A 48,060-nucleotide genomic window follows, 5' to 3' on the forward strand; every position below is an offset into this window, starting at 1 on the left:
TTCAGTAAGCGCTTCCAACGTTTCAATTAACGTGACTTCTTCTTGTTTGTCAGGGTATGGGTAGTTGAGTTGACCAAAGCAGTTGGTTTGACGCTGCGGCCAATGTAGTTGGTACAAATCGACATAATCGGTTTGTAGACGATTAAGGCTGTCATCAATTGCTGTATGGATGTGGCGACGATTAAGGCTCATGTTGTCTCTAATGTGAGGAACATTGCGAGGGCCTGCCACTTTTGTTGCCAGTACTACTTTCTCTCTTTTGCCGCTTTTTGCTAACCAATTACCGATGTATTGCTCGGTGAGCCCTTGTGTTTCCGAGTTTGGCGGTACAGGGTACATCTCTGCGGTATCGATGAAGTTCACCCCATGATCGAGGGCAAAGTCGAGCTGTTCAAAGGCGTCCTTTTCTGTGTTTTGCTCGCCAAACGTCATAGTGCCGAGGCAGATTTTACTGATCTCAAGTGATGAGTGCGGTAGTTTTGTGTATTGCATATCACGTCCTTGAAGAGTTACCGACTAAATAAGTGACTCCAATATAGGGGATTTTTAGCCGCAATCGCAAATGATTTACGTATAAAGGAAGAGCAAACTCGAAAGCTACAGTTAGCCTAACTACACTTAAATGATCGTGTGAAGGAGGTATGTTATGCAGAAGCATCAATTGGACATGTGGCTACATGGTCCACATAAAGATACTTATAAAACTCCCAAAGTATTTGTGATTGGGTGTTCTGATGTCTCTGACTATCTTTTAGCTGTGGAGTACAAGCATCAACTTGAGCCGATTAAAGACGGTGAAGACCCGATACATTTTGGCTCTCTAGACTTAGTAAAAGAAGAACTATTGAGGCTAGGGGTCGATAAAGCGTATTTAAGGCTGCGCAATGCGTATGACGAATGTGGCACTGAAGAGGCGGCCTCATACTGCGATATTGAGTTATCGCTCGTGACGCACTAAATAGCTGATATGGTTTTATTCTGGTTGAGTGTTAATGTAGTGCTTGAGTAAGATCTGTTCAGTAAACTGTGTTCTAAGGTAAAAGCCTCGGGGCAGAGTTTTCATCGGCTTACCATTTGAGTTGTATGCTTCGGTGAGCGCTTTTGCATTTGCGGCTTTAGGGCGAAGATGCAGCGCTTCTCCGTGTCTGGCGGAAATTTGATCAAATCTTCCCAAGACGATCATCTCCATTAACTCTTCCCAGTCATTTCGCAAAATCCGTTCTTCTTCTTCATCTGGTGACCAAATTAGTGGACTGCCCACACGTCTTTCAGGGAGTGGGATTTCTCGTTCTCCTTCTACGGGTACCCAAAGGACACGAGATAGCTTGTTTCGAACATGACTTGTTTCCCATGTAAGACCATGAACACCAGTGAGGGGGGCCACAGAAACAAAGGTTGTTTCTAAAGGTTTGCCAGAGTAACTGATCGGAATACTTTTCAACTCGATCCCTAGTTTTGCGAAATCTTGTTGAGGTTTACTGCCAGCTGGAGCGCCCAAGTGCCATTCGAGTAATTGACCCACCCAACCTTTATCACGTTTTAAGTTTTCAGGAACAATCATATTCGCCTCGGCGGCCAACTCAGCAAAACAGAGTCCTGCCATATCATGCGCTCGTTCCAATAGCTCTGCTTCTGTTTGTGGTTCTGGTTTCATAGTTACAAGGTGGTATTACAAAAAATATAGTTTATCAAACTCCGACCAAATCTACTGTTTAAGATTTCACCGAGGCGGTGTAAGAACGATCAATTCATAACTTATCCACAGGTGGAGGAGGTGTTGATAAGATCCTGGCGGGGTCTGTATGAATAAACAGGGGTTAAAATGCATTTTTGGGGTTGATTTTGTTGTAATCATCTAAACGAATAGCAGGTGAGTGTGGATAAATAGCCTGTTGGTGGATCTTTGACCGATCTGAGTTTGGTGAAAAGATCATCAAGAAACTGAAGATCGAATTATCGTTGTTTTTAAAAATAAATACTTTTTTATCAATGTTTTATGTTTATTTTTTTGTTTCTTCATCTGTTTTGCTTTTGATGGGATTGAACTGAATTACTCATTTGAATTGAATTCTTCACAAAGTTATTCACAGAAAAGGTGAATAAATGTGGGCAATGTCTCACTCTTGTGTTGATAAGGTATGGTTTGATTAAAAGATATCCAAAAATGGTGAAAAGGTAATAAATCTTGCTCATATCACATCAGTAAGTTTGCTAGTAATGGGGATATGTGGAAAAATCACGGTAATAAAAAATTTATTCATAGAGGTTAGCCAGTGATAGATGGCGATGGTTACCGACTTAATGTTGGTATTGTGATATGTAATAACCATGGTCAGGTCTTCTGGGCTAAACGATACGGGCAACACTCATGGCAATTTCCACAAGGTGGGATTGACGAAGGTGAAACCCCTGAACAAGCCATGTTCAGGGAGTTATACGAAGAAGTCGGTTTAACGAAAAAAGACGTTAAGATCATTGCAACAAGTCGTCATTGGTTAAGATATAAGCTACCAAAGCGATTGGTGCGTTGGGACTCCAAGCCTGTTTGTATCGGCCAAAAACAGAAATGGTTTCTGCTGAGATTAGAATGCGATGAGTCTCGCATTAATATGCAACGCGGAAAATCCCCTGAATTTGATGGTTGGCGCTGGGTAAGTTACTGGTATCCAGTTAGGCAAGTTGTTTCTTTCAAGCGAGATGTTTATCGACGAGCGATGAAAGAATTTGCATCCTTGGCCATGCCTTTTCGAGAGAGAAAAGCGAAAGGGAAAAGAAAAAAGCAACGTAGAGGATAATCATGCTCAGTCAGCTAAGGGAAATAGTTGAGAAAGTCTCCAGGGTCGATGATGTGCATCTGGCACTCGATATATTGGTGAAAGAGACTTGTGCTGCCCTTAGTACTGAGTGCTGTACTATCTATCTTGCTAATGAAGAAATGCAGCGCCTTGAGTTAATGGCAACTCAAGGCCTTATTTTTGAAGGTGATAGTATTCATATCAACTTCAATGAAGGCTTGGTTGGGTTGGTAAAACGAAGCGCTGAACCCCTTAACCTTGCCGAAGCCTCAAAACACCCCGAGTTCAAATTCTTTCCTCAACTCGGCGAACAGATTTACCACTCTTTTTTAGCTACTCCAATCATTCATCGTAAACAAGTTTTAGGTGTGTTGGTGATCCAACAAAAAACGCCGCGCTTGTTTAGTGAAATGGAAGAATCGTTTCTTGTTACCTTATCCGCTCAGTTAGCGGTGCTCATTGCACATGCGCAGAATCTTGGGCATTGGCAGTTAGCATCTAAACCCACGGTATTAAAAGGTTTGCCTGCGTCTACTGGTGTCGCGATTGGAGAGTTTTGGTTCGACAATACCCAGCCGAGTTTATCGGATGTTTTCCCTTCGTCCACGTTAGATAAGGAACGCGAGCACGAGACATTACTAGTGGCCATAGAGCGAGCGTTAAATGACTTTCGCCGTATGCGGAAAAAGCTGGACAGTGAAATCAACAAAGATGCGCTTGCGATCTTCGATCTGTTTACTCACTTACTGAATGATCCGATGCTTCGCGGTGATTTGAAGAAGCAGATTGAAAAAGGAGATAGGGCAGACTGGGCGTTACGCCAAGTTGTAGAGTCATACTCGAATCGATTTGCCAGAATGTCGGATGTATACATGCGTGAAAGAGCGCAAGATATCCGAGAGTTAGGGCAAAGGCTGCTCTATTTTCTACACAACAGCGAGCAAGAAAATTCTGCAATTGATCGTCCCATTATTTTGGTGGCGAATGAACTCACTGCCACCTTGCTCGCTTCTGTACCTAAAGAGTTTTTGTTAGCTGTCGTATCATTAGAGGGAGGCGCAAACTCTCACGCTGCCATTTTATCTCGAGCTCTTGGGGTCCCTGCAGTCATGGGCGCCAACATTAATCCGGATGTGGTTAATGGCAAACTCGGGATAGTCGACGGCTATACGGGTGAGATCTTCTTAGAGCCAAACCGCCAGTTGTTGCGAGAGTATCGCAGCTTAGTAAGCGAAGAGTCTGAATTGTTTGCCATGGTAAACAAGGACCTCGCACTCCCTGCGGTTACGCAAGATAATCACCATATCGAAATTATGCTGAATGCGGGACTCAGTGCAGACAGTAATATTGCCATCAACACAGGTGTTGATGGTGTTGGGTTGTACCGAACTGAGATTGCATTTTTACTTCAGCATCACTTTCCTTCGGAAGATGAGCAGTATCATCAATACCAAGCAATACTTAACAGCTATCCGAATCAACGAGTAGTGATGCGTACTTTGGATATTGGTGGTGACAAACCTTTGCCGTATTTGCCCATCGAAGAAGATAATCCGTTTCTAGGCTGGCGTGGCATTCGTTTTACATTGGATCATCCAGACATTTTCTTGATCCAGCTGCGTGCAATGTTAAGAGCGAGTGCAGAAAGCGGAAACTTAAGTATCTTATTGCCAATGGTGTCAGGGGTAAAAGAGCTAGACGATGCCATTAGCTTGATTAATCAAGCTCACAGCGAAGCCGTTTTGCTTGATGATAGAATTCAATTCCCACAAATTGGGGTCATGATTGAAGTACCATCGATGGTGTATCTGTTGCCAACGATCGCTCACCGTGTTGATTTTGTTTCTGTCGGGACAAACGATTTAACTCAGTATTTATTAGCGGTAGATAGGAACAATTCGCGCGTAGCGGATGTCTATGAATCTATGCATCCTGCGGTACTGTTAGCGCTTAAGCAAATCCATGACGTGTGCGATAAGTATCGGGTGCCAGTGTGTATTTGTGGTGAGTTAGCTGGCGACCCATTTGGCGCTCTTCTCTTACTTGGGTTAGGGTATACCAGTTTGAGTATGAACACCTCCAACGTGGCTAAGGTGAAATATTTGATTCGTCATAGCCAACAAGAAGAATTAGAAAAATTAGCGGAGCAAGCAATGACAAAGTCCTACGGGGAGGACATTCATCAAATGATGCATGACTTCTTCATCCAACAGGGTTTTGCGGGCTTTATCCGTGCAGGTAAAAAGTAGGAAATCGTGACCGTCTCTTTATTTTTGTTATTGTTGGCGCTAGGCGCTTTTGTGGGTGTGATGGCGGGGTTACTCGGTATCGGTGGTGGTTTGATTGTTGTTCCTGCCTTGTTGTATTTGCTTCCTCTTGCTGGGATCTCTCCAGAAATGAGTATGCACATGGCCTTAGCCACTTCGTTAGCGAGTATTATTGTCACGTCTGGCTCATCGGCGATGAATCACCTTAAGCTCGGCAATGTCGATATGTTTGTCGTAAAATGGTTGATGCCTGGTGTGGTCATTGGTGGCTTTGTTGGTGCCAATATTGCTGAGTGGATCCCTACACACTATTTGCCGAAAGTGTTTGGTGTCATTGTTCTTTGCCTGTCAGTACAAATGTTTCGTTCCATTAAAGTTACGAGCAGTAAACCTATGCCGAGCAGCCCTGTGACTGTAGTTTACGGCACGGGAATTGGTGTCGTATCAAGCCTTGCTGGTATTGGTGGTGGCTCACTGTCGGTACCATTTTTAAATAAACATGGGATAGAGATGCGTAAAGCGGTGGGCTCATCCTCCGTTTGTGGTTGCGTGATTGCTATTTCTGGTATGATCGGCTTCATCTTACATGGCTATAAAGTGGAAGGCTTACCTTCATACAGTATTGGCTATGTTTATCTTCCCGCTTTATTAGCGATTGCTATGGCCTCGATGCTCACAACAAAAGTGGGTGCGAAGCTGGCAACTAACCTTCCAACTGCGGTATTAAAAAAGATATTCGCGGTGTTCTTAATGTTTGTTGCAGCGACCATGCTGCTCTAAGTTTGTACCCAAGTCATTCTCGCTGAACCAAGCATCTAGAGGTTACTTGGGTATATTTATTTTGTTGTGATAAGAAGAGAATGATTTATGTCTCAGGGATATATTGAATTTCCCAATATTGATCCGGTTTTAATCTCTATTGGTCCTGTTTCGGTTCGTTGGTACGGTTTGATGTACCTTGTGGGCTTTATGTTTGCTCTATGGTTAGCGAATCGACGTGCGGATAAGCCTGGAAGTGGTTGGACACGAGAGCAGGTTTCTGATTTGTTGTTCGCAGGCTTCCTTGGCGTGGTGATTGGTGGCCGTGTAGGCTACGTGCTTTTCTACAATTTTGAGCTCTTCCTGGCTGACCCTTTGTATCTATTTAAAGTGTGGACCGGTGGTATGTCTTTCCACGGGGGCTTACTGGGTGTGATTACCGCGATGTTCTGGTATGCACACAAAAACGGGCGAACTTTCTTCGGTGTTGCTGACTTTATCGCGCCGCTTGTGCCATTTGGTTTGGGTATGGGGCGTTTAGGTAACTTCATGAACAGCGAGTTGTGGGGCCGAGTAACGGATGTGCCTTGGGCGATCGTTTTCCCAAATGGCGGTCCACTGCCACGTCATCCATCGCAGCTTTATGAAATGGCGCTTGAAGGTATCGTCCTTTTCTTCATTTTGAATTGGTTCATCAAGAAACCTCGTCCTCTAGGTTCTGTTTCAGGACTCTTTCTTGCGGGTTACGGAACCTTCCGTTTCCTAGTAGAATACGTGCGCGAACCAGACGCTCATTTGGGTTTATTCGGTGGCTTTATTTCCATGGGACAGATTTTATCCCTGCCAATGGTGGTTATCGGTGTCCTCATGATGGTTTGGGCATACAAACGTGGTCATTACAAAGACGAATTACCACAAAAGACGAAGTAAGGTATTGGTGTGAAACAGTATTTAGATTTGTGTCAACGCATCGTTGACCAAGGTGTTTGGGTTGAAAATGAGCGTACAGGCAAGCGCTGCCTGACCGTAATCAACGCGGATTTAACCTACGATGTTGCGAACAATCAATTTCCGTTGGTCACCACACGTAAAAGTTTTTGGAAAGCAGCCGTTGCAGAGCTATTAGGGTATATTCGTGGTTACGATAATGCGGAAGATTTTCGTAAGCTGGGCACGAAAACCTGGGATGCCAATGCCAACCTAAATGATGCCTGGTTGAATAACCCATACCGTAAAGGTGAAGACGACATGGGCCGTGTCTATGGGGTTCAAGGGCGCGCCTGGGCGAAACCTGATGGTGGTCATGTTGACCAGCTACGTAAGATAGTGGATGACTTAACGCGTGGTGTTGATGACCGCGGTGAAATCTTGAACTTCTACAATCCGGGGGAGTTCCACATGGGGTGCTTGCGTCCTTGTATGTACAGTCACCATTTTTCATTGCTGGATGATACGCTTTACCTGAATAGTACTCAGCGTTCGTGTGATGTACCGCTTGGCTTAAACTTCAATATGGTTCAAGTTTACGTATTCTTGGCGATTATGGCGCAAATTACGGGCAAGAAACCTGGTCAGGCATTTCATAAGATTGTGAATGCTCACATTTATGAAGACCAGCTTGAACTGATGCGCGATGTTCAGTTGAAGCGTGAGCCATTAAAAGCGCCGACGTTCCATATCAACCCAGAGATTAAATCTCTAGAAGATTTGGAAACATGGGTCACACTGGATGACTTTTGGGTTGAAGGCTACGAGCATCACGATCCTATTCGTTATCCATTCTCAGTGTAACGAGTATCGTTCTTCAAGATATAGAAAAAGCTCCGAATGGAGCTTTTTTCTTTTTTGTACTTAGAAGGTATTATTTTAGTGCACTGACAATATAACGGTGAATTGGGTTGGTCTGCATCGGTGTGGACAGTGCCGGGCTAATAAACTTAGGTTGAGTGAATATTTCTTTACTCACTAATGAACGGATAAGCTCAAAGTACTTCAGCTCTGTTTTCCCGCACAACAATAGTGAAAAGTCATCGCCCAATTTATCATAGGCATTGAGCACCTCTCGGAATCCTCTAAGATACAAGTAATCCTTCGTTAAACCTCCACCTCGATAGACTCGGGCAGTCGTTGTAAATGCTTGAAGATCAGAAGCTTTATACTGTTCTTTTAATAGCATGAACGTATGGCGGAAATCGCGATCCTTGATCATCGACTCTACTGCCAGAACTCGTAAGGCTAAGGTTCTTAGGCGCTTGATACTGAAATGTCCTGACAGATACTCACATAATATAGCCAGCCCTTCTTGAGTGTTGGTATTGGCAGGACAACCTAAGCTCAGGACTTTTAGCGGTTGTTGACGACCGTTAAGCGTAGTTAGGAGATGTACTCCCATTTCATGATGTGCAAGAGCCTCCAACTCATCAGTGGTGATGTACGCCGCGTGGTTAATTTTGACTCGAGATCCTGAAACTAGTGCGTTTGCTAACATCCCGTCCAACACCTGTATTTCACATTCATACCCATTGCGTTGAGCAAAATTTTGCATGAAACGTGCTATTGCACGGCTATCGTGCTGAGGTTCTTTTTCTTCTTCTGTAGGAAGGTGCAATATGAAATGGGCGTTGGCAATATCTTTGGCGCTCGGTTCCCCATAATAGCGTAAGGAGTTATAAAGAAACTCTTGAGTACCTATGGTATTCACTTGATCCAGTTTATCTGCATAAGACTGAATTACATCCGCGTACAGCCTCTGCAGTTGGGTGTCTTGAATGTTTTCTAGAGGTAGCTCATATAGACGTCGCTTTGCGCTGTGGGTATCTACGTTAGTAATTGAATATTGAAAATTAGGCTCTTGAGAATATTTGTTTTTAATGAAACGTTCTCTTTCTTGAGCATAATTAAGAGGATTCACGCTACTGAGGATATCAATATCAGCAACCAGTTGGGTTAGGTTTTCGTCTATTGCGAGTAGCTGATCAGAAATAGCGTCATTAAGCTGCGTCATGTTGTCGACTCCAAATGAGATAGCTCAGCATAAGCATGCTGATGTGGCTCAAATTATCACCGGACAATCGATTTGAACAGTTTAATTATCATAAAAAAGGCTCCACGATGTGGAGCCTAAACAATAAGCGATGGTATGTCGTTGTTGTTACGTTGTTAGGGCTAGAATTGCACCTGGTAGAATAACGAATACTGACATTAGGTAACCACCAACAACTGCTTTATTCTTAATAGCCATTTCAGAAATCATCTCAGCGCCTTTAACCGGAATCTCACGTAGGAATGGAATTCCAAAGATAAACAGCGTCGCCATGATGTTAAATACTAAGTGGACTAGAGCGATTTGTAGTGCGAATACTGCGAACTCTCCAGATACCGCTGTCGCTGCTAGTAGTGCCGTAATACAAGTACCAATGTTAGCACCCAGAGTGAAAGGGTAGATATCTCGTACTTTCAACACGCCAGTACCAACCAACGGAACCATTAAACTTGTCGTGGTTGAGGAAGATTGTACTAGAACAGTCACGATTGAGCCTGATACGATGCCGTGAATAGGACCACGACCGATGGCGTTTTTCAAAATTTCACGTGCGCGACCAACCATTAGGCTCTTCATCAATTTACCCATCACTGTGATTGCAACGAAGATAGTCGCAATACCCAAAGCAATAAGCATGACGCCGCCAACAGTATCACCGAAGGTAGAAAGTGGCTCTTTAATTGCGCCTACGACTGGCTTTGTAATTGGTTTAATAAAGTTGAAGCCCTTAATGCTCATATCACCAGTAGCAAGCAGTGGAGAAACAAGCCAGTGAGAAACTTTCTCTAAAATGCCGAACATCATTTCCAACGGAAGGAAAATAGCGACAGCAAGCAAGTTGAAGAAGTCGTGAATGGTTGCACTTGCAAATGCACGTTTGAACTCTTCTTTACAGCGCACGTGGCCAAGAGACACAAGCGTATTGGTCACTGTGGTACCAATGTTAGCACCCATCACCATAGGGATAGCGGTTTCTACAGGTAAGCCACCTGCAACCAAGCCTACAATAATAGACGTTACAGTACTTGAAGACTGAATTAAGGCTGTTGCCACCAAGCCGATCATTAGACCTGCAACTGGGTGTGCGGCAAATTCAAATAGCACCTTAGCTTGATCGCCAGTTGCCCATTTAAAGCCACTACCAACCATAGATACTGCTAGAAGAAGCAGATATAACATGAATGCCAAGTTAGCCCAGCGTAACCAACGAGCTGTGCTCGAAATTGGTGCCACTGTTGAAGTAGCTTGGTTCATCATAATTTTCTCCGTTGACCTTTCAGTTCATTTTTCGGTCTGTAGTTGAATCTGCGGGCGATGTTAGAGAACAAATATTTCATTAATATTACAAATTTCTTGCTGTGAGAGATTTTTATTGTTCTTTTTGATAATGGCGTGAAAGAAGAAGAAAATTAATTTTTAACCTATTGATTTTAATGGTTAAATTTTGATTTCGTTTTGTTTGGTTTTTGCGCTTTTTTTGTAGAGAAAATGCGCATCAGTTCAACTTTTATGACAGTATTGACTTTATACTTTCGGTAAAACTTATGCTTTTGTAAGGTATTGTATGGTTTTGTCGAGTTTATTGTTTGTCTCTGTCACATTTGGTATAAAAAGTATCACTTTCTTTTCGGGACTCGATCATGTCACATCTAAACTACAACCATCTCTATTATTTCTGGATGGTGTGCAAACAGGGCTCTGTAACTAAGGCGGCTGACGCGCTCTTCCTGACACCGCAAACCGTGACAGGACAGATTAAAGCGCTTGAAGAGCGCATGAAAGGAAAGTTAACCAAGCGCAATGGTCGTACAGTTGAGCCCACTGAGTTAGGTCAGCTTGTGTTTAAGTACGCCGACCGGATGTTCGGTTTGAGCTATGAGATGTTAGATATCGTCAATTACAGCCAGCACTCGAACATTCTATTTGAAGTTGGTGTAGCAGATGCATTATCTAAACGCTTGGTCAGTAAAGTACTGATGACGACCGTCCCGGAAGATAACAGTATTCATTTACGCTGTTATGAATCGACCCACGAACTGCTACTTGAACGCCTTTCTCAGCACAAGCTAGATATGATCCTTTCGGATTGTCCCGTTGATTCTACTCAAAGTCCTGGCCTTTATAGCAAAAAGTTAGGTGAAAGTAGCATGAGCTTTTTTGCTTCTTCTGAAATTGAAAATGTGCGATTCCCTGAGATCTTGGAACAAAAAAAACTTCTGATTCCCGCGAGCCGAACGGCTATGGGGCGTAAAGTTATTCAATGGTTTGATCGTCAAGGCCTTCAACCCAATGTGCTGGGGGAGTTTGATGATGTTGCGTTGATGAAAGCTTTTGCTCGGTACCACGATGATGTGATTTTCTTGGCACCGACCGTATACATGTCGGAGATTGAAGACGACCGAAATTTACAGCTAATTGGCCATGTCGATGGGCTAAAAGAAGAGTACTACGTGATTTTTGCGGAACGAATGATCCAACACCCCGCGGTAAAAAATGTTTGTGATGCTGATTTCAGTCAAATGTTTGAGTAAACCCGTATCGTTGCGTAAATAAATAGATTACTATCAATAAAAATATAATTCTAAATAATATCTAAGTAAGCAAGATACTTGTTTTAGTGAGCAAAACTATTAATTATTGATGGCGCACCAATTAAAATCCTTGGTGGATAATATTGGTGTATCACTAACAACTAAATTAGAGGTTCTAATAATGAAGACTCTGGAAGTGTATCTTGATTTTCTTAGATATATAAATCAGTGCAACACAACAAGCTGGCCAGGGTTGGAATAAGTAAGTTGTAGCTAGAGGTCCAACACATGAATCTACAAGAAATGGAGCAGAACTCCGCAAAAGCCGTCGTGTTGCTCAAAGCGATGGCAAACGAGAGACGCCTACAAATCCTTTGTATGCTGCATAACCAAGAGCTGTCCGTGGGAGAGCTGTGTGCAAAGTTAGAGCTAAGCCAGTCGGCATTATCTCAGCATCTTGCTTGGCTTCGCCGTGATGAGTTAGTCACGACAAGGAAAGAAGCACAAACGGTGTACTACACATTAAAGAGTGATGAAGTGAAAGCGTTAATAAAAACACTGCATAGTCTTTATTGTGCTGAGAGTGCTCAACATTAATTAAATAGTCCTAATATACTGCTCATCTTAGAGTGTGAATCTAACTTGTTGGAATATTTGAGAGTGGCGTTAAACTTTTGATGATAGGGTACTACTCATCGATCAATTTGCTTTGTTCTCAAGTGTTTTATTAGTGCTTTCTAGTATGAGCGTTATATGGGTAATGAATAAGCTGATGTCTTTAAATGGGACATTCAGAAAAAGAAAAGCTGGCATTGCCAGCTTTTTTTATTAAGAAAATTTTGTAGATATAAAAAAACCGACACAAGGTCGGTTTTTTCTTCACTGTAAAATCAGGACTCTATTAAAGAGCTTTGATTTGTGCAGCGAAACGAGACTTATGGCGAGCTGCTTTATTCTTGTGAATAAGGCCTTTAGTTGCCATGCGGTCTAGGATAGGTGTAACTACAGCGAATGCAGCAGTTGCAGCTTCTTTGTCGCCTGCTTCGATAGCAGCAACAGTTTTCTTCATGTAAGTACGCATCATTGAGCGACGGCTAGCATTGTGCTGACGACGTTTCTCAGCTTGGATAGCGCGCTTCTTAGCAGATTTACTATTTGCCAAGGGTCTAACTCCCAAAAACTTAGTTCTGTGACAATTTAAGGGCGAGGAATATCCCTCATTTGCGCTTAAATGTCAAATGATTTGTGCAAAAACCGATCTAAGCCAAAACAAATTTTGGTAAGAGAGGTTATCGCGGTTAAGATGGCGGGGATTCTAACAGCATTTTTATACCAATGCTAATAATTATCCGCGAAAGGCACACTTATTCCTTACAACCCGCGGATAGATTTTTGACGTCTATTTACAGCACCTGTCAGAGAAACAGTATAGGGTTAGCTGTCTTATGGTGATATTCCGAGGTTACAGTGAGTAAACGACTACTCAAGTCTGGCATGATCGTCAGTGCTATGACATTTATTTCCCGCGTTCTTGGCCTAGTTCGTGATGTTGTAGTGGCAAATTTAATGGGGGCAGGAGCAAGCGCAGACGTCTTTTTCTTCGCCAATAAAATTCCTAATTTTTTACGACGTTTGTTTGCTGAAGGTGCTTTTTCCCAAGCGTTTGTTCCTGTTTTAACGGAAAGCCATGCTCAAGGCGACATGGATAAAACTCGGGAGCTCATTGCTCGTGCGGCGGGTACATTAGGGGTGATAGTCTCAATTGTTACCATCTTAGGTGTTCTAGGTTCCGGAGTGGTGACTGCACTGTTTGGTTTTGGTTGGTTCCTAGACTGGATGCATGGTGGTCCCGCGGCTGAGAAGTTCGAACTTGCTAGCGTGATGCTCAAGATTACCTTTCCTTATTTATGGTTCATCACTTTTGTTGCCCTATCGGGAGCCATTCTCAATACACTAGGTAAGTTTGCGGTTTCTTCTTTTACTCCCGTCTTCCTCAATGTGATGATCATTTTGGCAGCATGGTTTATCTCGCCGCAGATGTCACAGCCAGAGATAGGTCTTGCCATCGGTGTTTTCCTTGGTGGTTTGGTTCAGTTCTTATTTCAAATCCCTTTCCTTATTAAAGCGGGGGTTATGGTTAAGCCGAAATGGGGCTGGCGCGATCCGGGCGTGGTGAAGATCCGAACCTTAATGATTCCTGCTTTGTTCGGTGTGTCGGTAAGCCAAATCAACTTGTTGTTTGATACTTTTATTGCCAGCTTTCTGCAAACCGGTTCGATCAGTTGGTTGTACTATTCAGATCGTTTGTTGGAATTCCCGTTAGGTCTGTTTGGTATTGCGATCGCAACGGTGATTTTACCAGCATTGTCACGCAAACATGTTGACGCACAAAATGAAGGATTCGCACAAACCATGGACTGGGGGGTGCGCATGGTGATCTTACTTGGCCTTCCGGCAATGCTTGGTTTGATGGTACTGGCAAAACCTATGTTGATGGTGTTATTCATGCGAGGTGAGTTTTCGCCACAAGACGTACATCAAGCCTCTCTCTCTTTATTAGCGTATGCTTCTGGTCTGCTTAACTTTATGCTGATTAAAGTGCTCGCTCCGGGGTATTACTCGCGTCAAGACACCAAAACGCCAGTGAAATACGGCATCATTGCGATGGTGACCAACATGGTATTTAATGCAATTTTTGCGTACTTCTATGGCTACGTTGGCTTGGCTATCGCGACAGCACTATCGGCATTTGTGAATATGGCACTGCTGTATCGTGGCCTGCACATCGCAGAGGTATACCAAATCACTAAGCGAACCGTCTTCTTTATTATACGTTTAGCTATTGCTGGCGCGGCGATGGTGGCGGCAATCTTATGGCAACTGGAAGATATGTCAGTATGGCTGGGCTGGAGCTTTGCTCACCGAAGCGCGGTGCTAGGGATGTTGATCGGTTTAGGAGCCGTGGTTTACCTAGTGGTTCTATTTTTAACTGGTGCGCGTTTAAAAGACCTAAAAGCTGGGACAGACTGAGGGTGATTAGTATATAATCCGTCAGTTTCACACAGTGTAAAGTTAAACAGAGGCAGAAAGCAGTATCCAATGGAACTGATTAGAGGCATTCACAATATCAACCCGCGACATCATGGTTGTGTGCTGACTATTGGCAATTTCGATGGTGTCCATAAAGGCCATCAACAAGTATTGCAGCAAGTGTCTGAGCAAGCGGACAGGCTATCCTTGCCTTCTGTTGTGATGACCTTTGAACCTCAGCCTATGGAGCTGTTTGCCAAAGACAAGGCACCTGCAAGGTTGACGCGATTACGCGATAAGTTCGTGCAATTGAGTAAGCTCGATATTGACCGCTTACTGTGTGTCAATTTCAATCGCCATTTTGCAAGTTTAACCGCGGAAGAGTTTATCCGTGACTTGTTGGTCGAGCGTTTGGGTGTTAAGTTTCTTGTCGTTGGTGATGATTTCTGCTTTGGCAAAGGCCGTACAGGTAACTTTGCAATGCTACAGGAAGCAGGGGAAAAATACGGCTTTGATGTCGTAAGTACCCAGAGCTTTTGTTTACAACAATTACGTGTCAGCAGTACGGCTATCCGTCAAGCGCTGGCGCGTGACGATTTGCATTCCGCGCAACAGATGCTGGGAAGAAACTACAGCATCAGCGGTCGTGTTTCTCACGGAAGAAAGCTAGGTCGAACCATTGGGTTCCCTACTGCAAATATTCCTTTGAAACGCTGTGTTTCTCCGGTTTCCGGAGTCTATGTTGTTCAAGCGCTTGGCTTAGGAAATAAGCCAGTTGGTGGTGTTGCTAATATTGGTCAAAGACCAACCGTCAATGGTGTTCGCCAACAGTTAGAAGTGCACTTATTCGACTTTCATGCCAATTTATATGGCAAGCAACTAGAAGTGGAACTTTTGCATAAACTTCGAGATGAGCAAAAGTTTGAGTCGTTTGAAGCACTTAAACAACAAATCGAATTGGATGCTGAAGCAGCAAGGGTGTGGCTGCGTCAGCTTAAGCGTTGAGCGGTTTATTCCACCGTTCAACATAATGTCTAATTTTCGCCCAATATAACGGAATTAAGAATCGATGAGTGAGTATAAAGATACCCTGAACTTACCTGAAACAGGGTTTCCAATGCGCGGCAACCTGGCCAATCGTGAGCCAGAAATGCTTAAGCGTTGGTACAAAGAAGATCTTTACGGTGAAATCCGTAAAGCTAAGAAAGGCAAAAAGTCATTCGTATTGCACGATGGCCCTCCTTACGCAAATGGTGACATTCATATTGGTCACGCACTAAACAAGATTCTTAAAGACATTATTATTAAATCCAAAACACTTTCAGGTTTTGACGCACCTTACATCCCAGGCTGGGACTGCCACGGTCTACCAATCGAATTAATGGTAGAGAAGAAAGTAGGTAAGCCAGGCCAAAAAGTGACAGCAGCGGAATTCCGCGAGAAATGTCGTGAATACGCAGCTGGTCAGGTTGAAGGTCAGAAAGAGAGCTTCAAACGCCTTGGTATCATGGGTGAGTGGGACAAGCCATACCGCACTATGGATTTCGCAACTGAAGCGAACATTATTCGTGCTCTTGGTAAGATCGCAAGCAATGGTCACCTGCTAAAAGGTTTCAAACCTGTTCACTGGTGTACAGACTGTGGTTCTGCTCTTGCTGAAGCGGAAGTAGAATACAAAGATAAAGTATCACCATCTATCGACGTTCGTTTTAAAGCGGCTGACGAAACAGCACTGCTATCTAAATTTGAACTGACAGAAGGTCATGAAGGTCACGGTGACGTATCTATCGTTATCTGGACAACAACACCTTGGACACTGCCTGCAAACCGCGCAGTATGTCTACGTGATGATCTAGAGTACGTGCTTATCCAAACAGAAGGCGACAACGCTGAGCGTATCATCGTTGCTGCTGAGCTAGCGAAAGACGTAATGGACCGTGCGGGTATCGAGCACTTCCACAACCTTGGCTTTGCTAAAGGTGCGGACCTAGAGCTTTCTCAATTCCAACACCCATTCTACGATTTCACTGTACCGGCGATCCTTGGCGATCACGTTACGACTGATTCAGGTACTGGTGTTGTTCACACTGCTCCTGGTCACGGTCAAGAAGACTTCGCGGTTGGTAACAAGTACAACCTAGAAGTAGCAAACCCAGTTGGCTCAAACGGTGTTTACCTACCAGATACAGAGCTATTTGCTGGTCAGCACGTATTTAAAGCGAACGATGCAGTAGTAGAAGTACTAAAAGAAAAAGGTGCACTACTACACCACCACGCTTATGAGCACAGCTACCCACACTGTTGGCGTCATAAGACTCCAATCATCTTCCGAGCTACACCTCAATGGTTCGTTTCTATGGACCAAGCTGGCCTACGTGCTAAAGCACTAGAGTCAATCAAGAACGTAGAGTGGATGCCTGAGTGGGGTCAAAGCCGCATTGAAGGTATGATCGAAGGTCGCCCTGAGTGGTGTATCTCTCGTCAACGTACTTGGGGTGTGCCAATTGCTCTGTTTGTTCATAAAGAAACAGCAGAACTTCATCCAAACACGCTAGAGCTGATCGAGAAAGTCGCTAAGCTGGTTGAAGAGAAAGGTATCCAAGCATGGTGGGATGTAGATGCCGCTGAACTACTAGGTGCTGACGCTGACCAATACGAAAAAGTGCTAGATACGCTAGACGTATGGTTCGATTCAGGTGTCACTCACTTCTCTGTTGTTGATGCTCGTGAAGAGTACAACGGCAATAGTGCAGACCTATACCTAGAAGGTTCTGACCAACACCGTGGTTGGTTCCAGTCTTCTCTAATTTCATCTATCGCGATGAAAGACGAAGCGCCTTACAAACAAGTACTGACACACGGTTTCGTGGTTGACGGTCAGGGTCGTAAGATGTCTAAATCTATCGGTAACGTGGTTGCGCCAAAAGACGTAACCAACAAGCTAGGTGCTGACATTCTTCGTCTATGGGTTGCTTCTACAGACTACACTGGTGAAGTTGCGGTTTCTGATGAAATCCTAAAACGCAGCGCAGATGCGTACCGTCGTATCCGTAACACAGCGCGTTTCTTCCTTGCTAACCTAAGCGGCTTCAACCCTGAAACAGACATCGTTCCTGTTGAAGAGATGGTTGCGCTAGATCGCTGGGCGGTTGGTCGTGCACTAGCAGCACAAGAAGAGATAGTTAAAGCATACGAAGAGTACAACACACACGGTGTAACTCAGCGTCTAATGCAATTCTGTTCAATCGAAATGGGCTCTTTCTACCTAGACGTAATTAAAGACCGTCAGTACACAGCAAAACGTGGCGGCAACGCTCAACGTAGCTGTCAGACAGCACTTTACTACATCGTAGAAGCGCTAGTTCGTTGGATGGCGCCAATCATGTCGTTCACTGCAGATGAAATCTGGAACGAAATGCCAGGCGAGCGCGACAAGTTCGTATTCACTGGTGAGTGGTTCGACGGTCTATTCGGTCTTGCTGAAGGTGAAGAGCTGAACAACGAATTCTGGACTGAGATCCAAGCGGTTCGTGGTGCAGTAAACAAACTTCTAGAAGATGCGCGTAAAGAGAAAACCATTGGTGGTGCACTACAAGCTGAAGTGACTCTATTTGCTGATGACGCACTAGCGGCGAAGATCAACAAACTTGAAGATGAACTGCGCTTTGTTCTACTAACATCTGCTGCGAAAGTTAAGCCTCTAGGTGAGAAGACGGATGCAGCACAAGCGACGGATATCGAAGGCTTGTTTGTAGAAGTAGCAGCAGCTGAAGGCGAGAAGTGTGACCGTTGTTGGCACCACACGCCAGACGTAGGCACAATTGAAGGTCACGAGAAGATCTGTGGTCGTTGTGTGTCTAACGTAGACGGCGAAGGTGAAGTACGTAAATTCGCGTAATTGCCTAGAACGACTGAACTTTTTTTAAAATTAACAGCCCCAGTATTTACTGGGGCTGTTTGTAGGTAAAGTAATGAGTGAAAAAGCACTGACGTTAAAGCAATCTGGAGTTCGCTGGCTGTGGTTAGCAATTCTGGTATTTATTGCAGATATTGGCATCAAATTGGTGGTGATGGACAACATGGGCTACGGATGGGCAAACCGAATTGAGGTGTTGCCATTCTTCAACCTACTTTACGTTCATAACTACGGTGCCGCTTTCAGCTTCTTGAGCGATCAAGCTGGTTGGCAGCGTTGGTTATTTACAGGTATCGCGTTTGTTGTGACGGGTCTTTTGACCTACTGGATGAGCAAGCTTCCAGCAAAAGAAAAATGGAACAACATTGCTTATGCACTGATTATTGGTGGTGCAGTGGGCAACGTGTTTGACCGCGTCGTTCATGGCTTTGTTGTTGATTACCTAGACTTCTTCTGGGGTAACTACCACTGGCCAGCATTCAACCTTGCTGACATGGCGATCTGTATTGGTGCGGCAATGATTATTCTGGATGGCTTCCGTAAAAAAGACGCTAACAAGTAACCTTTTGCGATATATCGAATAACCCTAAGCGTCGTCCGTTGATTCGAGCGACGCTTTTTATTATGTTGGAGCGCCAATCAGCATATCAATGTATAAAAAGACCAAGCTGACAGCGTAATAACCCAAGAACAAGGAAGCATTAACGTGACAACAATAACCAATGAATCGGTAGTAACCCTTCACTTTACGATTAAAATGAAAGACGGATCGGTTGCAGATAGTACTCATAACATGGGTAAACCAGCGAAGTTTGTTATGGGTGATGGAAGCTTGAGTGAAAACTTTGAGCAGTGCTTGATAGGCCTCGAAACAGGCGCACAAAAAGCGATTGAGCTAAAGGCAGAAGACGCGTTTGGTATGCCAAACCCTGATCATATTCACTATATGGATCGCACTAAATTTGTAGGTGATGCAGAAGTGGAAGTTGGTACAATCATGGCCTTCAGTGGCCCTGATGGCATGGAAATCCCGGGCATTATTACAGAGATTGCAGGCGATTCAGTCACTGTGGACTTCAACCATCCACTCGCGGGACAAGACGTGACTTTCGAAGTCGAAATTTTGTCAGTAGAATAGCGAACCAAATAAAAGATAACTTCCATGAGCAATGAAATGAAAATCCTGTTAGCTAACCCACGTGGTTTCTGTGCTGGTGTTGACCGTGCGATTAGCATCGTAGAGCGTGCGCTAGAGATGTATCAGCCACCGATTTATGTGCGTCATGAAGTGGTGCATAACCGTTTTGTGGTTGAAGGGCTAAAACAACGTGGTGCTATATTCGTTGAAGAGCTGCATGAAGTGCCAGACGACAACATTGTGATTTTTTCTGCTCATGGTGTATCGCAGGCAGTTCGTCAGGAAGCCAAGCTGCGTGATTTGACCGTATTTGACGCAACGTGTCCTTTAGTAACTAAAGTGCATATGGAAGTGGCGCGTGCGAGCCGTCGTAATATGGAAGTGGTTCTGATTGGTCACGCAGGTCACCCTGAAGTCGAAGGTACGATGGGGCAATACGCGAGTGAAACCGGTGGTATGTACTTGGTTGAAACTCCAGCCGATGTTGAGAAACTGAAGGCGATTGTGAAAGATCCATCCGATCTTCATTACGTAAGCCAAACGACGCTTTCTGTCGATGAAACTGCCGATGTTATCGAAGAGCTACGCCGCGTGTTCCCAGATATCCAAGGTCCACGTAAAGACGATATCTGTTATGCGACACAAAACCGCCAAGATGCCGTACGTGAATTAGCTGGTGACGTAGATGTGATGGTTGTGGTGGGCTCTAAAAACTCATCAAACTCTACACGTCTTAAAGAGCTAGCTGAAAAGCTAGGGACACCTGGCTACTTAACCGACTGTCCGGAAGATATCAAACCTGAGTGGTTCGAAGGCAAAACAAAGGTCGGCGTGACTGCGGGAGCATCTGCTCCGGAAGAGCTCGTTAATCAGATTCTAGAGCGAATCAAAGAACTCGTTGGTGCCGAAGCGGTTGATGAAGTACTTGGCCGTGAAGAGAATATGTTCTTTGAAGTACCTAAAGAACTGCAAATCAAGCAAGTGGATTAGTCTCCATTTATCGAATATTCAAAAGGCGACCTGTGGGTCGCCTTTTTTACATCTCTCTTAACTCATTTAGGTAATCACGAATTTGGTCTTTTCCTAAACCATCGATAATCATATCAGACATCTTCGTGATTCTTCGCTCAAGCGATTGAGCAACCTTTTCGCAATGTGCGTACATGTCTTCATCAGAACCATCGGTCGGAAAAGCATCAACTTGCCAGTTTACTCGAACACCACCTGCAAGCCACTGAGGAGCGGTTTCTTTATGTAAAGAATCACAGAGAATAATAACGATGTCGGGAAGAAACTGAGTTCGCTCCTCCCATGAATGCGTGTGGATATGCGGAATGGGGAGTTGGTGGTCATCTAAATATTTTTGTACCACTGGGTGCACCTTGCCTGTGGGATGTGAGCCTCCACTGGTGACACTAAAATCTGCTGGCAGGATATTGGTTGCGATTGACTCCGCGAGGACGCTTCGTCCAGCGTTGTGCTTACATATGAATAAAACTTTATACATCATCGCCTCGTCTTTTCAGAGCGTCCTATTTATACGCTAGCGGAAACTCAGCGATGATGTGTGAAGTTTTTGTGTTAGTGGCTAATGCCGAGCATCTCTTTGAGCACCTTTAAGTAGCGGCGGCTTACTGGTATCTCAAAGCCTGTTTTGGTAATGATTTCCGCTAACCCATTTTCCAGTAACTTGATTTCGCTAATCGCTTTAATACTGACTAAGTATTGACGATGGCAGCGGACTAGAGGGGTTTTCTCTTCCAACGTTTTTAATGTCAGTTGGGTGCTCGCGGTTTGGCTGGTGGAGCGTACATGCACGCCGCTGATATCACTGTAAGCACATTCCACCGTGTCGGTGGCCATGATAACGATGCGGTTGTGTCCGATGCACGGTATCTGAGCCAACGTGTCAGGTGTAATAGCAGACAGTTGTTGCGTTAGGGCGGATTGGCTAATGACTTTGTTTAGTCGTTTGACCGTTTTAGTTAACCGGCATGGGTCGACAGGTTTGAGCAAGTAATCAAAGGCATTGTCTTCAAATGCTTGAATCGCATACTGATCATAAGCCGTGACAAAAACCACATAAGGCATGGTTTCTGGATCAAGCATCCCAAGTAGTTCAATCCCCGTGACTTGAGGCATTTGGATATCGAGAAACACTACATCAGGCTTAAGTTCATTGATTTTTTTTAGGCCAAGGATTGCGTTTGAGGCATCGCCCACGACCTCAACTTGGCCTGTTTCATCCAGTAACTCTGCTAGCTCTTCACGAGCAAACTGTTCATCATCAATGACGAGTGCGGTTAACATCCAACATTACCTTTATTGCTTCAGCGTGCTTTTATGATTTTGGGGGAATGATAAAGCTCATTTTAGTAAATTGATGTGGCTCGCACGTAATTTTTAGCGCTGCATCACGTCCAAATTGATTAGTGAGACGTTTGTCGACAATTTCTAAACCTAGCCCTGAGTGGTTTTCTTTTGGCGGTTCAAAACTGCCTGCGTTGTCTTCGACGGTAATCAAGTGACCTTGTGGGTGTGCTTCGCTGTATATATGAACTTTACCACCTTCAAGCATGTTTGAAATGCCATGCTTAATGGCATTCTCAACCAAAGGCTGGAGTGTAAAGCTTGGTAATTTGATGTCCAGCAATTCAGGTTGAATATCGATTTCAACCTCTAAGCGGTCCGTAAAACGCGCTTTTTCGATGCTCAAGTACGAGTTCACATGTGCAAGCTCTTCCTTTAGCGTCACGGTATTAATGTTCTGCTTTAAATTGCTGCGGAAGAAGTGCGATAAATTTTGGATTAGCTCGCGCGCTTTGTCAGGGTCACGACGAGTAATCGCACTAATAGTATTGAGTGCATTAAACAAAAAGTGTGGATTCACCTGAGCGTGAAGCAATTTTATTTCTGCTTGGGCGAGTAAGGCTTGTTGTTGTTGGTAATCGCCATAAAGGATTTGGCTAGATAGAAGCTGGGCTATTCCTTCCGCCATCGACATGTTGGCCGTCGAGAACAATTTACGCTTCGGTTCATACAGCTTTATGGTACCAATGACCTCTTTCCCTGCACGCAGTGGGATGATCAGCGCAGATCCGAGCTTGCAATCTTTTGCAATGGAGCATTGGTATGGACGCTCCGCACCATCAAGATAAATGATGTCGTTTTTCTCCATGGAGTCTAATGTGCTTTGCGATGAAATCGGCGTGTTCGGTTTATGGTGATCATCGCCAATGCCCACAAACGCCAAGATCTTTTCTTGGTCAGTAATCGCGACAGCGCCCACTTTGGTTTCTTCGTAAATAATACGTGCGATTTTCTCTGCGTTTTCGGTGTTGAAGCCGTTGCTTAGAATTCCCACTGAGCGATCAGCAATGGTGAGCGCTCGACGCGAAAACGTCGCAGAAAACTTTTCAAAGATTGCTTTTCTGTCTTGCAGGATACTCATGAACAACGCTGCACCAAATGAGTTCGCGATGATCATAGGCGCTGCAATAGCGGACACCAGTTCATAGGCTTGATCAAAAGGTTTCGCGACGGCGAGCAGCAAAATCATTTGCACCACTTCTGCAACAAACGTGACGCTGAATACGACGCTTGGATTAAACAGCAATGCGCCTTTATTTCGCTTGATAAGGTAAACGTGGAGCAAGCCACCAATTACGCCCTCGGCGGTGGTTGAAATTGCGCAGGCTAGGTCAGTAAAGCCACCAAGAGAGTATCGATGGATGCCACCAGTAAATCCGACGGCGAAACCTACAACAGGTCCACCAAACAGCCCGCCCATAACTGCGCCGATCGCACGAGTATTGGCAATAGCATCGTTGATGTGCAGACCGAAATAGGTGCCGAGAATACAAAAGCCAGAGAAGAGTACGTAACAAATTAGGCGGTGGCTTAAGCGCGAAGAAATACTCAGCAAAGGTAAGATGATTGGCGTTTTACTTAGCATGTAAGCCAAAACTAAGTACACACACATCTGTTGTAAAAGGGAGATGACCAGTTCCATAGTGAACCTAACCTAGAATCAATGTTGTTATTGTATACCTAAGTAACCTCAAGATGCTTGGCTCAGATAGATAAGAACAGCTAAGTAAATGATGCTGCGCTGTGCTTTCTGAACCTTAAAGTGACTTGGGTATAAAACAAAAAGAGCCTGCAATTGGCAGGCTCCTATCTTAGTCACTCAGATGTGACGAGTATTACGCTGTTTCTGATACGGCTTGTGGTTTCTCTTCGTCAGCCAGTTCAGTTTCACCTTTACCCTTAGAGGTTTTGATAACGTAACCTGTCACAGCTAGGGCAAACACAATACCTACGATAGTTGATAGTTGCATTGGCAGACCAAAACCTAGCGAGCTGTTGTTTAAGATGAACGTGACACATACCGTGGTCATGAAGATAGCTGGGATAGTGGTAATCCAGTGCAGCTTGTTGTGACGCAGTAGGTAAGCGGACGCAGTCCAAAGCATCATTACCGCTGTTGTTTGGTTTGCAAAACCGAAGTAGCGCCAGATAATGCCGAAGTCTACTTGAGTTAAGATACCGCCGATAACGAACAGTGGAAGTGCCATCAGTAGACGGTTACGTAGCGTTTTTTGTTCCATGTTGAAGTATTCAGCAAGGATCAAGCGGCTTGAACGGAACGCTGTATCGCCAGACGTAATTGGTAGGATAACCACACCCAGGAACGCAAGGATACCACCGAACACACCTAGCAGACCAAATGATGCGCTGTATACCACGTTACCAGGGCCACCGTTTTTCACAGCTTCTGATAGAGCGTCTAGAGAGCCGAAGAAAGACAGAGCGATAGCACACCAAATTAGCGCGATAACACCTTCACCAATCATTGCACCGTAGAATACGAAGCGACCGTTTTTCTCATTTTCCATACAACGCGCCATCAGTGGAGACTGAGTTGCGTGGAAGCCAGAGATAGCGCCACATGCGATAGTGATGAACAATGCAGGCCATAACGGCATGTCATTTGGGTTGAGGTTAGAGAACATGTCCGAAACTTGGAAGTCACCCATTACTGTGTGTTCGCTAGAGAAAGCAACGGCTGTCATTAGGCCAACAGACATAAAGATAAGTAGGGCGCCAAACAGTGGGTAGAAACGACCAATGATTTTATCGACAGGAACAATCGTCGCAATGATGTAGTAAGCAAAGATAGCAATAACCATTGTAGTCATGCTTACGCTCAAGCTTGTTTGATCATTGATGAGGTTAGTAATCATGCCAGCAGGGGCTGAAACGAACACTACGCCAACTAGAAGCAATAGGACAATGGCAAAAATATTCATAAAGTGTTTTGCGCCATTACCTAGGTAGCGACCTGTAATGGTAGGTACAGATGCACCGCCGTTACGCACTGAAAGCATGCCTGAGAAGTAATCGTGTACTGCACCAGCAAAAATACAACCGACTACAATCCAAAGCATCGCCGCAGGACCGTATAGTGCCCCCATGATCGGGCCAAAAATTGGACCCACACCTGCGATGTTAAGTAGTTGAACTAGGTAAACTTTCTTTGTTGACATTGGAACGAAGTCAACACCGTCCGATTTGGTGTGAGCTGGCGTTTGGCGTTTTTCATTGATGCCGAAAATCTTCTCGACGAAAGCGCCGTAGATGAAATATCCGCCGATTAGGGCTGCGACACAGGTTAGAAACCACATCATAGCAATTGTCCTTGGTCTTAGTTGGGTAGGGTAATTTTTTAATCTCAGGATGCATGTTATGCGTCACTTGTGTTAAATGCATTCGGTTAGTAGATGAGTGGTCGAATAGAGCACTGAGTGGTCGATATGCTGCTTGAGCGGTTTTTAAAAATGGCGAAAGGTTGATGACAGTCTTGAGCGGCTGATTTGAGTCATCAGTGGTTAAATCTGCAAGCTCAGCGGCAAGCGCCAATAATTAGTGGTAAGCTTATTTTTGAAAACAATTACTTAAGGAAGAACCATGAAAAAGGTAACGGTAGGTCTGGCACTGGCTTTACTTGCAGGATGCACAGCAACGACAGCAGATCTTGCCAAGTCGGGAGATTGGCATCAGATCGGATATCAAGATGGCATAACCGGACACACATCGCGCACGATGAGCGAGCTTCGTGAGTTGGGTAGTGTTAAGCAAAGTGACTACGACCAAGGTTATTTAGAAGGTTTACGTGAGTACTGTAATCCTGCTTTTGCGTATCAAATGGGGTTATCTGGTCAGTATTACGAAGGGGTTTGTGAAGGTACTGAGCAATCGCAAAAATTCCGCATGGAATGGCAACGTGGTTGGAATGAATACTCAAATTAATAGTCAATAAAGCCGTTGTTACACTGTCTGCATCACATAAATGTGGCAAAATCTTCCTTATTAAACTATGTTCATATTGCTTGATAGTGAGCACAGCAAAAAAAGGAATCACATTATGTCAACGCAAATGGCTGGTGGCTGGAGTCCATTTCATGAACTCACAGCAGAGAATAAAGAAGTATTTGCTAAAGGTATCGAGGGGTTTGTCGGTGTCAAATACTCCCCTTTGGTTGTGGCTACTCAAGTCGTAGCCGGACAAAACTATGCGTTTTTCTGTAATGCAGAAGTTGTCTACCCTGGAGCACAACCATACCCAGCAATGGTTCATATGTTCAGTGACCTTGAAGGTAAAGTCGGTATTACTCACATTGAACGATTGAACTACTAAATTAAGCCATAAAAGGCGCCTGACTTTTAAATAAGTGAGGCGCTTTATTGATTAAGATTGATTAGTTTGCGCGATCACGACTTTTCTTAAATATCCTTGCTTGGCGTTCAGTTGCTCAGTCGCGCTTTCTCTATCCAGCCCGGTTAAAATCATCAAAATCGCTAACTTGGCGTCGTAGTCCGTTTCTTTGAGCGCCGTTTTAGCCTCTTGGTTAGTACAATCTGTTGCTTGCATAACAATACGAGCCGCTCTTGCAACTAGCTTTGCATTCGTCGCTTTCACATCTACCATTAAGTTCTGATAACTTTTGCCCAGGCGAATCATGCTTGCGGTAGTGAGCATGTTTAGTACGAGTTTTTGTGCCGTCCCTGATTTTAAGCGAGTGGATCCCGTTAACGCTTCAGGTCCAACAACGGGGCTAATCGCAATATCAGCAATATCTGCAATCGGAGAGTCAGGGTTACAAGATAGTGCTACAGTGGTGGCACCAAGCTCGTTCGCATACTCTAAGCCACCAATCACGTAAGGTGTTCGTCCACTTGCCGCAATACCAACGACGACATCGCGTTGTGTTAGCGTATTCTCTTTAAGATCTTGCTCGCCTAATGTAGGGTCGTCCTCCGCCCCTTCTTTTGCACGGAACATTGCCTCTTTTCCACCGGCAATAATACCAACGACCATCTCTGGATCTGTGCCAAAAGTTGGTGGGCATTCTGAAGCGTCCAAAACGCCAAGTCGACCACTGGTACCCGCACCGATGTAAAACAACCGACCTCCGACCTTAAATGCTTTCGTGATCTTATCAACGGCTTCAGCGATCTCAGGCAATACTTTTTCAACGGCAAGAGGAACGAGTTTGTCCTGTTGGTTGATGCGTTGAACAATATCGAGAGAAGGCAGCAAGTCGATGTCCATGGTGTCTGGATTTCGCCCTTCAGATACCAGATGGGATAAAGCTGCGATAAGTGCATCGTTCGTCATAATGAATTAAGCCTTTTTGTTTAGGATCTATTGCCCTTAATTTTTTGAATAGAGTACACCCAGTGAAGCGAGACGACTTGCCCCCGTAACTTCCGGTAAGTTGCTAGGGAGGCCGTGAATATGGCGCTGCGCAAGCCAAGCAAACGCCATTGCTTCCATGTAGTCGCCATCAACACCTTTTTCTGCCGTTGTCGCAACGCTCCATTGTGGCAATAACTTGGCCAGTCGTTGCATCAAAAGCGGGTTTCTTGCTCCACCGCCACAGACCAATAGTTGAGGTGTGATGCCATGAGAAAACTTGTCGACTTCGTTGGCAATGGTAATTGCAGAATACTCGCAAAGTGTACGTTGTACGTCTTCGATTGGTAAATTGTGATGGGCCAGTTGTAGATGCAGCCAGTCAATATTGAACAGTTCTCGCCCGGTACTTTTAGGGGCAGGCATGGCGAGGTAAGCTTCTTTGAGTAATTGAGTCAACAAAGTAGCGTTTACCGTTCCTTTAAGTGCAAATTGTGCATCTTCGTCGAAGCTTTGCCCAGTATGCAGCGCACACCATGCGTCCATCAACATATTGCCCGGGCCTGTGTCATAGCCAATGACTGGTTGTTCTGGATGCAGTACCGAGATATTGGCAATGCCTCCAATGTTAAGTACCACAGTTGTGGAATCCTGCATCGCAAAAATGCTTTTATGGAAAGCAGGGACGAGTGGGGCACCTTGTCCACCTAGCGCCATGTCTTTACGACGAAAATCCGCTACCGTATCAATGCCTGTCTTGACCGCGATAATGTTGGCATCGCCCAATTGAGTGGTAAACGGCAAGTTTCCGGTAGGCTGATGGAACACTGTTTGACCGTGATTACCAATCGCACGAATTTGCTCTGCGACGTAACCAGACTTATTGAGCAGCTGTAACACGGCATCTGCAAATAGGTGGCCGAGCTGGTGGTCAAGTTCACCTATGGCTTTTAAATTTGTTGCTTGACCGGTACAAACAGATAACAGCATGTCTTTTAGTGCTGCGGGCATTGGGTAGTCGTCGTGCGCAATCAGGCGAACGTGCTCATCGCTTATTTCAACTAGAGCGGTATCAACACCATCCATACTCGTTCCAGACATCACACCAATGTACAGTTCGTTAAATTTCATAGCCGATCTCGTCAATTCTTCATTCACTTATTGTAAAGCAAATCTGAAGCGAATAACCTCATCGAATACGAGATATTCAGCCGATTTTGAGGAGAAAACATGGGACCGTTATGGGTTGACGTTGCGGGGTATGAACTGACCGCTGAAGACAAAGAAATCTTGGAGCATCCTACGGTTGGTGGCTTAATTCTATTTGCCCGCAACTATCATGATAGCGAACAGCTTCAAGCACTTACTCAATCCATCCGAAAGGCGGCTAAGCGCCCGTTTTTGATCGGTGTGGATCAAGAAGGCGGCCGAGTGCAGCGCTTTCGTGAAGGTTTCTCATTAATTCCTGCTGCTGATGAGTACGCTAAACATCAAAATGGTGAAGAGCTTGCTCGTATGGGCGGTTGGTTAATGGCAGCAGAGCTGATTGCCCATGATATTGATTTAAGCTTTGCCCCGGTACTTGACCAAGGCCATCAATGTAAAGCGATCGGTAACCGTGCATTCGGTGAAGATGCCGATACCATTCTTCGCTATAGCACTGCTTATATGCAAGGAATGAAGAGTGTTGGCATGGCAACGACAGGCAAGCACTTCCCTGGACATGGTGGCGTGATTGCAGACTCACATCTAGAAACACCATACGACGAGCGCAGTGATATTTTTGAACAAGATATGGCGATCTTCAAAGCGCAAATTGATGCCGGTATTTTAGATGCCATGATGCCTGCTCACGTGATTTTCCCACATTATGATGCTCAACCAGCCAGCGGTTCTGAATACTGGTTAAAACAGGTCCTGCGTCAGCAATTGGGTTTTAAAGGTTTGGTTTTTTCGGATGACTTGACCATGGAAGGCGCTGCGATTATGGGCAGCCCAGCCGAGCGAGGTGCTCAAGCATTGAGAGCTGGTTGCGATATGTTGTTAATGTGTAATAAACGAGAAGCGCACGTTGAGGTATTAGACAACTTACCGGTTTCAACCGTGCCACTCGCGGATGGATTACTGAAAAAACAGTCATTTTCTCCAAGCGAACTTAAGCTATCTCAAGAGTGGAAAGCGGCGAGTGAAGCGATGAAACGCTTGACTAGCTAAACCTCTTGTAAAAGATTCAAAACAGCGATGAGAAGCCAAAGTTAATTATACTTTGGCTTTTTATTTGACTGTAAACCTAAGTTTACACTAAATGTTTTTTATTGTGTACGCTTGTTTTTCTTTTTTAGCCTGTTATCTTGTCGTTAAAGCTTAGTTGTCTCACCAAAGGTTTGGTTGGGTGTAAAAATAAATATACAGGTTAGAGTTATGCAGAAAAGTGAGTTGAGCAATATTAATATTATCGAAGAACAGGTTCTTATTACTCCGGAGGAACTAAAAACCAAGCTTCCTTTGAGTGAAAAAGCACGTCGCTTTATTCAAGAGTCTCGTCAAACTATCGCTAATATTATTCACAAGAAGGATCACCGCCTGCTTGTTGTATGCGGTCCATGTTCTATCCACGACGTAGAAGCGGCGAAGGATTACGCAAAGCGACTTAAAGCACTCTCTGAACAACTAAGTGACCAACTGTATATTGTTATGCGTGTTTACTTTGAGAAGCCGCGCACCACGGTCGGCTGGAAAGGCCTGATCAATGACCCACACCTAGACGGCAGTTTCGATATTGAACACGGTCTGCATGTTGGACGCGAACTTCTGGTGGAGTTGGCAGAGATGGAAATCCCGCTCGCGACTGAGGCTCTAGACCCAATTAGCCCACAATACTTGGCGGATACTTTTAGCTGGGCAGCCATCGGTGCTCGTACGACGGAGTCACAAACTCACCGTGAAATGGCAAGCGGCCTGTCTATGCCAATCGGTTTTAAGAATGGCACCGATGGCAGTTTGGCAACCGCAATTAACGCGATGCAAGCTGCGTCCTCTAGCCACCGTTTTATGGGAATTAACCGTGAGGGACAAGTCGCACTGTTGACCACCCAGGGCAATGCTAATGGACATGTGATCTTACGTGGCGGCAAGCAAACTAACTACGATTCGGTATCAGTCACTGAGTGTGAGCAAGAGATGGCGAAATCTGGTCTTGATGCTTCATTAATGGTGGATTGCAGTCACGCCAACTCACGTAAAGATTACCGTCGCCAGCCATTAGTCGCGGAGGATGTGATTCATCAAATCCGTGAAGGCAATAAATCTATTATCGGTCTTATGATTGAAAGCCATATCAATGAAGGAAATCAATCTTCTGACTTAGCTCTTGAAGAGATGAAATACGGTGTATCTATCACTGACGCATGTATCAATTGGGATTCAACTGAGGCACTATTACGTCATGCACATGAAGAGCTAGTGCCTTTCTTAGAAAATCGTCTAAAGGCTAATTAATACAGGATTTAAGGAACATCAATGGCAGTTGAACTTAACGCATTACGCGATCAGATTGATGCAGTCGACAAGCAAATGTTGGAGCTATTGGCTCAGCGTTTAGCGCTCGTAGAGAAAGTTGGGGAAGTAAAAAGCGAACATGGTTTGCCAATTTATGCTCCAGACCGCGAAGCGGCGATGTTAGCTTCTCGTCGCGCTGAAGCTGAAAAAATGGGAATTCCTCCACAGCTTATTGAAGATATTCTGCGTCGAACAATGCGTGAGTCTTATGCCAGCGAGAAAGATTCCGGTTTTAAGTGTTTGAACCCTGATTTACGCTCAGTTGTTATTATTGGTGGTAATGGTCAATTGGGTGGCCTGTTTGGGCGTATGTTCAAATTGTCGGGCTACCAGGTCAAAGTTCTCGGTAGTAAAGACTGGGATCATGCGGATGAGATTCTAGACAACGCGGGTTTAGTCGTGGTCACGGTGCCGATTCATCTAACGGAAGGGGTGATCGAAAAACTGGGGAACTTGCCGCAAGACTGTATTCTGTGTGACCTGACTTCTATCAAATCGAAGCCTCTGCAAGCAATGTTGAATGTGCACCAAGGTCCTGTAGTTGGTTTACACCCAATGTTTGGCCCAGATGTTCCGAGCCTTGCCAAGCAGGTTATTGTGTACTGTGATGGCCGTGGTCACGAGCATTACCAATGGCTATTGCAACAGTTTGGGATTTGGGGCGCAAGCTTGTGCCAAATCGATGCACAAGAGCACGATCATGGCATGACGTTGATTCAGGCGCTGCGCCACTTCACGTCGTTTGCTTACGGTATGCACCTTAGCAAAGAGAATCCGAACATCGATCAGTTGTTGAAGTTAAGCTCGCCAATCTACCGCCTTGAATTGGCGATGGTGGGACGACTGTTTGGTCAGGATCCGAACTTGTACGGTGATATCATTTTCTCTTCTCAAGAGAATATCGATATGATCAAGCGATTCCATCAGCGTTTAGGTGATGCAGTAGCGATTCTGGATAGCAGAGACAAAGCGCGATTCATCGAAAGCTTTAAGCAGGTGAGTGATTGGTTTGGTACTTATTCTCAACAATTTATGAATGAGAGCCAAAACTTACTCAAACAGGCGAATGATAATATTCATCGCGGCTAATCACGGGTCATTTAGCCGTGCAGAGTCCGAAACAAAAAGAGCAGCGTAAGCTGCTCTTTTTCGTGTTGATGGACAAATCAGTTCGTCGCAGTATTACTCGTATCTTCACTTGATACTGTGTTGATACTGGTATCGCGATAGGGTGAATTGGTTAAATTGACTTGTAGGCGTACAACGTTATCAATCAATTGAACCAAAGGTCCCCATTTCACTTTTTTCTCTTTTTCAAAGACGTCATTGAAGTTTTCTGGCGTCCACTCCATTAAGTATTGAGGGTTGAGTGCTCGTCCGAGGAAGCGTACTTCATAGTGCAAGTGTGGCCCCGTGGAGTTGCCAGAGTTACCGCATTGAGCAATGATGTCGCCTTTACTAACAAACTGACCGCTTTTCACTTTGAAGCGTTGTAGATGAGCAAAGGAGCTCATAAAGCCAAATGAGTGACGAATGGTGACATAGTTACCATAACCACGATTGCTCGGGCGAACGGTTTCCACCACACCGTCAGCCGGTGCCAGGATCTCTTCTCCTCTTTTACAAGTCAGATCGATACCAGTATGAACATGCCTCTTACCTGAAATCGGATTAATACGACTGCCGTAAGAAGAAGAAATACGTTGGTATGTGACTGGGCTGTCATTTGGTATCAAACGGAACATCGTCGCGCGAACAGCAGAATCGATAGCGGCTGCGTCAATTCGCTCCTCTAACCCCATGCTGTTCTCATCGATCATCAACTCTTCGTCTGCGAGACCTAAAACCGATTCAACGTCGAATACCCGTTTGCCCAATAGCTGAATTTGATTGTTTTTGTCCGTCAAAGACTGGGAAAGCGAATGATTGGTATCAAGCTGTTCTTCGTAAAGAGCCGTCACTTCGGCCTTTTCACTTTCCAGTTTGGCGATGATTTGTGTTAGTTCGTCTTTATTGTGCATCTGCTGCTGATTAAGGTACCACGCGCCACCAACGACGGCGGGTAATGCCAATACTGAAGCAAATACTGCTAGGACCGAACTGCGGCCCAAATAGAACTGCTGATCGCCGTCTTTCGTCGGGATCTGCATGATGATTTTTTTAGACATAGTTATTGTTACTTAAATAGGCGTTCATTTATTTTTCTCCTAAAAACCTGAGAGGTGCTCTAACTCTCGATTCAGAAGGTCGTTATTGCCTACATTCAATTCTATAAATCGTTTTAGTTGGCTAATGCTTTCGATGTCTATCTTAGCGATCTTCAACCTAATCTCACACTTAGAGACATTCACAATTTGCGCTTTAACGTAATCACTTGTTCGGATTGATCAAATGAAAAAGTCACATGGACTGGAAGGGTTGGATCCAAAGCCTCAGTCTCTTCCACTTTCATGAGTAAACCATGCAAGGAAAGATCTTGAATCCTAGCTTCAATTGCCAAGTCACGTTGTTCTATCTTAGCTGGAGCTTGATGGAGAATACGTGAAAAGCGTCGTCTCTCTGTCATATGAATATTCTCGTCAGGTCGTCAAACAGAATTGAATAGTATATCAATACGAACAAAAAATGTTCGATTGTTGTTTGAAAAGTGTCGAGGTCGCTACAGAGTGACGTAAGTGCTATGTCATGTTCTTAACGAACGAGACGGGCTAATGAGCTCTTTTTATAACAAAGAAAACAAAGGCCGCTATGATAGCGGCCTTTGTACAAATTACAATCAAACTTTGTGGGTTGCGATTACTTCGCAATACGCTTGTATTTGATACGGTGTGGTTCTGCGGCTTCAGGACCCAATGTTTTCTTCAACCAATCCATGTACTCTGTGTAGTTACCTTCGTAGAAGTTAACTTGGCCTTCGTCACGGTAGTCAATGATGTGGGTAGCGATACGGTCAAGGAACCAACGGTCGTGCGAGATAACCATTGCACAACCAGGGAACTCTAGTAACGCTTCTTCTAGAGCACGCAGTGTTTCAACGTCAAGGTCGTTGGTTGGTTCGTCGAGTAGCAACACGTTACCGCCCGCTTTAAGCAGCTTCGCAAGGTGGACACGGTTACGCTCACCACCCGATAGTTCACCAATAATCTTTTGTTGGTCACTGCCTTTAAAGTTAAAGCGTGAACAGTATGCACGAGCTGGGATTTCGAAGTTGTTGATCTTAATGATATCAGCACCTTCAGAGATCTCTTGGAATACGGTTTTAGAATCGTCCATGCTGTCACGGAACTGATCGACAGATGCTAGTTTTACTGTATCGCCCATCTCAATTGTGCCCGAGTCTGGTTGTTCAGTACCACTTAACATCTTGAATAGCGTCGATTTACCTGCGCCGTTAGCACCGATGATACCAACAATTGCACCTTTAGGGATGCTGAATGACAGGTCATCAATTAGAACTCGACCGTCAAATGACTTAGTCAGGTTCTTCACTTCAATAACCTTATCACCTAGACGCTCACCAGGTGGGATAAACAGTTCATTGGTTTCATTACGTTTTTGGTGATCAGAGCTTTGCAGTTCTTCAAAGCGAGCCATACGTGCTTTTGACTTCGCTTGACGACCTTTAGGGTTTTTACGTACCCACTCAAGCTCTTTCTCGATAGTCTTTTGGCGAGCACTCTCTTGGGAGGCTTCTTGTTGTAGACGAGCGTCTTTTTGCTCCAGCCATGAGGTGTAGTTGCCTTCCCATGGGATACCTTCACCACGGTCCAGTTCTAAGATCCAGCCCGCAGCGTTATCTAGGAAGTAACGGTCGTGGGTGATGGCTACTACGGTACCTGTGTAATCCACTAAGAAGCGCTCTAGCCAAGCCACTGATTCTGCATCTAGGTGGTTGGTAGGTTCATCAAGCAGTAGCATGTCTGGCTTAGAAAGTAGCAAGCGACAAATAGCCACACGGCGGCGTTCACCACCTGATAGGTGCGCAATTTTTTGGTCCCATTCAGGTAAACGTAGTGCGTTTGCTGCACGCTCAAGCGCATTTTCTAGGTTGTGGCCATCTTTCGCTTGGATAAGGGCTTCTAGCTCGCCTTGCTCTTTTGCAAGTGCGTCGAAGTCTGCATCTGGTTCAGCGTATGCTGCGTAGACTGCGTCCAAACGTTTCAGAGCGTCAGCAACGTCAGCAACCGCTTCTTCAACAACTTCACGAACGGTTTTTGATTCGTCTAATACTGGTTCCTGAGGTAGGTAACCTACGTTTAGACCAGGTTGTGGACGCGCTTCACCGTCGATATCCGTGTCGATACCTGCCATGATACGTAGCAGTGTGGATTTACCTGCACCGTTCAGACCTAAAACACCGATTTTCGCACCAGGGAAGAAGCTCAGAGAGATGTCTTTAAGAATTTGACGCTTAGGTGGCACAATTTTGCTCACCCGCGACATGGTATATACGTATTCAGCCATTGCCGATCGTTCCTAAATTAACTGTCATTCAAACCCATCATTTTATACCAAGTGCTTTGTTTTTGTTACCGCATTGCAAGAATTTCCCTAACGAATGGATTTCTTATTTTGAGCTGACCGGAAACTTACACGGTTAGGGTATACACTTTTGTTATTCGTTAAGAATGACGAAGTGTTTTCTATGCGAGTTAGAAACGCTTTGTCTCCATCGTCTTAAAAGTTTGACGAGTACAATTTTTAATACACTAAGTTGCTTTACATGGACATCTGCATTCTGTGTAAATAGATGCATGTGTGAAAATTGCCTTAACATCACATGAACTCTAACAAAACTAGGCTTTAGGGCAGTATATGTCTGGGGAAAATGACACAAATGAGATTCAACGTATCTGAATTGGCTAAAAACGTATGCTGCGCCGCCGCGTTGTGTGCTATGAGTTTGAGTGCTAATGCCGCGCTGAGTTTGGAAAAGCAGCGCGAAGTATATGAGCAAGCTCAAGATTTATTAGATAAAAATGACATCGACGGATACCTTTCGATTCGTCCTAAAATTTCTGACTATCCACTAACGCCTTATGTGGATTACCGCACTTTTATTAGACAGTTACCGGAAAAGTCACCACAACAGGTGAACGAGTTTATTTCTGAGCACGAGTCTTTTCCATTTTCTCGTCGAGTTCGCGCTCCATACCTCAATCATCTTTATAAGCAAAAAGATTGGAAAACCATTACTGAGTTTCAAAAAGTCATTCCTAGTGGTGAGCGTTACCAATGTATTTTCTACGTCGCTCAATTAAAGCAAGGCAAGAAAGTCGCGGCGTTTAAAGGGGCTGAACATATGTGGTTACGTGGCATCAGCATTGCTGATGAGTGTGACCCATTATTTGAAGCATGGGACAAGGCGGGTGAGCGTACCGATGAACTGATTCTACAGCGTATGTTACTGGCGTTTGATGCTCGTAATGGCGGTTTGATGAGTTACTTGCTCAAACTGCCTAAATCAGCGCAGGCAAAGCAACAAGCCAAAGAAATGAAAGCGTTGTTTGATAATCCTTCAAGTGTTGCGGAATTCGCGAAGAAAAAACCTGCGAATGATTTTAATCGAGCGCAAAGTGAATATGCGTTAGAAAAGTTGGCTCGCATGAACACTAGCCAAGCACAAGGTGCGTACGATGCTGTCATTAAAGGACAGAAGTTTTCTCCAGAAAAAGCGCAAGAACTTGCCGACTATATTGCATTTCGATTGACTCGTACGGAGTCTGAGTCATTAGCTAAATGGCGCGATGATAAAACGAAAACCAGTCAGTACTTACCATTGATTGAAACGCGCATCCGCTTAGCGATTCAAAATGCAGATTGGAAAGGCGTACAAGAGTGGATTGCTGTTCTAAATAAAGAAGAACAAGCCACGCTACGCTGGCAATATTGGCTTGGAAGAAGTGAAATAGCGTTAGGTGATGACATCGCGGGGAAACAGCGTTTAGCAACTCTGCTTGGGCAACGAAACTTCTACAGTGTGGCTGCCGCCAATGCAATCGGGCAATCAATCAAATACCCAACGCATACGGTTAAGTTGGATAAGAAAGTTGTTCAACCCTATCAAGACTCGTTAGCTCGTATCGAAGAGTTGATCGCGACGGATAAAATCGCAGCAGCGAAGAGTGAATGGGCACACTTACTGCGCCGCGTAGGGAAAGATGAAAAGGCGATGTTGGCGGCTTATGCATCATTTAAACGTTGGCATAACCTAACGGTGACCGCGAGTATTCAAGCGCAGATGTGGGATAATATCGAACTTAGGTTCCCAATAGCACACCGCTGGTGGTTTAACTTTTATGCGAAAAAGCACAACATTGATCCCGTCACGATGATGTCTCTCGCTCGACAGGAAAGTGCGTTAGATGTTGAAGCCCGCTCTCCAGTTGGCGCTCGTGGTCTTATGCAGATCATGCCTGCGACGGCGAAGTACACGGCACGTAAATATAAGTTGAGTTATCAAGGTACGCAGGATCTCTACAATGTAGGAAAAAATATCGAAATTGGTAGCCATTATTTGCAAGGTTTATTAGAGGATTACGATAATAATCGTATTTTTGCTCTTGCTGCTTATAATGCAGGTCCTAACAGAGTAAAAACGTGGCGAGAGCGTACCCAAGGAAAAGTGGATGCTTATGCCTTTATTGAGGCAATTCCATTTAAAGAGACGCGCGGTTATGTGCAAAACATCTTGATGTTTGAAACATACTATCGTGATCTTTTGGGTATCGATGGCGCGTTCTTGAATCAACATGAGATCAATACCAAGTATTGAGTGAGGTAACTTGATGTCGCACGAACCCGAGTACAAAGACTGGCAACAGATTATTGAGCTAATTCGAACAAGTATGGGCACCCAGCAAGATGACATGCTGTTAACTATGCTGATGTCACGTGATGAGAGAGAGTCATTAATATCACGCGTTAATATAATTAACGAACTTCTTAAAGGAGAATTATCTCAACGTCAGATCAGTCAGATGCTTGGTGTGGGCATTGCCACCATTACTCGAGGCTCTAACGAACTAAAGTCGAAATCTGATGAAGAAAAAGACAAGTTGAAAGTCTTGTTAGAACAAGTTGCGGTATCTAAGTAGACAGTATATCCAATTTGCTTTTAGGCCTTGGTGTTACAATTGACTAAGATAACGTATTGCAAAGGGCGGAAATATCCGCCCTTTTGCGTATCTAGAGAATAGGCTGAGTGTTATAAATTTGAAGGAAAGTGCTCAGGGTTTGTGAATGGAATTAAAGCCAGAATCAAGGCTTGGTGATAGACCGAGCTTCGAGTTAGCTGGTTTTGGGTTAGCAGGCTAATAGCGCCACCTTTCTGTTTGATATTATCAGTACCAAACACTTCGTCCATTACATCTCCCAATTCATTCGCATCCTTGAGTTTTTCCAAGACTTTTGGCGGCAACATTAAGCTTGCAGAACGAGATTCACCGCGGTGAGTCTCTGACTCAACCACCATCCAAGCAAACGTCACGTTTGCTTCAATTCCCGCTTCGAGACCGACATAGTAATCCGCGTTTGGCATCTCTACTTTTGCGTTTTTAACGCGGTTTAGCGCACCACGATGAGTTTCTTCATTCGTCATGGGCTGATCTGCAACCTCACTCGGTACACTGATGCCAACGAAGTTGAATTCTTGATGCGGAAATGCATTACGAAATGCACTTTGAACTGCATTAATTTTGGCTGGGTTTAGCGATGCGATTACAACTTTTTGGGTTGCCATGATCTTTTTTCTCACTGGTGTCTATTAACTCAATTTTACTTGCGTAGGCTTTACGTTCTCACTCGGGTAACAGCCTAATACTTTCAAGTGCTTAGTGATTTTTGTTAGCTCTTCAAGTGCCTGTTGCATTTCTGTCGAAGCAAGATGTGATGTCAAGTCTACGTAGAACATCTCCTCCCACGGGTTCCCCATAATTGGGCGTGATTCTAGCTTGGTCATATTGATGCCGTAACGTTGCAGCACTAATAGTGTTTCAACCAATGAACCTGCCTCTTGGGAGGTCGACATGATCAATGTGGTTTTTGCTGGAATCTGAGTAGAAACTTCAACCGGTTTACGAGCAACCACGATAAAGCGAGTATGGTTTTCGGTTTGGTTTGCGATGTTGCCTTGAATTGCTTGCAAGCCATATAGCTTACCGCTTGATGCATTACCAATTGCAGCCACATCATCACGATCCATCTCTTGGACTTTCTGCATTGCATCTGCTGTGCTCGCGCAGGACTCCAGCTTTACCCCTTTCATACGGCTTAAAAACTCACTGCACTGTTGGTGTGGCTGAGGGTGAGAATACAGCGTTTTAATATCTTCCAGACGAATGTCTTTTTTCGCAACCAAGCAGTGTTCGATTGGTTGAGTCAGCTCTCCAACGATGTAAAGCGTCGTGTGTTGTAGTAAGTCATACACTTCATTAATAGAGCCTGAGCTGGTGTTTTCGATTGGCAGAACGCCATAATCAGCATGGCCAGATTCAACCGTTTGAGTCACTTCTTTAAAGTGCTCGCAGTTGAGCTCGATAAGCTCCGTATTTTTACGACTGAAGTATTCGCGACTTGCCAAGTGCGAATAAGAGCCTTTGGCTCCTAAAAAAGCGACGCGAGCAAGTGGCTTACGGCTTTGCTGTGGGTTAACGAGATTTTGCAGATAACTTTGTTGAAGCAGAACTGAGTCTTCAATGATGGTATGGAAAAGCTTGGTGATGTACTGCGCGTCAAGTTCGTATTTATCTTGGCCATTAGAAATTAGCTTGACCAATAATTGCTGTTCACGGACGGCGTCGCGAACAGGCTTTGAGGTTTGTACTTTGCTTTTGGCTACTTCAATGCTGAGTTTACGGCGCTCAGACAACAAGCTGAGAAGTTGGTCATCCAACTCATTCAAGCGTAAACGAATTTCTTCGAGGGAAATAGGTTGGTCAGTCATCAATTCTTTCCTTATAAAAAAGCCTCCCGATTTGGGAGGCTTTCTGTTTGTTTTTGACTTTTCTTTCACAAACGAGTTCGCCCCTCCAACTATGGGAGGAAAAAGAAGTCAAAAATAAACAGTGAGGTTAAATGCATAAATAGTGCTTAATTTATGAGTGTTTAAACACAATAAGCAAGGCTGGGGAGAGCGTCAAGCAAAAAAATAGCGCCTTTCGGCGCTATTTCCTCAATCTGTTCAGTTTACTCTTCTTCTTCCACTAGCTCAGGCTTACTTGCACGTCGAGCTTCAGGTTTGTGGGTCAGCTTGTTCAATTGTCGTTCTAGTTTTTGCTCCACTTCGTTGATAGCTGCGTAAAGATCTTCGTGAGTTGCTGAGGCAATGAGCTGGCCTTTAGGAACTTTGATAACCGCTTCGAATTTCTTCTGTTTGTTTGGTTCCTCACTGAAAGTTGCTTGGCAACCAATTAGGTCTACTTGCCATTTCTCCAGTTTTTTAAATTTGCTCTCAATATGAGCTCGGATTGCAGAGGTGATTTCGATGTTTTTGCCAGTGATATTCATTGTCATAAGTGTTTTTCCTCTGTTGCATCCCTCATGGGTTGAGTTCAGATTACCGCTTTAAGCATAAAAAAATGTGATTCAGATCATTATTTTGCTCGGGTTTTTTATGATGAAAAATGAATGTGATCTCACTCAAGAACTTCTGAGATTTATCGTGAAATTGCTTGTTATCGGTTAGTAAATCCGTAGATTGGGTAGAGTACTCAGCTGAAAACGGCCTCGTTTTTAGGGAAGTTTTACGGCCTAATATTTGAGGTGGTTAAAATTTAACTACACGTAAGGTGTGATGACGATCACTGAGTCTTTCCAATGAATCCATTTAAAAAGCCGCTTACTGTACAAGCGGCTTTTTACTGTCTGGCATTTGGCTGACTTTTCGTAGCGGTATCATGAAAATGGGGTCTTTTGGGGCTAGTGAAACCCTTTCTAGACTTTTGACTTGGTCCAAGCTTTCTAGTTGTTTGTATATTATGTAGTAGCGATTAATGCTTGTGACGTACCCAACCGTTGAGCTTAAACTTTTCCGCATAACGACTTCCACGTTATTAAACCAAACATTAGGATCGTAACCTTGTTGGGCTGCACGCTTACGAATACGCTCTACATTGCCGGGGCCCGCATTGTAAGCCGCCAATGTAAAGTAGAGTTTATTTTGTGCAGTAATATCAGGATCACTGAAGTACTGCTTACGCAAAAAAGCTAAGTATTTCACTCCAGCATGAATGTTGTTTTCTAATTGTCGAACATTTTTGATATTGATATTCGGATCTTGAGCGGTGCTGGGTAGGACTTGCATTATGCCAACGGCACCTCGGCTTCCAACTAGGTCGTTATTAAATCCTGATTCCTTGTAAGCGATTGCAGCGATCAGTAAATAGTCGATATCGTATTTCTCACCATAGCGTGAAAATAGCGCTGCGAGTTTTTCTAGTTGAGCAATTTTCTTAGGGTTAAGAGCTCTGTTCAACCATCCCGTGTTATCGATGTATTTACTGTAAATAACGTTACCGAGTAGTGTCCCAGAGCGAGACTTCTGGATGAACTTATTCACGACGGCTTTTAATTTGGGACTATTTTCTCGCATTGCCCAAGCAATTTTGCCATTTTTGCGGATAGGGATTTTTTTGTGAACCCGAATATCATCCATCACTTTCAGCCAAAGCTTGGCTTTATGGCTATCGAGAACAATGGCTTTGACGTAACCATTGTTGAGCATTCCGACCAGCTCATAATCTTGAAGTGTTTCTTCAATAAAGTGCACGATAACAGGCGGTAAGCCTTTTTTGTTTAGTTTCTTATTTAGTGTCTGAATGCTTTCAAAGTAGCTAGAGCTGGCGCGCACCCAAATCTCTTTGCCGCTCAGTTGTTCGATTTTCGTCATCGTTGGTGTGCTTTTGTTTGTCACTACCCACTCTTGAATGTCAGTGAGAATGGGTGAACTGAACTCCACTTTCTGTTTGCGCGTGTCGGTAATAGTCAGGTTGGCGACAACTAAGTCACCTGAACCGTTTTCTAAGGCTGGCAGTAGCTGGTCGCGGGCAACAGGAATAATTTGTACGTTAAGCTTTGGTTTGAGTTTACGAAGGTCTTTTTCGAAATGCGCCAGCAATTCCGCGCCTATGCCTTTTGGTGTGCCGCCCTCAATGTAGTAAAAGCCTAAATCAGCAGAAACTAAGACGCGCAGTACATTCTTCTCCTTGATGACGTCGAGGTCCCCAGTATAAGGAGGCTGTTTGAGCGGCGAGATTTGCAGTGCGCAAACGGAAGCAGACAATAGGAGCAGCATAACTGCGCAAAGCTTAGATATCGTCACGTTCACATCCTTTTTATAAAGGGGGGAGGAGAACTTTAAGCATATGTGGAGCTAGGAAGATCATCAAGAAAGGGCTGAATACACTATTGAGAGTAATAAAAAACCGCCACGGTAAAAACGGTGGCGGTTCAGTTTAAAGCAAGTTCAATTACTTCACAGGGTTGAGCTCTATAAGCTTTTCAGTTCTTGCTACGGCGTCTTCCAAACCAAGTTGCTTGTAGGCCTCTAGCTGGATAGTCAGTGACTTACGTGCAGCTTCTGTGTCTGGATACGCTTTTTGTAGCTCTTGGCTGCGATTAATAGCAGCGACCCAAGCTTCACGGCGAAGGTAGAAGTCAGCAGTCGCTAAATCATAGTTCGCTAGACGGTTTTTCAGCGCGACCATACGTTTTTGTGAATCTTCTGCATATGGGCTATTCGGGTAACGTTGAAGTAGTTTTTTGAAGTCATCAAACGCTTTTTTTACCGGTTCAGGATCGCGATCGCTTCGATCTACGCTGAATAAATCATGCATAAAGTTACGATCTTGCGCCATGTGGCTTAGACCTCGCATGTACAGCACCCAATCCATCTTTTCATGGGTTGGGTTTAAACGCATAAAGCGAGAAATGGTTGCCAAGCCCAAAGCAAGGTCGTCGTTTTTGTAGTACGCATAGATTAGGTCAAGCTGCACCTGTTCAGAGTAGGCACCGAATGGGTAACGTGAGTCTAATGCTTCCAGTTTCTCAATTGCAGAAAGCCAATTACCACTTTGAAGAGAAATCTGTGCGTCTGCATACAGTTCCGAAGGCGGCACATCAGGAACGATTTCTTCTTTGCTTGCACATCCAAACAGAAGGGATACCGCTAAAAGGCCTGTTAAAGTCTGACGTTTCATATCAGGAGTCTGTTCCTTGAATCTAAATATTTCTTAAGCTGCCGTTACTTTCTTTCCAGTAACAGATACAATGACGTAATAGTCTATTTTTTCACAGTCGTGAGCATTAGTCTCACAGTTTTTAAAAAAGTTCGATATGGCTCAGCAGATTGTATTAACAAATACCGTAAAAGATAGCCAGTTAGGTCAACGTTTAGACCAAGCTATCGCCGAATTATTCGCGGACTTCTCTCGCTCGCGCCTAAAAGAGTGGCTGCTTGATGGGAAAGTTCAAGTTGATGGTGAAGTTGTCACTAAACCTCGTACCAAAGTAATGGGTGGCGAGGAAATTACATTGCAAGCCGAGTTAGAAGATGAAGAACGCTGGGAAGCGCAAGATATCCCGCTAGATATCGTCTATGAAGATGAAGATATTATCGTTATCAACAAACCTCGTGACTTTGTGGTTCATCCGGGCGCTGGTACGCCTGATGGCACTGTGCTTAATGCGTTGTTGCATCATTACCCTGATATTGCAGAAGTACCTCGTGCAGGTATCGTGCACCGTTTGGATAAAGACACAACGGGTTTGATGGTGGTGGCGAAAACCGTTCCTGCACAAACTCGTCTGGTTCGCGCACTGCAAAAACGTAATATTACTCGTGAGTACGAAGCGATCGCTATTGGTCGTATGACTGCGGGCGGTAAAGTGGATCAACCTATTGGTCGTCACTCTACTAAGCGCACGCTTATGGCGGTGGCACCAATGGGCAAACCAGCAGTAACGCACTACCGTGTTGCTGAACGCTTCCGCGAACACACGCGTATTCGTTTGCGTCTAGAAACGGGTCGTACGCACCAGATTCGTGTGCACATGTCTTATCTTCAGCATCCGCTGCTCGGTGATATTGCATATGGTGGACGTGCTCGCATCCCGACAGGTGCGTCTGAAGAGCTAACGGCAATGATCCGGGGCTTCGATCGCCAAGCATTGCACGCAGTAATGCTGCGCTTTGAGCACCCAATTACGGGCGAAGTTCTTGAGTTTCATGCTCCAGTGCCTGATGACATGGTTGTGATGACTGAAGCGCTTCGTCAAGATACAGAAGAGCACGGCTTACCGGAAGAATTCTAATATGAAGACGATCATTCCGAACTGGCCAGCGCCTAAAAATGTCAAAGCTTTCGCCTCAACACGCATAGGCGGATTTTCGACAGGCCCTTACCAAGGGCTAAATTTAGGTACTCACGTTGGGGATGATTTGTCTTTAGTAGAGAAGAACCGAGCTTGGTTGGCGCAACAGGCAAGCATGCCAAATGCGCCAATCTGGTTAAACCAAACGCATTCAACCGTTGTGGCTCAAGCAAATGAACCAACAACACAGGTGCTTGATGCGGATGGTGTATTTACTTCTTCAAGCCATGTTGTTTGTTCAGCGATGACCGCCGATTGTTTACCTGTATTATTGACTAATACACAAGGTACGCAAGTAGCCGCTGTTCACGCAGGTTGGCGCGGCTTAGCAAATGGCATTGTCGAAAATGCGTTAGCGTTGTTTTCTGGTGAAGTGATAGCGTGGCTTGGCCCCGCCATTGGCCCTCAAGCCTTCGAAGTGGGTGAAGATGTTCTGCAAGCTTTTGTTGATTTTGATTCACAGGCGAATCAAGCATTTGCTCCACGCGATATCGGCGGTAAATGGTTTGCTGACATGTCGGTGCTGGCAACGCAACGTCTAAACCGGGCTGGTGTGACACAAGTGTTTGATTCTGGACTTTGTACTTACCAAGATAAAGCCTCTTTTTACTCTTATCGCCGTGATGGTAAGACTGGTCGACAAGCAACCTTTATTTGGATCGAAGACTAGCTATAAGCACCAAAGTGCTAAGATGCATACTACTATTTTTGCAAAGCTATCTTTATTCATTCACTCCCTTGAAATTCCCCACCCGAGTATCCATCTTTCTAACTGTCAAAAGAATTTCCTTTAGTTGAGGTTAGGAAGGTAGATATGCGTCTTGATCGATTCACAAGTAAGTTTCAAATCGCTATCTCTGATGCTCAATCACTAGCGTTAGGGCGCGATCATCAATATATCGAGCCAGTTCACCTCATGGTGGCTTTGCTTGATCAAAATGGCAGTCCAATTCGTCCATTGCTTACTATGCTGGATGTGGACGTAACGCATTTACGCTCTAAATTGAGTGAAATGTTAGATCGATTACCAAAAGTCAGTGGCATCGGTGGGGATGTTCAGCTCTCTAGCTCGATGGGCACATTGTTTAACCTGTGTGACAAAGTGGCGCAAAAGCGTCAAGACTCCTATATCTCGTCTGAAGTCTTCCTGCTTGCCGCTTTAGAAGACCGCGGACCATTGGGGCAATTACTCAAAGAGATCGGTTTAACAGAGCAAAAAGTCAGCCAGGCAATCGAAAAGATCAGAGGTGGTCAAAAGGTCAATGACCCGAATGCAGAAGAGCTTCGCCAAGCATTGGAAAAGTTCACCATAGACCTTACCGAGCGTGCAGAGCAAGGTAAATTAGATCCTGTTATCGGTCGTGATGATGAAATCCGTCGTACTATCCAAGTATTGCAGCGTCGTACTAAAAACAACCCAGTGATTATCGGTGAACCAGGCGTAGGTAAGACAGCAATTGTTGAAGGCTTAGCGCAGCGCATAGTTAACAATGAAGTACCTGAAGGTCTGCGTGGTCGCCGTGTGCTATCACTGGATATGGGCGCACTGGTTGCTGGTGCTAAATACCGTGGTGAATTTGAAGAGCGTTTAAAATCAGTATTGAATGAACTTGCTAAAGAAGAAGGCAACGTCATCCTCTTCATTGATGAGCTACACACTATGGTCGGCGCTGGTAAAGGTGAAGGCTCAATGGATGCGGGCAACATGCTAAAACCGGCATTAGCTCGTGGTGAGCTGCACTGTGTTGGCGCAACAACATTGGATGAATATCGTCAGTACATCGAAAAAGATGCAGCATTAGAACGTCGTTTCCAAAAAGTGCTGGTGGATGAGCCGACCGTTGAGGATACCGTGGCGATTTTACGTGGCTTGAAGGAGCGTTATGAGCTTCATCATCACGTCGAAATTACTGACCCAGCGATTGTTGCTGCGGCGAGCTTGTCACATCGCTATGTCTCCGACCGTCAGTTGCCGGATAAAGCGATCGACTTAATCGACGAAGCGGCTTCAAGCATTCGTTTACAAATTGACTCTAAGCCAGAGTCCTTGGATAAGCTTGAGCGTAAAATTATCCAACTCAAAATTGAGCAACAAGCACTAAGTAACGAGCACGATGAAGCGAGTGAAAAGCGTTTGAAAGCGCTTAATGAAGAACTCAATGAAAAAGAGCGAGAGTATGCTGAGCTAGAAGAGGTTTGGAATACAGAAAAAGCAGCTCTTTCTGGCACTCAACATATTAAGTCTGAGCTTGAACAAGCTCGTATGGACATGGAGTTTGCTCGCCGTGCTGGCGATCTAAACCGTATGTCGGAGCTTCAATATGGTCGTATTCCTGAACTTGAGAAGCAGTTAGATCTTGCAACCCAAGCTGAAATGCAGGAAATGACGCTATTGCGTAATAAAGTAACCGACAACGAGATTGCAGAAGTACTTTCTAAGCAAACCGGCATTCCGGTATCCAAGATGCTAGAAGCGGAAAAAGAGAAACTACTTCGTATGGAAGACGTGCTGCATAATCGTGTGGTAGGGCAAAGCGAAGCGGTCTCTGTTGTATCGAATGCCATTCGTCGTAGTCGAGCTGGGCTTTCTGATCCAAACCGACCAATTGGCTCCTTCTTATTCTTAGGTCCAACTGGTGTGGGTAAAACAGAGCTTTGTAAGACACTTGCGAGCTTTATGTTCGACAGCGAAGATGCGATGGTCCGTATCGATATGTCTGAGTTCATGGAGAAACACTCAGTGGCAAGATTGGTGGGTGCGCCTCCAGGCTATGTCGGATATGAAGAGGGTGGTTACTTAACGGAAGCGGTTCGTCGCAAGCCGTATTCGGTAATTTTGTTAGACGAAGTAGAGAAAGCGCATCCGGATGTATTTAACATTCTGCTGCAAGTTCTCGATGATGGGCGTTTAACGGATGGTCAAGGTCGTACTGTTGACTTCCGTAATACGGTTGTGATCATGACATCTAACTTGGGTTCATCTCGTATCCAAGAGAATTTCGCAACATTAGACTATCAAGGTATCAAGAGTGAAGTGATGGATGTGGTTAGCAAACACTTCCGCCCAGAGTTCTTGAACCGTGTTGACGAAATCGTGGTGTTCCATCCACTTGGTCAAGAACACATTAAGTCCATTGCTTCTATTCAATTGGAACGTTTGGCGAAACGACTAGAGGAGAAAGGCTATCAACTAGAAGTTTCCGACAAAGCGCTCGATTTGATCGCTCAAGTTGGTTTCGATCCTGTGTATGGTGCGCGTCCTTTAAAACGTGCAATTCAGCAGAATGTCGAGAATCCGTTAGCCAAATCAATTCTGTCTGGTGAAATCGTTCCAGACAAGACAGTGCAGCTAATTGTTACTAATGACCAAATTTGTGCTCATCAATAATTGTATGGATACAGTAAAATTGAGATAAAAATCACACTAAAGGGGCCGTTTGGCCCCTTTTCTATAGTTTTTTAGAGTCTTTTGTCTGTTTTCTATACGAATAAACTAAAAAGGTGAGTTTTTTTAAAAAATGCACTTGTGTTCTTTAATGAACTCCCTATAATTCGCCTCCGTTGTCACGGGAAAGCAAGTGAAGCGGAACCTAAACAACTACGGTTAGTGAGTTAAAATTAACTCGCAGATAAATAACTTAAAAAAGTGTTTGACACGATAAGTTATCTAGCTAAAATAGCCGTCCACTTTGAAGAGAACTTCGAAGTGTGCTCTTTAAAAATATAGACCTATCAATCTGTGTGGGCACTCGTTGATGATAATCCAATTAGAAGCTTAGGCTTAAAATTAGGTTTCAATGATACGAAGTGACCATTGAATCGAAAGATTCAGCACAGTCAATTCAAACATTACTTCTGCTATTTATTAGCGAAAGGAATGTTCAGTATTCATTGAGCCGAACAAAATCTTAAATTGAAGAGTTTGATCATGGCTCAGATTGAACGCTGGCGGC

At 44.5% G+C, this 48,060-nt stretch carries 42 protein-coding genes, 1 pseudogene and 1 other annotated feature (1 of these 44 cut by a window edge); of the genes and pseudogenes, 24 read left to right on the forward strand and 19 right to left on the reverse strand.

The features are described from left to right. A protein-coding gene (locus R7040_RS20310) for an NADP(H)-dependent aldo-keto reductase (protein ID WP_005381774.1) crosses the window boundary here: on the reverse strand, positions 1-492 show its beginning. The gene continues 543 nt to the left of window position 1, outside the view; 492 of the gene's 1,035 nt are visible here — the first part of the coding sequence; its start codon is at positions 490-492; the stop codon falls past the left edge of the window. 154 nt (positions 493-646) lie between these two features. On the opposite strand from R7040_RS20310, the gene R7040_RS20315 reads away from it, so the two are divergent. Then, positions 647-958: a DUF6482 family protein gene (locus tag R7040_RS20315; protein WP_005381772.1), complete on the forward strand. Its 312-nt coding sequence runs from the start codon at positions 647-649 to the stop codon at positions 956-958. 15 nt (positions 959-973) lie between these two features. On the opposite strand, the gene mutH is transcribed toward R7040_RS20315, so the two are convergent. After that, positions 974-1,654, reverse strand: coding sequence for a DNA mismatch repair endonuclease MutH (gene mutH / locus R7040_RS20320; RefSeq protein WP_005385968.1), 681 nt, complete (start codon positions 1,652-1,654; stop codon positions 974-976). A 619-nt stretch (positions 1,655-2,273) separates the two neighbouring features. On the opposite strand from mutH, the gene rppH reads away from it, so the two are divergent. The 5 genes from rppH to R7040_RS20345 all read left to right on the forward strand — a co-directional run bounded on the left by rppH (position 2,274) and on the right by R7040_RS20345 (position 7,612). Next, positions 2,274-2,795, forward strand: coding sequence for an RNA pyrophosphohydrolase (rppH, locus tag R7040_RS20325; RefSeq protein ID WP_005381953.1), 522 nt, complete (start codon positions 2,274-2,276; stop codon positions 2,793-2,795). A 2-nt stretch (positions 2,796-2,797) separates the two neighbouring features. Beyond that, positions 2,798-5,044 carry a phosphoenolpyruvate--protein phosphotransferase gene (gene ptsP, locus R7040_RS20330; RefSeq protein WP_064368992.1) on the forward strand — a complete coding sequence of 749 codons (2,247 nt, stop codon included), beginning with the start codon at positions 2,798-2,800 and terminating at the stop codon, positions 5,042-5,044. A 6-nt stretch (positions 5,045-5,050) separates the two neighbouring features. After that, positions 5,051-5,842: a sulfite exporter TauE/SafE family protein gene (locus R7040_RS20335; RefSeq protein WP_005385965.1), complete on the forward strand. Its 792-nt coding sequence runs from the start codon at positions 5,051-5,053 to the stop codon at positions 5,840-5,842. Positions 5,843-5,929: 87 nt separating this feature from the next. Further along, on the forward strand, positions 5,930-6,751 hold the full coding sequence (gene lgt, locus R7040_RS20340; RefSeq protein WP_005381948.1) for a prolipoprotein diacylglyceryl transferase: 822 nt from the start codon (positions 5,930-5,932) through the stop codon (positions 6,749-6,751). Positions 6,752-6,760: 9 nt separating this feature from the next. Further along, on the forward strand, positions 6,761-7,612 hold the full coding sequence (locus R7040_RS20345; protein ID WP_005381947.1) for a thymidylate synthase: 852 nt from the start codon (positions 6,761-6,763) through the stop codon (positions 7,610-7,612). A gap of 70 nt (positions 7,613-7,682) precedes the next feature. On the opposite strand, the gene R7040_RS20350 is transcribed toward R7040_RS20345, so the two are convergent. Continuing rightward, positions 7,683-8,825 (reverse strand): flavohemoglobin expression-modulating QEGLA motif protein, encoded by a 1,143-nt coding sequence (locus R7040_RS20350; RefSeq protein WP_053306894.1) that lies wholly within the window; start codon positions 8,823-8,825, stop codon positions 7,683-7,685. Between the two features lie 147 nt (positions 8,826-8,972). Beyond that, positions 8,973-10,118 carry a Na/Pi symporter gene (locus R7040_RS20355; RefSeq protein ID WP_025768431.1) on the reverse strand — a complete coding sequence of 382 codons (1,146 nt, stop codon included), beginning with the start codon at positions 10,116-10,118 and terminating at the stop codon, positions 8,973-8,975. Between the two features lie 386 nt (positions 10,119-10,504). On the opposite strand from R7040_RS20355, the gene nhaR reads away from it, so the two are divergent. Further along, the gene (gene nhaR / locus R7040_RS20360) at positions 10,505-11,395 is read left to right on the forward strand and encodes a transcriptional activator NhaR (protein WP_005381942.1); all 891 of its coding nucleotides are present in this window, start codon (positions 10,505-10,507) and stop codon (positions 11,393-11,395) included. 288 nt (positions 11,396-11,683) lie between these two features. Then, positions 11,684-11,992 carry an ArsR/SmtB family transcription factor gene (locus R7040_RS20365; RefSeq protein WP_005381940.1) on the forward strand — a complete coding sequence of 103 codons (309 nt, stop codon included), beginning with the start codon at positions 11,684-11,686 and terminating at the stop codon, positions 11,990-11,992. Between the two features lie 304 nt (positions 11,993-12,296). On the opposite strand, the gene rpsT is transcribed toward R7040_RS20365, so the two are convergent. Beyond that, positions 12,297-12,557: a 30S ribosomal protein S20 gene (rpsT, locus tag R7040_RS20370; protein ID WP_005381938.1), complete on the reverse strand. Its 261-nt coding sequence runs from the start codon at positions 12,555-12,557 to the stop codon at positions 12,297-12,299. A gap of 305 nt (positions 12,558-12,862) precedes the next feature. Here rpsT and murJ point away from each other — a divergent pair, with 305 nt between their 5' ends. From murJ to ispH, 6 genes are all read left to right on the forward strand, one after another. Continuing rightward, a complete protein-coding gene (gene murJ / locus R7040_RS20375; protein WP_064368993.1) occupies positions 12,863-14,425 on the forward strand; it encodes a murein biosynthesis integral membrane protein MurJ in 1,563 nt (520 codons plus the stop codon). Between the two features lie 69 nt (positions 14,426-14,494). After that, positions 14,495-15,430 (forward strand): bifunctional riboflavin kinase/FAD synthetase, encoded by a 936-nt coding sequence (gene ribF, locus R7040_RS20380; protein ID WP_005381933.1) that lies wholly within the window; start codon positions 14,495-14,497, stop codon positions 15,428-15,430. Between the two features lie 64 nt (positions 15,431-15,494). Then, complete coding sequence (ileS, locus tag R7040_RS20385; protein ID WP_064368994.1) at positions 15,495-18,323, forward strand: isoleucine--tRNA ligase; 2,829 nt, start codon at positions 15,495-15,497, stop codon at positions 18,321-18,323. A 73-nt stretch (positions 18,324-18,396) separates the two neighbouring features. Beyond that, entirely contained in the window at positions 18,397-18,903 is a 507-nt protein-coding gene (gene lspA, locus R7040_RS20390) for a signal peptidase II (RefSeq protein ID WP_005381924.1), read from the forward strand. Between the two features lie 144 nt (positions 18,904-19,047). Further along, entirely contained in the window at positions 19,048-19,479 is a 432-nt protein-coding gene (gene fkpB, locus R7040_RS20395; RefSeq protein WP_005381922.1) for an FKBP-type peptidyl-prolyl cis-trans isomerase, read from the forward strand. A gap of 24 nt (positions 19,480-19,503) precedes the next feature. After that, entirely contained in the window at positions 19,504-20,469 is a 966-nt protein-coding gene (gene ispH, locus R7040_RS20400; protein WP_064368996.1) for a 4-hydroxy-3-methylbut-2-enyl diphosphate reductase, read from the forward strand. Positions 20,470-20,515: 46 nt separating this feature from the next. On the opposite strand, the gene R7040_RS20405 is transcribed toward ispH, so the two are convergent. The 4 genes from R7040_RS20405 to R7040_RS20420 form a co-directional block, all read right to left on the reverse strand. Then, complete coding sequence (locus R7040_RS20405) at positions 20,516-20,989, reverse strand: low molecular weight phosphatase family protein (protein WP_064353637.1); 474 nt, start codon at positions 20,987-20,989, stop codon at positions 20,516-20,518. A 71-nt stretch (positions 20,990-21,060) separates the two neighbouring features. Then, positions 21,061-21,789, reverse strand: a complete 729-nt coding sequence (btsR, locus tag R7040_RS20410; protein ID WP_064353638.1) for a two-component system response regulator BtsR — start codon at positions 21,787-21,789, stop codon at positions 21,061-21,063. 31 nt (positions 21,790-21,820) lie between these two features. Further along, positions 21,821-23,491, reverse strand: a complete 1,671-nt coding sequence (locus tag R7040_RS20415) for a sensor histidine kinase (RefSeq protein ID WP_005381915.1) — start codon at positions 23,489-23,491, stop codon at positions 21,821-21,823. Between the two features lie 193 nt (positions 23,492-23,684). After that, the gene (locus tag R7040_RS20420) at positions 23,685-25,169 is read right to left on the reverse strand and encodes a carbon starvation protein A (RefSeq protein ID WP_005381914.1); all 1,485 of its coding nucleotides are present in this window, start codon (positions 25,167-25,169) and stop codon (positions 23,685-23,687) included. A 280-nt stretch (positions 25,170-25,449) separates the two neighbouring features. Between R7040_RS20420 and R7040_RS20425 the strand changes: the two genes are divergently transcribed. Together R7040_RS20425 and R7040_RS20430 are read left to right on the forward strand one after the other, a co-directional pair. Continuing rightward, complete coding sequence (locus R7040_RS20425; protein ID WP_225491972.1) at positions 25,450-25,791, forward strand: DUF2799 domain-containing protein; 342 nt, start codon at positions 25,450-25,452, stop codon at positions 25,789-25,791. Between the two features lie 115 nt (positions 25,792-25,906). Continuing rightward, a complete protein-coding gene (locus R7040_RS20430; protein WP_005381911.1) occupies positions 25,907-26,179 on the forward strand; it encodes a hypothetical protein in 273 nt (90 codons plus the stop codon). 51 nt (positions 26,180-26,230) lie between these two features. Here the strand turns inward: R7040_RS20430 and murQ are convergent, their stop codons facing one another. Both murQ and R7040_RS20440 read right to left on the reverse strand, forming a co-directional pair. Next, positions 26,231-27,160 carry an N-acetylmuramic acid 6-phosphate etherase gene (gene murQ / locus R7040_RS20435; protein ID WP_258663107.1) on the reverse strand — a complete coding sequence of 310 codons (930 nt, stop codon included), beginning with the start codon at positions 27,158-27,160 and terminating at the stop codon, positions 26,231-26,233. 36 nt (positions 27,161-27,196) lie between these two features. Beyond that, positions 27,197-28,309 (reverse strand): anhydro-N-acetylmuramic acid kinase, encoded by a 1,113-nt coding sequence (locus tag R7040_RS20440; protein ID WP_158157247.1) that lies wholly within the window; start codon positions 28,307-28,309, stop codon positions 27,197-27,199. A gap of 99 nt (positions 28,310-28,408) precedes the next feature. On the opposite strand from R7040_RS20440, the gene nagZ reads away from it, so the two are divergent. The 3 genes from nagZ (at position 28,409) to tyrA (ending at position 31,825) form a co-directional block, all read left to right on the forward strand. Continuing rightward, the gene (gene nagZ / locus R7040_RS20445; RefSeq protein ID WP_005381905.1) at positions 28,409-29,392 is read left to right on the forward strand and encodes a beta-N-acetylhexosaminidase; all 984 of its coding nucleotides are present in this window, start codon (positions 28,409-28,411) and stop codon (positions 29,390-29,392) included. 207 nt (positions 29,393-29,599) lie between these two features. Next, the gene (locus tag R7040_RS20450; protein WP_005381904.1) at positions 29,600-30,676 is read left to right on the forward strand and encodes a 3-deoxy-7-phosphoheptulonate synthase; all 1,077 of its coding nucleotides are present in this window, start codon (positions 29,600-29,602) and stop codon (positions 30,674-30,676) included. A gap of 21 nt (positions 30,677-30,697) precedes the next feature. Then, positions 30,698-31,825 carry a bifunctional chorismate mutase/prephenate dehydrogenase gene (gene tyrA, locus R7040_RS20455; RefSeq protein WP_005381901.1) on the forward strand — a complete coding sequence of 376 codons (1,128 nt, stop codon included), beginning with the start codon at positions 30,698-30,700 and terminating at the stop codon, positions 31,823-31,825. A gap of 77 nt (positions 31,826-31,902) precedes the next feature. Here the strand turns inward: tyrA and R7040_RS20460 are convergent, their stop codons facing one another. From R7040_RS20460 to ettA, 3 genes and pseudogenes are all read right to left on the reverse strand, one after another. After that, positions 31,903-32,904 carry a M23 family metallopeptidase gene (locus tag R7040_RS20460; RefSeq protein ID WP_005381900.1) on the reverse strand — a complete coding sequence of 334 codons (1,002 nt, stop codon included), beginning with the start codon at positions 32,902-32,904 and terminating at the stop codon, positions 31,903-31,905. A gap of 28 nt (positions 32,905-32,932) precedes the next feature. After that, positions 32,933-33,302 (reverse strand): annotated as a pseudogene (locus R7040_RS20465) (PilZ domain-containing protein). 230 nt (positions 33,303-33,532) lie between these two features. Beyond that, positions 33,533-35,200, reverse strand: a complete 1,668-nt coding sequence (ettA, locus tag R7040_RS20470) for an energy-dependent translational throttle protein EttA (protein ID WP_005381894.1) — start codon at positions 35,198-35,200, stop codon at positions 33,533-33,535. Between the two features lie 364 nt (positions 35,201-35,564). Between ettA and sltY the strand changes: the two genes are divergently transcribed. Then, positions 35,565-37,511, forward strand: a complete 1,947-nt coding sequence (gene sltY, locus R7040_RS20475; RefSeq protein WP_031777190.1) for a murein transglycosylase — start codon at positions 35,565-35,567, stop codon at positions 37,509-37,511. Positions 37,512-37,524: 13 nt separating this feature from the next. Then, on the forward strand, positions 37,525-37,833 hold the full coding sequence (trpR, locus tag R7040_RS20480; protein WP_005381892.1) for a trp operon repressor: 309 nt from the start codon (positions 37,525-37,527) through the stop codon (positions 37,831-37,833). Positions 37,834-37,943: 110 nt separating this feature from the next. Here the strand turns inward: trpR and yjjX are convergent, their stop codons facing one another. From yjjX to bamD, 5 genes are all read right to left on the reverse strand, one after another. Continuing rightward, positions 37,944-38,477 carry an inosine/xanthosine triphosphatase gene (gene yjjX / locus R7040_RS20485; protein ID WP_005381891.1) on the reverse strand — a complete coding sequence of 178 codons (534 nt, stop codon included), beginning with the start codon at positions 38,475-38,477 and terminating at the stop codon, positions 37,944-37,946. A gap of 24 nt (positions 38,478-38,501) precedes the next feature. Next, positions 38,502-39,680: a prephenate dehydratase gene (gene pheA, locus R7040_RS20490; RefSeq protein WP_017636154.1), complete on the reverse strand. Its 1,179-nt coding sequence runs from the start codon at positions 39,678-39,680 to the stop codon at positions 38,502-38,504. Positions 39,681-39,692: 12 nt separating this feature from the next. Beyond that, positions 39,693-39,814: a sequence feature (Phe leader region), on the reverse strand. A gap of 108 nt (positions 39,815-39,922) precedes the next feature. After that, complete coding sequence (gene hpf / locus R7040_RS20495; RefSeq protein ID WP_005381889.1) at positions 39,923-40,249, reverse strand: ribosome hibernation-promoting factor, HPF/YfiA family; 327 nt, start codon at positions 40,247-40,249, stop codon at positions 39,923-39,925. A gap of 325 nt (positions 40,250-40,574) precedes the next feature. After that, complete coding sequence (locus R7040_RS20500; RefSeq protein ID WP_311764764.1) at positions 40,575-42,056, reverse strand: lytic transglycosylase F; 1,482 nt, start codon at positions 42,054-42,056, stop codon at positions 40,575-40,577. Between the two features lie 148 nt (positions 42,057-42,204). Continuing rightward, positions 42,205-42,933 carry an outer membrane protein assembly factor BamD gene (gene bamD, locus R7040_RS20505; RefSeq protein ID WP_005381876.1) on the reverse strand — a complete coding sequence of 243 codons (729 nt, stop codon included), beginning with the start codon at positions 42,931-42,933 and terminating at the stop codon, positions 42,205-42,207. 136 nt (positions 42,934-43,069) lie between these two features. Here bamD and rluD point away from each other — a divergent pair, with 136 nt between their 5' ends. The 3 genes from rluD to clpB all read left to right on the forward strand — a co-directional run bounded on the left by rluD (position 43,070) and on the right by clpB (position 47,495). Further along, positions 43,070-44,047, forward strand: coding sequence for a 23S rRNA pseudouridine(1911/1915/1917) synthase RluD (gene rluD / locus R7040_RS20510; RefSeq protein ID WP_005381875.1), 978 nt, complete (start codon positions 43,070-43,072; stop codon positions 44,045-44,047). 1 nt (position 44,048) lies between these two features. Further along, complete coding sequence (gene pgeF / locus R7040_RS20515) at positions 44,049-44,777, forward strand: peptidoglycan editing factor PgeF (protein WP_318096949.1); 729 nt, start codon at positions 44,049-44,051, stop codon at positions 44,775-44,777. 144 nt (positions 44,778-44,921) lie between these two features. Further along, positions 44,922-47,495 (forward strand): ATP-dependent chaperone ClpB, encoded by a 2,574-nt coding sequence (clpB, locus tag R7040_RS20520; RefSeq protein ID WP_005381873.1) that lies wholly within the window; start codon positions 44,922-44,924, stop codon positions 47,493-47,495. The last annotated feature ends 565 nt before the right edge of the window (positions 47,496-48,060 follow it).

Source organism: Vibrio sp. 1069, assembly GCF_033340555.1.

Coding starts and splice junctions, on each gene's coding strand:
- R7040_RS20315 (WP_005381772.1), top strand. CDS start 647: ATGCAGAAGCATCAATTGGACATGTGGCTACATGGTCCACATAAAGAT.
- mutH (WP_005385968.1), bottom strand. CDS start 1,654: ATGAAACCAGAACCACAAACAGAAGCAGAGCTATTGGAACGAGCGCAT.
- ptsP (WP_064368992.1), top strand. CDS start 2,798: ATGCTCAGTCAGCTAAGGGAAATAGTTGAGAAAGTCTCCAGGGTCGAT.
- lgt (WP_005381948.1), top strand. CDS start 5,930: ATGTCTCAGGGATATATTGAATTTCCCAATATTGATCCGGTTTTAATC.
- R7040_RS20350 (WP_053306894.1), bottom strand. CDS start 8,825: ATGACGCAGCTTAATGACGCTATTTCTGATCAGCTACTCGCAATAGAC.
- R7040_RS20355 (WP_025768431.1), bottom strand. CDS start 10,118: ATGAACCAAGCTACTTCAACAGTGGCACCAATTTCGAGCACAGCTCGT.
- nhaR (WP_005381942.1), top strand. CDS start 10,505: ATGTCACATCTAAACTACAACCATCTCTATTATTTCTGGATGGTGTGC.
- R7040_RS20365 (WP_005381940.1), top strand. CDS start 11,684: ATGAATCTACAAGAAATGGAGCAGAACTCCGCAAAAGCCGTCGTGTTG.
- ribF (WP_005381933.1), top strand. CDS start 14,495: ATGGAACTGATTAGAGGCATTCACAATATCAACCCGCGACATCATGGT.
- ileS (WP_064368994.1), top strand. CDS start 15,495: ATGAGTGAGTATAAAGATACCCTGAACTTACCTGAAACAGGGTTTCCA.
- lspA (WP_005381924.1), top strand. CDS start 18,397: ATGAGTGAAAAAGCACTGACGTTAAAGCAATCTGGAGTTCGCTGGCTG.
- ispH (WP_064368996.1), top strand. CDS start 19,504: ATGAGCAATGAAATGAAAATCCTGTTAGCTAACCCACGTGGTTTCTGT.
- R7040_RS20405 (WP_064353637.1), bottom strand. CDS start 20,989: ATGATGTATAAAGTTTTATTCATATGTAAGCACAACGCTGGACGAAGC.
- btsR (WP_064353638.1), bottom strand. CDS start 21,789: ATGTTAACCGCACTCGTCATTGATGATGAACAGTTTGCTCGTGAAGAG.
- R7040_RS20415 (WP_005381915.1), bottom strand. CDS start 23,491: ATGGAACTGGTCATCTCCCTTTTACAACAGATGTGTGTGTACTTAGTT.
- R7040_RS20420 (WP_005381914.1), bottom strand. CDS start 25,169: ATGATGTGGTTTCTAACCTGTGTCGCAGCCCTAATCGGCGGATATTTC.
- R7040_RS20425 (WP_225491972.1), top strand. CDS start 25,450: ATGAAAAAGGTAACGGTAGGTCTGGCACTGGCTTTACTTGCAGGATGC.
- R7040_RS20430 (WP_005381911.1), top strand. CDS start 25,907: ATGTCAACGCAAATGGCTGGTGGCTGGAGTCCATTTCATGAACTCACA.
- murQ (WP_258663107.1), bottom strand. CDS start 27,160: ATGACGAACGATGCACTTATCGCAGCTTTATCCCATCTGGTATCTGAA.
- R7040_RS20440 (WP_158157247.1), bottom strand. CDS start 28,309: ATGAAATTTAACGAACTGTACATTGGTGTGATGTCTGGAACGAGTATG.
- nagZ (WP_005381905.1), top strand. CDS start 28,409: ATGGGACCGTTATGGGTTGACGTTGCGGGGTATGAACTGACCGCTGAA.
- R7040_RS20450 (WP_005381904.1), top strand. CDS start 29,600: ATGCAGAAAAGTGAGTTGAGCAATATTAATATTATCGAAGAACAGGTT.
- tyrA (WP_005381901.1), top strand. CDS start 30,698: ATGGCAGTTGAACTTAACGCATTACGCGATCAGATTGATGCAGTCGAC.
- R7040_RS20460 (WP_005381900.1), bottom strand. CDS start 32,904: ATGTCTAAAAAAATCATCATGCAGATCCCGACGAAAGACGGCGATCAG.
- ettA (WP_005381894.1), bottom strand. CDS start 35,200: ATGGCTGAATACGTATATACCATGTCGCGGGTGAGCAAAATTGTGCCA.
- sltY (WP_031777190.1), top strand. CDS start 35,565: ATGACACAAATGAGATTCAACGTATCTGAATTGGCTAAAAACGTATGC.
- trpR (WP_005381892.1), top strand. CDS start 37,525: ATGTCGCACGAACCCGAGTACAAAGACTGGCAACAGATTATTGAGCTA.
- yjjX (WP_005381891.1), bottom strand. CDS start 38,477: ATGGCAACCCAAAAAGTTGTAATCGCATCGCTAAACCCAGCCAAAATT.
- pheA (WP_017636154.1), bottom strand. CDS start 39,680: ATGACTGACCAACCTATTTCCCTCGAAGAAATTCGTTTACGCTTGAAT.
- hpf (WP_005381889.1), bottom strand. CDS start 40,249: ATGACAATGAATATCACTGGCAAAAACATCGAAATCACCTCTGCAATC.
- bamD (WP_005381876.1), bottom strand. CDS start 42,933: ATGAAACGTCAGACTTTAACAGGCCTTTTAGCGGTATCCCTTCTGTTT.
- rluD (WP_005381875.1), top strand. CDS start 43,070: ATGGCTCAGCAGATTGTATTAACAAATACCGTAAAAGATAGCCAGTTA.
- pgeF (WP_318096949.1), top strand. CDS start 44,049: ATGAAGACGATCATTCCGAACTGGCCAGCGCCTAAAAATGTCAAAGCT.
- clpB (WP_005381873.1), top strand. CDS start 44,922: ATGCGTCTTGATCGATTCACAAGTAAGTTTCAAATCGCTATCTCTGAT.